Below are 52,686 nucleotides of genomic sequence, written 5' to 3' on the forward strand. Positions count from 1 at the left end.
CGTTTGTAGGGTTTCATACCTGCCTATTTTAGCGCAGGTCTTCATATCTGCTTGGTGCAATGGCACTTTGAACTCACGATCCAGCATTTTTGTTGCGGGAAAAGGGGTAATTTGATATTCTGTGACCCGGTGGCTGATCTTGGCCACTTTTTTTATTTTTTGGGGGGCTGAGGCTATGGGGATTGCGGAAGAGATTGAGGCACGGGCCCGTCCCCTTGTGGAATCCGCTGGCTTGGACCTGGTTCACGTTCAATTTCGGACAGAAGAAAATGGCTGGATTCTTCGGTGTTTTATCGATAAGACGGGTGGGTTTGGTCTCAAAGATTGTGAAGAATGGAATGACCGGTTGGGACAGTTGGTGGAAGAGAGTGGCTTGATTTCTCATCCGTATTCGCTGGAAGTGTCTTCCCCGGGATTGGATCGGCCCTTGAAAAAGAAAGAGGATTTTGAGCGTTTCAAGGGAATTGACGCTGTGGTGAAAACCGCTGTGCCGTTAAACAATCAACGAAATTTTCATGGTCGTATTGAAGGGTTGGATGGCGAGAAACTAGTCCTTTTGGATCGGACCAACGGGTTGGTCTGGATCCCCTTGGCTGACGTCTCGTCCGCAAAGCTGGATCCATCGATCCCATTGGAGAGGTCAAACACGTGAGCAATGAACTGATTTCGGCGTTGGAACAAATTGAAAAAGACCAGGGGATTCCCAAGCAGGAAATCATTTCCATGGTGGAGCAGGCCCTCGTGTCCGCCTATCGAAAACACGCCGGCCAAATGGTCAATGTGGTGGCGACGATTGATACCGAGTCGGGGCAGATTTCCGCTCATGTGGTTAAGAGTATTGTGGAGACGGTGACCAATCCTTTGGTGGAGATCACCGCGGCGGAAGCCGCTCGGGTGAGCAACGGGGTTGTGGAAGGGGGGGAGCTTCGGATTCCTGTGGACGCCAGGGATTTCGCCCGTATCGCGGCGCAGACCGCCAAACAAGTTTTGACTCAGAAAGTTCGCGAAACCCAGAGAGAAACCCTTTACACGGAATACAAACCAAAAGAAGGAACCATGATCAACGGAACCGTTCTCCGGTTCCTCAGCCGGAACATCGTGGTGGATTTGGGGCGGGGGTCCGAGGCGATTATGCCGGTGCGTGAACAAGTTCGTCGGGAACACTGGGCTGTGGCCGATCGGATTCGCGCCTTGATCCTCAAAGTCGAGCGGAGTCAGCGGGGACCAGAGATCATTCTTTCTCGCGCTCATCCTGATTTTGTCAAACGGCTTTTCGAACAAGAAGTACCGGAAATTTATGAGAAGACGGTGGAAGTGGTCACCGTGGTTCGCGAAGCGGGGTTCCGTTCCAAAGTGGTGGTGCGGAGCAACAACCCCAAGGTGGATCCCGTGGGGGCGTGTGTCGGAGTGAAGGGCTCCCGTGTTCGGCCGATCATCAATGAGTTGCAAGGGGAGCGGATTGACCTTGTCGCCCACACCTTGGACACTTCGACCTTTATCGGGAACGCCATGTCCCCGGTTAAGCCACTGATGGTTCAAATTTTGAGTCATGTGGAAAAACGGGCCGAAGTCTTGGTGGCGGACGATCAGTTGTCCTTGGCCATAGGAAAATCCGGTCAAAATGTGCGCTTGGCGAACAAATTGACCGGTTGGAGTTTGGACGTCCGATCGGAGGGCCAAAAACGAGAAGCCGCTCAGGCCAACGCTCAAGCCGCTGTGGACGGATTGTCCCAGTTGGAGGGAGTGGGTCCTAAAACGGCGGAAGCCCTGCAGAAAGGGGGGTGGGCGGATGTGGCCCGCTTGGCGAAGGCCAACCCAGACGATTTAACCGCGTTATCCGGGATTGGGGAGAAAAGCGCGGAGCGGATTATTGAGGCGGCCCAGGCGTTCCTGGCCAAGAAGTCCGAGGGAGTGGGGTCTCCTCCCGACGAGGACGTTCTTCCGGAGGCAGCGGACGCCCCTGTCCCTGTGAACGATGGAAATCCAGAACCCGAGGCGCGAGAAACCCTATGACCGAGACAAAGAAGAAGACAACCAAAACGCCCACAAAAACAGGTGTCAAGAAAGCCACGGACGAGAAGGTTCTTAAAGAGGGCGCCCCTGTCAAGAAAAAGGCCAAGACGGTTTCTTCCGTTCCAAAAACGAAACGCGTTTCGACGAAAGAAGGATCGACAGAAAAAAAACCTCGGTCGAAGAAAAAAACAGAAGGAGTCGTTGCCGTTTCCGCTCCGGATCTCACGGGGTCCCTTCCCGAAAAAGATTTGTCTCCTCTTCCTCTTGTTCCCCCGCCTCCCGTTCCGGTTAAAGTCGAAACGCCTGTGGCGCCGGTCCAGGCAAAGCCGCCCGTTGTTCCTGTGGTGCCCAAGCCAGTCTCCCCGGCGGTTCCGGTGGTGGCCCGGCAAAACATTTCGATTAACGAAGGGATTACGGTCAAAGAATTGGCCGAAAAAATGAGTGTGAAGATTCCGGACCTTTTAAAAAAGCTCATGAGCCTGGGGGTCATCGCAAATCTGAACCAACGGTTGGACACGGATACAGCGACTTTGGCGGCTGACGCCTTCCATTTTGATGTGGAAATTAAATCGTTGTTGGCGGATGACGTTTTGGCTCCTGCGGACGATCCCGCCACGTTGGTTTCTCGACCGCCGGTTGTGACGGTGATGGGCCATGTGGATCACGGAAAAACATCTCTTTTGGACGCGATTCGATCGGCGCGCGTGGCCGAGAAAGAAGCCGGTGGGATTACTCAGCACATCGGGGCCTATCAGGTGGAAACGGGAAAAGGTGTCGTCACTTTCTTGGACACACCAGGTCACGAGGCGTTTACCGCTATGCGGGGACGGGGCGCTCAGGCCACGGACATTGTGGTGCTCGTGGTGGCCGCTGATGACGGTGTGATGCCTCAAACCGTCGAAGCGTTGGATCACGCCAAAGCGGCGGGGGTCCCCATTGTGGTGGCCATTAATAAATGTGATTTGCCCACGGCCAATTCCCAGAGGATTAAGCAGGAGCTGGGTGGTTTGGGGCTTCAATCGGAAGATTGGGGTGGAAAAACGGTGATGGTTGAAGTTTCCGCTCGTCTGAAGACGAACATCGACAAACTTCTCGAAATGATTCTCCTGGAAGCGGAATTACTGGAATTGAAGGCGAATCCCAATCGACCGGCTCAAGGGGTTGTGGTGGAAGCCAAATTGGATCCTCGTCGAGGACCTGTGGCCACGGTTTTGATTCAGAAAGGAACATTGCGGGTGGGGGATTCGTTTCTGTGCGGTGTGAAAGCGGGGAAAATCCGGGCGTTGCTAAACGATCGCGGTGAACGGGTGAAAGAAGCGGGGCCCGCGTTTCCCGTTGAGATTTTAGGTTTGGCGGGTACCCCCATGGCGGGAGAAAAGTTGATTGTTGTGGCTTCCGACCGTGAAGCACGCGAAATTGCGGAAAGGCGGCAGGTGATCGTGGATGCCGAAGCCCGGCGCGCGCGTCATCATCTTTCTTTAGAAGAATTTCACAAGCAGGCAGAGTCCGGAAAGGTCAAATCCATGCCCATCATCTTGAAGGCCGATGTCCAAGGGTCTCTGGAAGCGGTCCGGGAATCTTTGTTGAAGCTCGGAAATGAAGAAATTGGGATTCGGGTGATTCACGCGGGGGTGGGGGGGATCAATAATTCCGATGTGGTACTCGCTGCCGCTTCCGATGCCATTATCTTGGGGTTCAATGTTCGCCCGGATCCCTCTTCCGAAAACATGGCCCAAAGGGAAGGGATCGAAATTAAGACCTACCGCATTATTTATGAAATGGTGAACGAGGTAAAAGCCGCCTTGGAAGGTCTGTTGGAGCCGGAAGAAAAAGAAACAACACAGGGCTGGGCCGAAGTTCGAAAAGTTTTCGTGGCACCGAAAATCGGGGCTGTGGCGGGGTGTATGGTGACGGACGGGAAGATCTCACGAACGGCCATGGCCCGATTGGTTCGCAATGGAGCCATTATTTTTGAGGGCGGTGTGGGAAGTTTAAGACGCTTTCGGGATGACGTAAAAGATGTGGAAAAGGGTTTCGAATGCGGTGTGTCCTTGGCCAATTATAAAGAAGTTAAAGTGGGGGATCGGTTGGAGTTCTATGTATTAGAAAAGGTTGCCCGGAAGCTCGCGTAATTCGTCGCGATCGATCTTGCCATGGCGCGCCGACTTGAACGGGTGAACGAACTTCTTCTTCAGGCCATTTCGACCTACGTTTTGGAGAACCAGCCTCCCGACACAGGGTTCTTGACTTTTATGGCCGTGGACACGACGGCCGATTTTATGGAAGCGAAGGTGTTTTATTCGGTTCTCGGTACGGCAGCGGAGAAAGCCCAGGCCGCCGAATCTTTGGACCGGATGCGTTCAGAATTGACCCGATCCATGCGGCGACTTGAAAGCCTGAACCGTATTCCCCATTTCCATTTCATTTTTGACGACACGCCTTCCCGGGCCGCGCGGGTGCACGATTTGATCGAAAAGTCGCATAAAGAACCCCCTCTTTCGGATTCCCCTCCGCCGTCCCACTGATGGCCATTCTTCCGTCTCTTTCTTCCCGCGCGCGACGAAACGTGAAAGCGATCGTGGAGCTTTTCCATAAAAAAAAGACTTTCTTTCTTACCGGTCACGAACAGCCCGATGGGGATACCGTGGGGTCCGAGCTGGCTCTGGCGGGATTTTTGAAAAGTCGAGGTAAGCGTGTGACGATCGCAAACCGAGGCCCGGTCCCCTCCTCTTGCCTTTTTTTGCCGGGTGTCCGATCCATTCGGACGGCGTCTCGCGTCCGCGGGCGTTTCGATGTGGCAGTGATCTTTGAATGTTCCGGCCCGGACCGAATGGGGAATATTATTGATTTGGATCATCAAGTGGAGACCGTGATCAACGTCGACCATCACTTTCACCATGGTCTTTTCGGGCATATCAATTTGATTGACCCTGGGGCGTCCTCGAATTCCGAACAGCTCTGTCAGGTCTTTTCGATGGCGGGCCATTCGTTGTCCAAAGCGGAGGCCACGGCTCTCTACGTGGGGCTTGTAACGGACACGGGACGGTTTCAACAGGAAAATACCCGCCCCCAAAGCCACACGGTGGCCGCGCACTTGTTGGAAGCGGGAGTGGATGTGGCGGACGTGTATCGGCATATTTATGGGACACGGTCTGTGCCGGCCCTTAAACTGATGGCTCGGGCCATGGAAAGTCTTCGCTTGGTGGCCCAGAACCGAGTTTCTGTGATTCGGCTCACTCGGGCGGATTTTATTAAGACGGGGGCCCAAGAAGAGGATACGGAAGACGTGGTGAACCAGGGGTTGCTTCCCCCCACCGCGTTGGTCTCTCTTTTCCTGAAGGAAGTGGAGGGGGAGCGTCGGGTCAAAGTGAGCTTTCGCGGGAAGGGGCGGGTGGATCTTTGTCGGTTGGCGGTATCGTTGGGGGGCGGTGGGCACAAGAACGCCTCCGGTGTGACGTTGGAGGGGACGGTGGACCAAGTGGAAAAGAAGATTCTTCAGGCGATGATTCCTGTTTTACCGCGGGGAAATAATTAATGGTTTCTTTTCTGGATCGGCGGGTTCTCTCCGGTCTGTTCCTTATGGACAAACCCAAGGGACCCACCTCCCACGACGCCGTACTTTGGGCCCGGCGCGTGTTGAACACCGCCGACGTGGGGCATTGCGGGTCCTTGGACCCCATGGCCACGGGACTCATCCTTCTTGTGGTGGGGGAAGCCCGTTCTAAACAAAACCTTTTTATGGCGGAGCGGAAGTCCTATCACGGGATCATTCGGTTTGGTCTCGCCACCACCACAGACGATTTGGATGGGGCTCCTTTGCCGAACACATTTTCCCGCAAACCGGAACAGATCACGACAGCCGAATTGGAAGTGGCGCTCGGATCTTTTCGGGGTCTCATTCAACAAGAAGTTCCTACTTATTCCGCGGTTAAATGGAAAGGCAAACCGTTGTATCATTGGGCCCGCAAAGGTGTTCCCGTGGAGCGGCCCACGAAATCCGTTCACGTGCACGCGTTGGAACTTGTGAGTTACACGCCGCCCGATTTTGGATTTCATGTGGATTCCTCTAAGGGTTTTTATGTTCGGTCCTTGGCCCGAGATTTGGGTGTGGCGTTGGGGGTAGGGGGAACCCTAGCCGCCTTGACCCGAGAGACCATTGGAACATACAAACGGAGCGACGCTTATCCCTGGGAAGACCGTTCCGAACTGAACAAAGAACTTTTTGAGCGTTCCTTTATTCCCATCGAGAAATTGCCCGACTAAATGGTTGGTCGACCGGTGGTGTTGACTCTCGGCACGTTTGATGGGCTTCATCTGGGCCACCAACGGCTTCTTTCCCTGGCGCGGCGCCGGGCGCGGTTCCTTAAAGGGCACGTCCGAGCGGTGGCTTTTAATCGCCCACCTCGCCTTTTTTTTTCTCCCGTTGATTCCGCTTACCTGTTGACCACTCCCCGCGAAAAAGAAGACCTCTTTTTTCACTATGGGGTGGACCAGGTGGAAACCCTTTCGTTTTCTCCAAAACTGGCCGGACTTTCCGCGGACGGTTTCATTGAAGACTATTTGATCCGCCGTTGGGGCGCTACCGAAATTGTCGTTGGTTTTAACTTTTGTTTTGGGAAAGGGCGGGAGGGGGACGTGGGTTTCTTATCTCGCCGGGGAAAGGAACGGGGAATTCGGGTTCATTCTGTCCCCCCCGTGAAGGACCGGAAAGGAATCGTTTCGTCGGGTCGTATCCGGTCCCTCATAAAAGAGGGCCGTCTGACTGAAGCGCGACACCTATTGGGACATGATTATACCCTTGAGGCGCCCGTCTTGAGCGGACGGGGGATGGGCCGGCGATTGGGGTTTCCGACCGCGAACCTGGAAGTGGGGGAAGATAAAATTTTACCCCGGGGTGTTTTTGTTGTGACCGCTGTTCTCCCGACAGGTGTGGAAAGACGGGCTCTTTTGAATGTGGGGGTCCGACCCACGTTTCCGGAACAAAATCCGACCCGTTCGGTGGAAGTTCATCTCCTCGACTTTAGCGGTGATTTGCGGGGGAGATCCTTGCGAATTCGGTTTGTGAAAAAGTTACGCGATGAGAAAAAATTCTCTTCCGTGAAGGCCCTCGTGACCCAGTTGTTAAAAGATGAGGCCGCCGCCCGTCGAATTCCTTTTTAGGAATTGCCCCTGACTTTATTGGGTTTTCGGGGTATACTTTCCTTGTGAGGCTATTCACCCGATCTTTCCGCCAGCCGTTCCTTTCGACCGCCTGGGTGGTCGGTGTTTTTTCCTTTGCCGTGGCTTCCCCGGTATGGGGTGGAGAAGCCGATATTTCTGTGTTCCCTTCCGAACGGGTGGTTCGGTCCACCCATTTCATTTTACACTTCGAAGACGTCTCGGTTCCCGCGGGCGTTTTGAACACGCTGGAAGGGCTTCACGCCAAACTCCTCTTGGATTTAGGTTGTTTTTCACCGTGGGCTTATCAAGAGTCGATTCGCGTTTACCTATACCGGGACGGGGAAAGTTATGCGTCTCGCACAGGAATGAACCCTTGGGCTTTGGCCCATATCAATATTGGGGCGAAAACAATTTACGCCCATTCGTCGTCGGACTTGCAACGTGTGTTTGCCCACGAATTGGGTCATCTTTTTTTCTCGCAGTTCTTTATCGCCAAATCCACTGTTCCGCCCCTCTGGTTAAACGAAGGGGTGGCGAGTCTCATGGAGTGGCAATACGGGTTGGAAAAAAATCTGAAAGCGATGGATCGGCAATTGATCCTGAAGGGGACGATCCCGTTTGATCAATTTCTTTCTTACAACTACGCCCACGCCAACGCGGGGGATGGGGAGAGCGTTGGGCATTGGTACCTTCAAGCTCAAAGCGTGACGCGTTACTTGATGCGCGGTTTTTCCCAGGCCCAATTTGTCCAGTTGTGTGGGGAACTTCGCGCGGGGCGTACTCTGGATGAGGCCCTTCGGGCTGCCTATGGATTGGCCATCCCCAACACGGTCGCTCTTGAACGTTTGTGGCGAGAGACAATCACTTCTCCCTAGACCCGGGAGGTCGGGGGAGAAAGAGCTGGAAAACCCTCACCGTTTAAGCACGGTGACTTTTTTAAAGGCGCGACCTCCAGGGTAACGAATTTCGCAATAATAGGCGCCGTTCCTGACGAAGGCCCCCTCGTCGTCTCTCCCATCCCATTCGTTTCCATCACCCAGATCCCGGACCAGTGTCCCTCCTAAATTGTAGACGCGCGCGTGAACGGGGTCCGTTTGCGCACTTTCCACCTCGATGACCATTTTTTCGTTGCGCGTGGGGTTGAACAGGTTGTTCTGGAGCGTGACAGTGGGGGTGACCGGGCTTTCTGTTGTGGTGAACGTTTGATCTGAAGACGCGGCACTGTTTTCGGCGATGTCTTTCGCTAGGATCCGGTAGTGATAAAGGGTTTCAGCGGTGAGACCGTAGAGATAGAGACTGTGGGAAGTGCCCCGGGGGGTGGTCAAGACAGTCGTCGACCCATAGTCCGAGGTTCGTCCATATTCGATCTCGCTGGTCGCGGGTTCATCGGTCCTCCAGGTCAGGGTGGCGGCTGAGGAAGTGATGCGGGAGGGGGCAATGGCGGATAGGACGGGGGCTGTGGTATCGGGTTGGCTCAGCGTGACGAACGTCCGATTCGTTGAAGTGGTCCAATTTTCCGATGCGTCTTTCGATTTTACTCTGTAGTGGTAGCGCGTTTCAGGGGTGAGTCCCAGAAGTGTTTGGCTGTGGATGGTGGCCAAGGAGGCGTCCAGCGGGCTACTGGATCCATAGCCCTGGGTGAGTCCGTATTCAATTTGTGTTGTGGCGGGTTCATTGGTGGACCAGCTGATGGTGGCGCTGTCGGCGGTGATCCCGGTGGCCCCAATGGAAGTGAGCAGGGGCGCGGTGGTGTCGATGGGACCGTTGATCGCTTGAAGGACAGCGGCGTTCGCATCGACTCGGCCGAACCCGTATCGATCGTCCCGGCCAGCGGCCCCGAGGTCGAGGGCGGTGGTAAAGAGGATGTTGTCCAACTCGTCGGATGTTAGGGCCGGGTTGACGGCAATCATGAGGGTATAAATCCCGGCTGTCAAAGGAGCCGAAAAAGACGTTCCACTTTGGGGACCGTACGTTCCTCCATCCAGAGTGGTCCAAAGACCCTCCCCAGGGGCGGCCACATCAACGGATGGGCCGAAACTGGACCAGCTGGTTTGGTTGTCCAAATTGTTCGTGGCGGAGACACAGGTCAGCGCGGAACTGGGCGTGGCGGGGGTCACCGCTCCGGTGTTCCCTGCGCTCACGATAACCACACCTTTTTTCGTACGCATATACTGGGCGGCGGAAATAACGGCGCCCCCACTGCAGGAATCCCCGTAACTGATGTTCGCCACGCGCGCCCCGTTGTCCGCCGCAAAAATGATTCCAGAGGCCATGGTGCTCCAGAACGCATACCCGGCTTCATCGGAAATTCGCAGGGGCATGATCGAAGCGTTCCAGGCCACGCCCGTCACCCCCAACGCGTTATTTCCGATGGCCGCCGCCACACCGGCCACCGCTGTCCCATGTCCAAAAATGTCGGAGGTGTCGTTATTGTCATCATAGAAATTCCAACCGGCAACCAACCGCGAGGCCAGGTCGGGATGGTCGGGGTCAACCCCAGTGTCTAAGATGGCCACGGTCAGACCGGTTCCTGTTCCCATGTCCCAGGCGGCGGGGGCCCCAATGAGGGGCAGATGCCAAGAGTCTGTGTACCGTGAATCGTTGGGGAGGAACGTGGGGGCCGCACGATAATCCGGTTCCGCAAATTCCACAGCGCCGGTGGCTTCCATTTGATCCGCCAGTGATTCTTCCCCGCGGGGAGGGAGGGTGAACTGTTCCAGTGTAAGACCGGCACCCAAGTCCCGGCTGTTCTGAGGGGTGTGGAGCAGGCGTAGGGAATCAAATTGGGATTCTTGGGAAACCGAAACGCTCGGAGCGCGCTTATAAATTAAGAATCCGGCCTGGCGTGTTTGATCACGCAAGCGGCCCCCTTTCGCCGGAAACGCGGCCTGGGCGAAAGAAGCGAAAACAAAAAAGAGAATAAGGGTTATCGGTAATTTAGGAGAAGCGAAAGACACGGGACCTCCTGTTCATTGCCGATCCCCGACAGTGTGGCGGTGGGGGGCGGATTTTTCTTTGGAGGGAAGCGGTCGGTGGGCGAGAGGGCTCCATCGCCAGGTTAAATCCATTCCATGCACGCCCCCCAGCGCACCGGCGGATCGGTAGGCGTAGTCGAGATCCATGCGGGTGGAGGCGAACGGGAGTCGGAACCCGAGCCCCGCGGCCCAGCGGTCTTGATTCTCGGTATCTCGAACGGCCATCCCCGTTCGGAAGATCAATAGTTTCCGAAATTCGTATTCCACTCCCAGGCGCGGACTCGTCTCTCCATTCGCCAGCCGGGCCAGGTCCACGGCAACAAGTCCCCGATGGGAATTTCGGCCCCGGAAGGTGTAGGCCGCTCCGGCACTCCACAGGCGGGGAAGATTTTCTGACCCGATCTGGCCCCCCCCGTTTTGAAAGGCGACCCCCAGGGAGACTCGATTTTTAAGGAATCGCCATTGCGCTCCCAAATCCACGGATTGGCCCACGTCCGTTCCCGACTCAGCCACCTCGGACAAAAAACACCGTGCCGCAACCCCCAAGGAGAGGGAAGGAAGGCGAGGGGAGAATCGTTGCACGTTTCCGCCCCAGGAACCGCTGATCACTGTTTCTGTTTGAGCGTCCAGGCTCCCCGTGGGAGAGCCCCCCAGCGGGAGGACCTCCATGGTTCCGGCGGTTGCTTTGTTGAGGTGAATTCCCCAGGTTCCCGTCCTCACGCTGGGCCACAAGAGACCCAATCCTGTGCCGCGAATTTCTTCAAATCCAACGAGGGATTGGGCCCGAACACTTCGTGACGCAATGTCGGCCAGGGCCGCGGGGTTATGGAAAACACCGTCTTCGTTAGCGGGGATGGCGGTGTCGGCGTTCGCCAGGGCGGATCGCCTCGCCCCAGGGGAAAGAGAGGACCACAGATCGTCGGCCCAGGAGAGGGGAGACGTCGCGAGCCAGGCGCTCATTAAGAAACCACATCGGATCCCCCCGCGTAGCGCGAGGGGGATGTTGACGGACATTCACGTCCTCTCAAATAGGAAGCGTAACAGAAATTCGATCCACCCAGTCTATGCCCAAGATGAATAGAATTCAAGGGCCGAAAAAAATTTAGTCTTTACTTTTTTCCAGAGCTTTGCTAGAATTCCGCCCATGTTAACCAAAGAAAAATCACACGATATCGTTGGGAAGTTTGGCGCTTCACCCCGGGATACCGGGAACACCGCTGTCCAGATTGCTCTCTTAACCGAGCGAATCAATGGCTTGGCGGGTCATTTCCAGAACGCACCGAAGGACCATGGGTCCCGGCGAGGTCTTCTGTTGATGGTGGGGCAACGACGACGTCTGTTGGCTCATTTGCGGACGGTTCAGCCCAAACGATACGTGGAACTTCTGAAGGAATTGAAACTCAGAAAATAGCGCGGCGTCCTTGGGGACCCGCTTCGTGGCTTGTATACGCGTAGGGATGTAATGATTCGACTCTTGGGTCGGATTTTTAAATCCCTCCTGTTCCTGCCCGAGCGCCCTCCAATAACGACGCGCCTTTTCTATTTATAGGAGAAACCCTTATGTCCAATGTTGAAAAACTCGAAATTGAAATCGGCGACAAAAAAATCTCTTTTGAAGTGGGAGAAGTGGCCCGTCAGGCGGCGGGGGGATGTTTCGTTCGTATGGGGGACACCGTGGTGTTGGTGGCTGCCGCTCACGGGACCAAACCCCGTGAAGATCGGGATTTCTTTCCGTTAACGGTGGATTACCGTGAGCGGACGTATGCCGCGGGGCGTATCCCTGGGGGTTTCTTTAAACGGGAAGGGAAAGCCCGTGATGGCGAAATTTTGACCAGCCGTATCATTGATCGTTCTGTCCGACCCTTGTTCCCGGAATTTTTTCGTTTGGAAGTCCAATTGAGCGCGCTCACCCTGTCGCATGATGGGTTGCACGACACGGATATCCTTGCGGTTTTGGGCGCGTCGATTTCCCTCGGAATGTCGGCCCTGCCCTGGAACGGGCCCATTGGTGCCATCCGGATCGGGCGTGTGGACGAACGCTTCCTCTTGAACCCCACTTTGGATGAACAAGAGCGCAGCACACTCGATCTCGTGGTGGCGGGAAAGAAGGGATCCATTTTGATGGTGGAAGCCGGAAGTTACGAGTTGTCCGAGGAAATGATGTTGGAAGCGCTGTCTATTGCCCAAGTGGAAATAGATCGTTTGTGTGATCTGCAAACGGAGTTGTTTCATCGGATCGGGAAGCCGAAAATGGCGGCACCCATTCCCGCTGTTGATCTCGACCTCTCGCGCCAAGTGAACGAGATGGCACGGAATCGTTTTAAAGAGGCTGTCCGCACCGCCGACAAGGCCACGCGCGAAAATATGATTTCTGCCATTAAAACCGAGGTAAAAGAAAAACTGGTGGTTGATTATCCGGACGCAGGTAATGTCGTGAACGGAATTTTTGAAGCCATTGAATATGAGGAAGCCCGCCGGTTGATCTTGGATGAGAGTCGACGGACGGACGGTCGTGGGTTTGAGGAAGTTCGGCAGATTACCATTCGGAACGGCGTTTTGCCACGCACCCATGGGTCCTCTTTGTTTACCCGAGGACAGACGCAGGCTCTTGCGGTAGCCACCCTGGGGTCTCCCGCGGACCAACAGATCATGGACGAGTTGGAGGGGGAATACAAAGAACGCTTCATGCTGCACTACAATTTTCCTGGGTTCTCAACGGGCGAACCCAAACCTGAACGTGGGCCTGGTCGGCGTGAAGTGGGGCACGGGGCGTTGGCTCGACGGGCGCTTTTGCCTCTCTTGCCGGACCCAGAAAACTTTCCTTACACGATGCGGGTGGTCTCCGATATCTTGGAATCCAACGGATCTTCGTCAATGGCCAGTGTCTGCGGAGGGTCTTTGGCGTTGTTTGATGCCGGGGTCCCCATGAAAAAAGCCTGTGCCGGGATGGCTATGGGGCTGGTAAAGGAAGGGGAGCGATCCGCCGTCTTGACGGACATCATGGGAATGGAAGACCATTTGGGCGACATGGATTTTAAAGTGGCCGGAACCACCGATGGCATCACGGCCCTTCAAATGGACATCAAAATTGAGGGGATCTCCATTGCGATCATGAAGCAAGCTCTGGAGCAGGCCAAGCGTGCCCGCCTGTTCGTCCTTGGGAAAATGAACGAGGTTCTGGCTGAACCGCGGGCGGAAATGTCGGCCTACGCCCCTCGCATGGAAGTGGTTCAGATTCCGGTGGCTAAAATTGGCGCTTTGATCGGACCTGGGGGTAAAAATATTCGGCGGATCATCGAGGAATCCGGGGCGCAGGTGGATGTGGAAGATGACGGGAAGGTCTATATCACCGCGTCGGACCGCTCTTCTTTAGAGACCGCCAAGCACCAGGTGGAGTCCTATTCCGCGGAAGTGGAATTGGGAAAGATTTATAAGGGCACTGTTGTTCGTATCATGCCCAAACTGGGTGCTTTTGTGGAAGTGATGCCTGGAAAAGATGGCTTGGTCCACATATCCCAATTGGACGTTAACCGTGTGGAAAAAGTGGAAGACGCCGTTAAAGTGGGCGATGAAATTGAAGTGAAGGTCATTGAAATTGACACTATGGGTCGGGTGAATTTATCCAGGAAGGCGGTGTTGAAGCCCGGTTCCGAGTTGGAAGGTGGCGGTTTGCCCTCTCAGCGCGGTGCAGGCCGTGGGGGTCCCGACAGTCGAGGTGGGCGGGACGGACGTGGTGGTCCTCCCCGGCGTGAATTTCGGGGTGGCGGTGAGCGTCGCGGCGGTTCTGGCGACCGACCGGGCGGACGCGGTTATAATTAACCGATAATTCCAGTCACCTCGTGGGGTCAAACGAAGGAAACCCGCACTTTTAAATTCAAAAGGTAAAGATCGTTTGTTGAATCCTAGGTTGAACTGGGTTTTGATGAAAGTATAACGGCAAATCTCTTAGGTAAGGACAGGAGAGGGACAGCGATGGCCGAAATCGACGATACAATTCGAGAGAAAGAGCCTAAGGCGACGGGATCGAGCTTAGAGCGCTATTACGATGTGATGCGATCCCATGACCTTACGGAACTGGAAATTAGGGAGGGGACGTTCTACGTTAAGTTATCCCGCGCGGTGGCCACTGCCGTTCCCGTGCCGGTAGCGGCTCCGGCTCCTGTGCTGGTGTCGAAAGCCTCTTCGATCTCGAAGAAGGACTACCACCCCGTGACCTCTCCCTTAGGGGGCATCTTTTATCGGTCCCCGGGACCGAACACCGCTTCTTTTGTGAAAGAAGGGGACAAAGTGGCCTTTGGGGATGTCCTTTGCATAGTGGAAGCCATGAAAGTTATGAACGAAATTCGGTCGGATCGACCGGGAATCATTCAAAAAATTGTGGCCGAAAACGGAAAACCTGTTTCTTCCGGTCAAGAATTGTTTCAGATCGAACCTCTTTCTTAACGTCCATACCATGCGGGATGAAATTGGCCTCACGGCAGGACAGGTGTGGGACTTTTTGGAATCCCGAGGCGAAACGTCGACCTTGCACATCCGATCGTCCCTCAAAATTACTCAGACACTTCTTTACCTGGCTTTGGGATGGTTGGCCCGCGAGGGTAAAATTTCATTGTTGTACCGCGATCGCTGTTATTGGGTGAGCCTCCACCGATGATGGAGCTGGCCCAGGCTTGCCTGTTGGGTGTTGTTCAAGGTCTCACCGAATTCCTTCCGGTTTCCTCCGATGGCCATCTCACTTTGTTTCACGCGGCCTTGGGAACTCACGAGAACGCTCTTGCGATGGATGTGGTGTTGCATGTGGGGACTCTTTTAGCGATGGTCCTTTATTTCCGTCGGGATTTGGCGACTTTGATTCGCGGGGTCTTCGCTCCAAATATTTTGGGTCGTGAAGAGAGGCGTCGGTTGGGGTTGATCGGGGCGGCGACGGTTGTCACGGGGATCATCGGCCTGAGCCTGAAAAGCAGTGTGGAACAGTTTGCGGCTTCTTACCGTGCGGCGGGTATCGGGTTCCTTCTCACCGCCGCGGTTCTCCTCTTTGGTGAAAATCGTTCCAAGCGAACGGTGGGGGCGGGCCTGACGCCTGTGTCGGCCCCCGTGTGGCACGCGCTTTTCATTGGGGTGGTTCAGGGGGCGGCGGTTTGGCCCGGTCTTTCCCGGAGCGCGTCGACCATTGCTCTTTCGGTGGCCTTAGGCTGGTCCTGGCAAGAGGCCGGTCGTTTCAGTTTTTTGGTGGCCATGCCCGCGATTGTCGGAGCCACCTTCTTGACGGCCCGGGAAATTCAAACGCTTCCGTTAGGCCCTTCCCTGGTGGGGGTTTTGGTCAGTTTTTTGACTGGGATGTTGGCCTTGGGCCTCCTGATGCGGTTTCTTCGGGCACGTCGTTTGTGGCCATTTGCGCTCTATACCCTGGGTTTAGGCCTTTTTTCTCTCCTCAAATCTTTCTGGACTGTGTAGAATAGGGGTTCCATGAGCAGCTTCTTCGCCCGTTATCGATCGTCCTCCCGAACACGCAAGAAGACCACCTCGCCGTTTCCTGCCGCGGGGGTTTTTCTGTTGTCCCTTTCTGCCGTGGCGTTTTATTGCGTGTTGTTCCCTTCTGGTTTGTGGGGAAAACCCATTAAAGGGTTTCTGGCGACGGCTTTTGGGTTTGGTCGCTATTTCTTTCCATTGCTTTCAGGTTACGTGGGATTGCGTCTGGCACTCTCTCGGCCCTGGGCCCATGGGTTTCTTCGGACAACCCTTTGGCTTTCTCTTTTTACCTTCGGGGTGAGCTTCGTCAGTCTCTTTAGTCAGGTGGCCTATCACGTGAATGCCGGGGGCGTTTTGGGGTTGGCCGGGTCAGCCTTTTTAGAGCGATTGTTCGGAACGGCCGGGGCCTGGTTGGTGACTCTTCTCGGATCCGGTCTCACCGTTGCGGCGCTGGCGCGCGTTTCCCCAGTTCACGTGGCCGAACGATTGGTGGCGCGGTTGCGATCGGACTGGAACGAATGGAAGTCCGCGCGTTTGGAAGTTCGAACGCCTCGAGGGTCGGTGGTGAAGCCCCGTCCCTTGGTGACGGAAACGACGCCTGCCCCGCGTTCCACACCGGCCGTGGTTCAGTCCGTGCCTTCCCGTGCTGTCTTCGTTGAGGAACCCAAACCGCCATCAAAAAATTTTTCTCGACCTCCCGTGGAACCCCGCCCTTCAACGTCTCAATCAGAGTCTTTAGGGGACGCGCCAGCGCCCGCTCCTTACCGGCTCCCTCCCTTGGATTTATTGAGCGATCCTCCCCATCGAACGGTCAATCTCTCGGAGTCCGAGTTGGTGGAGAAATCGCGGGTGCTGGAACAAACACTGGCTAATTTTGGTGTCGAGGCGCGAACAACCGATATTCATCCGGGCCCCGTGATCACCCGATTCGATTTGGAGCCGGCTCCGGGCGTTAAGATCAGTTCCATTGTGAACCTCTCCAACGATATTGCGCTGGCCATGAAGGCCACGCGTGTGCGGGTGTTGGCCCCGATTCCAGGAAAGGGGGCTGTGGGGGTTGAGATCCCTAATCCCGAAATGGTGACAGTCACTTTAAAAGAGATTTTGGCCGATTCACGGTTTCAGAGCAGCACGTCCCCCTTGTCGGTGGTTTTGGGAAAGACAAGTTCGGGAGAACCCTCCGTGACGGATTTAGCGCCCATGCCGCACTTGTTGGTGGCCGGCGCCACGGGGACGGGAAAATCCGTTTGTGTGCACACGTTGATCGTGTCCATTCTGATGCGCGCCCATCCGGATCGAGTTAAATTCGTTTTGATCGATCCCAAGCGTCTGGAACTTCCCATGTATGAAGGGATGCCTCATCTCTACGATCCGCGTTCGGGACCCGACGAGGCGCAAGTCATCACCCAACCGAAAGAAGCGGCGAAGGCGTTGGCGCGGATGGTAAAAGTCATGGAATTTCGGTATGAACTGTTTGCAAAAGCCAATGTGCGGAATATCGAGGGCTACAACGAAAAACGTGTGGCCCAGGGGTTGCCCCCTGAATATTACATCGTCGTGATTATTGATGAATTGGCGGACCTGATGCTCATTTCCGCCCGAGATGTTGAAGATTGTATTCAGCGGTTGGCCCAGATGGCGCGGGCGGTCGGGATCCATTTGGTTCTGGCCACACAACGGCCATCGGTGGACGTTATTACGGGCGTTATTAAGGCGAACCTCCCCGCGCGGATCGCCCTGCGTGTGGCCTCTCAGACGGACAGTCGCGTGATTTTAGATACGCCGGGCGCTGAATCGTTGGTGGGCCGGGGGGACATGCTTTTCCTTCCCGCGGGTGCTCCAGCGCCCATTCGCCTTCAAGGGGCCTTCGTCTCGGAGAAAGAGGTGGAAGCTGTTGTCTCGTTTGTGAAGGGCCAAGGGGGCCCCCGCTATGTGGATATTTTTGCGGAGATCGCTGCCTCCCAGGCCGCCAACGAAGACGTGGAAACCCGCCAGGAATTGGACCAGGCTCTGCGCCTGATCATCGAACGGCGCCGGGTGTCCCAGGACTTGTTGAAATCCCATTTCGGATCATCGTCCCGGGCCAGCAATGTCCTTTCGCTCTTGGAAGTGAAGGGGTATATTCGCAAGCCCGAAGGAACCAATAAGTGGGACATCAATTTTGATAAAATAGAGGATCTTTTTCGGACGGGGAACTCTTCAGTCTCCACCGGTTCTTCTCGATCGGAGGTCGTATGAAATTAGGAAGCATTGTCTTAGGATTAGGCCTGTGTCTGCTTGGTGTGGCTCGCGCCGCAACAGTGGAGGAGGTCCTCTCCCGATTGGAACGCGCGGAAAAGGAGATTTCAACTCTCCAGTTTGATTTTACACAAGAAACGACTGTGTCGATCGGAGGACGGGGTTCGGAAACTCGGGGGACGGCCATTTTTCAGAGGCCGAACCGCTTTCGAGTCAATCAAACAGCTCCGGAAGCCCAGGCCTTTGTGTCGAATGGAAAACAGTTTTGGGTTCATTTGATTGATCGCGGTCAGGTGTTGAAAGATTCCATGGACAACTGGGCCCGATTCGCGGGGTTTCCCCAAGGGTTGACCCCCTTTCAAATGAGCGTGAATCAAATGAAAAAGAAATACGCCTTTTCGTTGGTTGACGTTGAGGGGGAAAAGGTTCTCTCCCTCACGCCTAAGACGGCAACTGATTTTTCGTACACTCTTCGGTTGTGGGTGGATATGGAAACGGGCGTGGCCAAGAAAACAGAATTGGCATCGGAAAATGTGACCGCTGTCGTTTCGGTTCGTGATGTTAAAATCAATCCCCGCGTTGACGCTGGGGCGTTCCGGTTTGTCCCTCCCGAAGGGACAGAAGTTTTAGAAATGCCTCTCCACTAACACTTCTCTTTAAGGACATCATCTATGACAGATTCCAGTCCCGGGGCCATCGGGCAAACACTTCGAAATCGACGTCTTCAAAAGGGGTTGACCCTGGACGATGTTTATGTGGCCCTTCGTATTCAAAGCCGTTTTTTAAAAGCGCTTGAAGAAGAGCGGTGGGACGAACTTCCGGCTCCTGTCTTTTTGGAAGGGTTTCTAGTCAAATACGCCGAGCACCTCGGGCTGGAGGGGGAAGTCCTTCGAACCCAAGTCCGGGAACAATTGGGTCAGACGAATAAACCCGCGGCCATTCATCCGGCCACCGTGTCTGAATCCACCGCCAATGAATCGCTGATCCCACTTCGGTTGTTTCTTTTTGGATTGGCGGTCATGTTGGCGGTGGGGGGCGGGTTCCTTTATTTCCGTCGTCAGGAGACCGGAATGAAACGTCTCATGAGACCCTTAAGTCAGGTGACTGAATCTGAACCCGTTTTTTCCTCCACCGCTCCTCTCCATGTCCCCCTTCTGGCGGGCAATCCTTCCACGGAACCCACCTCAGCCCATACGGTTCTTATCCGAATCAAAGAGTCTGTTTGGCTTCGGATCCGATTGGACGGCTCGGTTCGATTTGAGGGTACGTTGCCGGCTGGGGAAGTGCGAAGTTTTCCCTTTGATTCGACTCTCCGCTTACGGGCCGGAAATTTGTCTCGGGTCGCGGTTTCCGTTGATGGGAAGACCATGGCGGAATCTACCGTGGCCACGGCGGGGGATGTCCTTTGGCCACCTCGTCCTGCAAATCGAAATCCACCGTCGACCGCCCCGGATTCGCTTCCGTCGCAAAGTTCGCCTTCACGGAGCCCGGTTCCGACGTCTACCTCTACGGAACCGGCGTTCCGCTAATGCCCCGAGGTCGCGTGGCCTTTGTGGTTCTTGGCTGCGCCAAAAACCAAGTGGAGGCCGAAAGCATGTCTTCCCGGCTGGCCCGGGAAGGGTGGGACATGACGGCGGATATTCCCAACGCGGATCTTGTGGTCGTCCATTCTTGTGGTTTTTTAGAAGCGGCCCGGGAAGAGGCTCGGGAAACATTGGGCCATGTTCGTCGTGCGGCTCCCCGCGCTTTTCTGGTTCTCACCGGTTGTTTCGCACAGTTTTTAAAGAAGAATTCCCTTCCCGGGGTGGACGCTGTTTTGGGAACGGGGCAATTGGACCGGCTTCCGGACGTTCTGGCCCAGCGTTCCGCTTCGGCGGGGATGACGCGACCGACTCTCACCCCATCGGGGTATCATGACGCGAACACCCCGCGGCCTCTTTGGGACGGGCAGTTGTCGACTTATTTACGCCTTTCGGAAGGGTGCAACCATCGGTGCACCTTTTGCATCATTCCCCAATTGCGTGGTTCCTTGAAGAGTCGCCCTCCTGGGGACATTCTGAAAGAAGGCGAAAGCCTGGTCCAGCGCGGGGTGCGCGAACTGGTTTTGATTTCGCAGGACACGACGGATTATGGGTCCGATCGGAAAGGCCTGGGGTTGGTCCCCCTGGTTAAAAGGATGGCGGTCTGGACGGACCTGCGGTGGATCCGTCTCTTGTACGCGTACCCTTCTGAAGTGGATAAGCCCCTGATGGATTTATTGGCCAATGAGCCGAAATTGTGTGGGTATCTCGACATGCCTCTCCAACATATGTCTGATCGCATCCTCAAGTCCATGGGACGGGAGTGGGGCCACGGGAAAACCCGGTCACTCTTGGACCGGTTGCGTAACCAAGTGACCGGGCTGGCTCTTCGAACCACCTTCATTGTCGGGTTTCCTGGGGAGACGGAAGCGGATTTCAATCAGGTCCTTTCTGTGGTTCAGGATGGTTATTTTGAACACGTGGGGGTGTTTCCCTATTCCTTTGAGACCCGATCCCCTTCCGCGCGGTTGCCAGGTCTTGTCCCGCCGGAAGTGGTTACGGAACGGTGGCAACGCCTCTTGGAGGCGCACCGGATCGTGAAAACAAAAAAAGATCGGTCTCGGATGGGGCAGACTGTCGATGTCTTAGTGGAACGGGAACCTGGGGGCGGTTGGTCCGCTCGGGCCGCTCATCAAGCTCCGGAAGTGGATGGGGGGGTAAAGCTGAAGAGTCATCCGACCACACCGGGATTTTATTCTTGCCGTATCACGGGAGTGGAGGGAATTCATTTGAAGGGAGAACTTCTCCCTCGCAAGAGCGGGAAGTCCTCCTCCCGACGGTTGGTCCTTGTCCCATGAATCTTCCCAACCGACTCAGTGTGGCCCGGTTGCTGTCCGTTCCGTTCTTTATGGTGTTCACCTATGTGGACAACGTCTACGCTCGCGTGGCGGCCCTTCTCATCTTTGTGGGGGCGGGAGTGACGGATTTGGTGGACGGTTATATCGCCCGAAAGCGGAACTTGGTGACGTCTTTGGGCATTTTTTTGGATCCCCTGGCCGACAAACTGATCATTACCTCGGCGTTCATCCTTTTCGTTGAAATTCGAGAGTTGCACATTTCGTCCTGGATGGTGGTGGCGATTGTGGGGCGAGAATTTCTGATTACGGGTCTTCGGGGGGTGGCGGCCAGTCGGGGAACATTGGTCCCGGCGGACGAAGGGGGGAAATTCAAAACCTCTGTTCAGAACACCGCCATTATTACGATTTTGTTGACACTGATCATCACCTCGGGTTTGGAACGATTTGGAGGGTATTCCTTGGTGGGTCTCTTACAACACGGAGGCTGGCGGGGCGAAGCGGCGAGCCTTTTGGCGTGGACCCCCTATTGGATGGTTTTTGCGGCCACCGCCATCTCGATCGTGACCGGTGTAAATTACCTTTGGCGACATCGGGGCCTTTTGCAGGAGGAAACATGAACGTGAAACGTTGGGGCGAGCCTCTCGGGCGTTGGGGCATCTTGTGTTTAGCCACGGTTGGTTTTGTGGGATGGGCCCCGTATCATCTCATCCCCTTTCGCAAAATGAAGGGCGGTGGGTTCTTGGGAACCTTGGTGGGGTGGGGGTTGGTTTGGTTTCTCCCTACGGGGTCGTGGTTTCTTCTTCTGACGTTGCTTATGATTGCGTTGGCGATCGGTGTCAGTGATCGGGCGGAACGGTGGATGACCCACGATGATCCGCGGATCGTTATTGATGAGGTGGCCGGGGTTTGGGTGGCGGTTATCGGTTTGTCCCGGGATCCTGTTTCGTTGGTCACCGCGTTTGTGGCGTTTCGGTTTTTTGATGTTTTGAAGGGGCCCTGGGGTCGGGCCGCGGCCCGACTGCCGGGCGGATGGGGCATTGTGGCCGACGACCTGGTGGCGGGGGTCCTGGCCAACGTCCTGACGCGGTTGTTGTTGCGGTTCTGAAATCCCTTGTTTTTCGTTTGACCTTCCGTCGACGATGTTATAGCATGGTCTTTTCCTGACCGACTGCCCTGGAGGCAATTTATGAATATGAAAGAAGAAAAAGGTAAAGCACTGTCCTTGGCTCTGGCCACGATTGAAAAGCAGCATGGGAAGGAAGCCATCATGAAGTTGGGGGAAAAGACAGGCCGCGTGCACGTGGAAGTCATTCCCACTGGGGCCCTTCCCTTGGATGTGGCGCTGGGAATTGGTGGTTTTCCGCGGGGCCGCGTGGTGGAAGTGTATGGCCCTGAATCTTCCGGAAAAACGACACTTTGTCTTCAAGTGGTGGCTCAAGCCCAAAAATCGGGAGGTACCGCGGCTTACATTGACGCCGAGCACGCCATGGATCCCGACTACGCCAAAAAATTGGGCGTGGACACCGAAAACCTTCTCATTTCACAACCCGATTCCGGTGAACAGGCTTTGGAAATTACCGATCAACTGGTCCGGAGCGGGGCTCTCGACATCGTGGTGGTGGACTCGGTGGCGGCTTTGGTTCCCCGGGCGGAAATCGAAGGGGAAATGGGCGATTCTCACGTGGGACTCCAGGCCCGGCTGATGAGTCAGGCGCTTCGTAAATTGACCGCCAATATTGCCCGGTCTAAAACCTGCGTTGTTTTCATTAATCAGTTGCGGATGAAAATCGGGGTGATGTACGGTAATCCCGAAACGACAACCGGGGGCATGGCGCTCAAGTTTTATTCAAGCGTTCGGTTGGATATCCGACGAGTGGAATCCATTAAGGTTGGGGATAAAGTCGTTGGAAATCGGGTGCGCATTAAAGTGGTCAAGAATAAATTGGCGGCTCCGTTTCAACAGGCCGAGTGCGACATGATTTTTGGCGAAGGGATCGCCCGAGAAAATTGTTTATTGGATATGGGTGTGACCGCCGGCGTTTTGGAAAAAGCGGGAACGTGGTTTCTCTACAACACGGATCGCTTGGGTCAAGGCCGTGAGCAATCCCGGAACTTTCTGAAAGAAAACCCCCTGGTGGCCGATCAAATTGAGAAAGCGGTACGGGTAAAACTGTTGGGCGATTCCACCGAACCTCCTGTCGCTGAGACCAAACCCGTTTCCAAAGAAAAAGAAACCGTAAAGTCTCCCCGGACCGTCAAAGCCTAACCTATGGGGAGTTCGGTGGGGACGGACGTCCCGCCGATTTTGCGGGAATTTTTGGATCATTTGCGGGTGGAACGAAAGCTGGCGCGGAACACCGTGTCGGCTTATGGGTCGGATCTTCGTCCCTATTTTATTTTTTTAGAAGGGCGGGGTGTCCCTGTTTCCGATGTCACTCCCGGCGACTTGTCTGATTTCCTCTGGAAAAGAAGGGCCGCACCGCTTAAATCGTCCAGCCTCTATCGACTTTCAGAATCCCTCCGGCAGTTCCATCGATTTTTGCAGGTGGAGGGACATTCCATTTCTGACCCTACGGTTCAACTTTCCACTCCCAAAACCTCGGAACGCCTCCCGAAAGTTCTGTCGGTGGACGACGTTTCTCGGCTGCTGGGGTATTCTCCGAAAATCACAGTAAAAACCCTTCGATTTAAAGCCATGTTGGAGTTGTTGTACGCCGCCGGATTGCGAGTGAGCGAACTGGTGGGGTTGACGGTGGAAGGCATTGATCTTGAGGTTGGTTTTGTGCGAGTGTTTGGAAAGGGGGGGAAAGAACGGGTGGTCCCGATCAACCGACGGGCGATTCACTCGGTACGAATTTACCGTGAAGCCCTTGAGGTTAAGAACACGGCAGGCCCTCTTTTTGTGGGGCGCGGCGATCGTCCGCTCACCCGAACAGCTTTTTGGTATGAACTTCGGAACTGGGCGCGTGACGCGGGGGTCCGGAAACCAATCAGTCCCCATGTTCTTCGTCATTCTTTTGCCACCCATTTGTTAAAGGGAGGGGCCGATCTTCGCGTGGTCCAGGAAATGTTGGGCCATTCGGATATCTCCACCACCCAAATCTACACCCACCTCGATAGGGACGCCATTAAAAAAGCCCATAAGAAGTTTCATCCCCGAGGATAAGAGAGGAGACCCATGACATTATCACGAGAGTTACTGGATATTTTGGCTTGCCCCAAATGCAAAGGGGGAGTGAATTACAAAGAAAAGGAAAATCGTCTTCACTGTGTTAAATGCAACCTTTCCTACGAGGTTAAAGAAGACATTCCCGTCATGCTCGTGGATCAGGCAACAACCATCGTCTCTTAGCATATACCCCTAGCCCAATATCCCCAGTTGGATCACGGGATTCGACAAAAAAATCGGGCCTTTTTCCATCCCAAAAAAGTTTGTCCGTAGTCCCCGCGACCGCGCGAGCGGAAGTGTGACGGCGCTAGCCAGGAATGCCAAGGGGGAATGGCCCGCGTGGGAGCGGCCTACGACCTGCACTTTTTTGTTCGTAAAAAAGCCCGCTTTTTCCGTCTCGCATCAGCGGCTCTGCTGACCGCGCTAGCGGAAATGTCGCGTGGGAGCGACCGCCTCAGGTGCCAGGCTCTCTGAGCCTGGCCGGTCCTCGCGCTCAACTGGGGATTCCGGGCTGGGGAATGTCTTCACACTGGTGGAATCGGTTTGTCAAAGGCAACCGCCTGTGGAACAAGTTTCTTACGTCCTTTTTGTTTTTATGTTCCGAACTTTTTTAGGATCATGGCGCCGCCTAGTCCTCCGGAGGCGCAGGCGGCGGCCATGCCTAGGTGGGAGTTGGGGTCTTCTTTCATGGAATAGACCAGGTTGAGGAGGAGGCGTGCTCCTGTGGCCGCTAAGGGATGCCCTAGGGACAAGGTTCCGCCGTTGGGGTTCACGATGCCTTGGTCGTAGGCGGACTCCCAGTTTTGTCGGTATTTTTCTTTTCCGACGCGGAAAATGGACAGGCAGGTGGCGGCAAAGGCTTCGTGGAGTTCGATGTGATCCAGTTCGGAAAAACGGACTCCGGCTCGCTCCAGGGCGAGCCCCGCCGCAAACACGGGAGAGATCCCCATATACGCGGGATTGGATCCCCAAAAACCCCAGGAGTGGATCTCCGCTAAAATTTCGAGACCCAAGGTCCGGGCCCTTTCTTCCGACGTCACAATGAGGACGGCGGCCCCGTCGGATCGGGAGCAGGCGTTGAACAGGCTGACGGTCCCCTTCGTCTTCTCTTCTTCAAACATTTTCCCAAGGATGAACGCTCCGTTATCCTGATAAAACTTTTTAATGGGATAGGCGGCGTTGTCGAAAAGAGTTGGAGCCTTCTCCATCATCCGTGGTTTTTCCACTAAACTTTGCCGTAAAAATGGATTCTCGTCGCGGCTGAGAACAAGGGTATTCCCTTTTTTGACCGGAGTCACGTGGGTGTCGTAGAAACCCCGTTTTTCCGCCTCCAGGCCTTTCCTGTAACTGTCCAGGGCATATCGGTCTTGGGCCTCCCGTGAAATGGAATAGATTTGGGCGCATATCTCTGCCGTGGCCGCCATGTTGATTTTGTGGATGGGATCGGTGAGGCCTTCTTCCGTGGTGTCGGTGATGGTAATCTCCGGGTCGTTCCAAAGTTCGGCCCAATGGGTTTTAACGGTTTCGAGTGAGCGAAGTTTTTTATGGTCCCGGGGGCCACGGATGGCGTAGGGGAAATTGGACATGGATTCCGTTCCGCCGGCCAAGTAGAGGTCGCCGTCTCCCATGATAATGTGGCGGTAGGCGCTCGCGACAGTTTCCAGGCTGGAAATACAATTTTGTTGGATGGTGTAGGCTTGGACTTTTTCAGGAAGACCCGCTTTCAGCGCGGAGACCCGGGCGATGTTTGGGGCGTGGGATCCCTGGCCCACCCACCCCACCAGAACACCATCAACGGCGTGGGGATAGAGAGACGTCCGCTGGATGATCTCCCGAATAGCCATTTCCATCAGGTCTTCGGGGAGGAATCCGGCGAGGCTTTTTCCCAAATGCCCGATAGGGGTTCGGACGCCCCCGCAGATGACCACTTTTTTTTGAGTTGGTTTCATGGTTCGCCTCTTGTTTAAACCTACCCCCAAGTAATGACTTTGTCAACGGGAAAACCTTGCAAGAGTTGTATAATGCCGCCATGCGTTTTTACGTAGAGACATTTGGGTGTCAGATGAATGTTGCCGATAGTCTAGAGATGGGGCGACGACTTCGGGCACGGGGGTACCGGTCCACGCGGGAGTTGGGTCGGGCGGATATTGTGTTGGTCAACAGCTGTACCGTGCGGGATCACGCGGAACACAAGGCCCTCTCGTATTTAGGACGTTTGGCCGATTGGAAAGAGGCGGTGCCGGGTCGGTTGTTGATTTTCGCCGGATGCGCGGCGGAACGATTGAAAGATAAATTAGGCCATCGGTTCCCCCAAGTGGGGTTGGTGGTGGGGGCGAAGTCCATCGCGGATTTTGATCAATTGTTGGAGGATCATTTGCCGGCCCCTTCCTTTGATGGGAAGCAGGAATGGACCGATGCGTGGGGGTGGGCCCCCGGTTTAGGCGCTCTGGGGTTGCCGGGGGAGGGAACCACCGCTTTCGTGACGACCATGCGGGGCTGCAATTACGTTTGCACCTATTGTGTGGTCCCCTCGGTGCGAGGGCGGGAACTTTACCGTCCGGCGGCCAGTGTCTTGGCGGAGGTGGCGGAACGGTCGGCCCAGGGGCAGCCGGAAATCCTTTTGCTCGGCCAAACGGTCAATTCGTACCGACCAACGGGTGAAAACGCGGATTCGACGGGACGGGACATCCGAAACTTTTCGGATTTGCTGGAAGCGGTCGACCGGGTGCCGGGGGTTCGCCGGATCCGATTTATGAGCCCGCACCCCCATTACGTGGATGAAGATTTCGCACGGAGAATGGGGACGACTCAGCGGGTGTGCCCGCATATTCATTTGCCGGTCCAATCGGGGTCGGACCCGGTGTTGGCCCGGATGCGACGAACTTACACCCGGGACGAATTTGTTCAAAAAGTGGAGACTTTGCGGCGGCACGTTCCAGGAATTGCGGTGACCACGGATTTTATTGTGGGGTTTCCTGGGGAAACGGAAGAGGATTTTCAAGCCACGCTTCGGTTGGTGCGGGAGGCGGATTTTGATGGGGCTTACACCTTTAAATATTCGCCGCGCCCGGGGACGGGGTCAGCGAAAGAAACAGATGACGTATCGGAATGGGTGAAAGACGAACGTTTGGCGCGGCTGATGGATGAAACGGATTCCCGTTCACGAAAAAAACTGGCCGCGTTGGCCGGACAGAACCAGAACATTCTGGTGGAGGCGGTTCAATCTCTGGAGGACGGGTTTGAATTGGACGGGCGCACGGAACACTGTCGGAAAATGTTTGTGACCTCGGACCATCATCCCGGGGTAGGGGCTGTGGTAAGGGCCCGTGTTGACCGAGTGGAAGGGAAAACGCTTTATGGACGCGTCCTTGAAGAGAGGCGTGGATTGCCATGAGGATTACGGGGCGGCGGTTGAACCCGCGAAGGCGGGGGAAATTTATCGGGGTGATTTTTTTGTGTGGGGTGGTGGTGTTCCTTGGAGTTCAGCTGGTCTGGCGGGCCGCCCGCCCGCTCATGCACATGGACCTGATTGAGACCTACGCCACGGCCGAAAACTTTGATCCGTTTTTTGTCCTGGCGCTGGTGCGGGTGGAATCCGGATTTTCAAAGACGGCCAAGTCCCATCGAGGGGCCGTGGGGTTGATGCAGCTCATGCCTGAAACAGGAAAAGAAATGGCGATGCGATTGGGAATGGATCCCGCCCAGACGAATTTGGCCGATCCGGAAACGAATATTCGCTTGGGGGTCCATTACCTCGGGGTCTTGCGCCAGGAGTTTGGAGAGGATCCCGTGGCCCTTTTGGCCGCCTACAATGGCGGCCCGAGAAATGTGCGCAAATGGATCAAAAACGGACCCCTGACGATTCAGGATATTCCTTTTTCAGAAACCCGAACATTTGTGACCCGGGTATTGGCCACGGAGAAATCCATCCGACGGCTTCAACAGGTAAAGGGGTTCTTTCATGACTGAACCATCCGTTCCTTCCGTTAACCTCACGCCGGTGATGCGGCAATACCGAAATTTGAAATCCAAGAACCCTGACGCGCTCCTGTTTTTTCGGTTGGGCGATTTTTATGAGTTGTTTGAAGAAGACGCCCGGCGTGCGGCCCCTATTTTGGAACTGGTGTTGACCCAGCGGCAGGGGGTTCCTATGTGTGGGTTTCCCCATCACGCTTTCTCGGGTTATCTTGGGAAACTCTTGAAACAGGGGTTGCGGGTGGCGGTGGCGGAACAGATGGAAGACCCTTCCGCCGCGAAAGGGATGGTGGCCCGGGATGTGGTTCGGATCGTTTCCCCGGGGACGGTGTTGGAGGAAGAACTCCTGTCGGCGAAAGAAAATAATTTTTTAGCGGCGGTCTGGCCCTCTCAGGAAAAAAGGGGGGCCGGTTTGGCTTGGGCGGATATGTCCACAGGGGAATTCCGCTACGCCCGTTTTGGAGAAGGGGACTCTGCGGTTCGACGGTTGGCGGATGAATTGGGTCGGATCTCGCCTCGTGAAATCCTTTGGCCCGAAGGGGTGGTGGCTCCCCTGGGTCGGACAGTGACCTCCGTCCCCTCGCTTCTCTTTATGGACGAGGGGTTAGATCGACGGGCGGAAACTCTTTTCAGGGTTTCGGGGATGGCCGGGTTTGGGCTGGCGGTGGGGCATCCGGCGCGACCGGCGGTGGCGGCATTGCTTTCCTATGTAGAAAAGAACCAAGCTTCGGCGTTGGGCGCTCTCCGCCCTCCCCAGGTTTTCAACCTCGATGAGTTCATGGTGTTGGATGAGGGAGCGATTCGGCGATTGGATCTTTTGCCCGAGCCGGGGGCCCGGCCCACCGGGGTTCCCACCTGCCTATGGAATTTGATTGACATCACCGCCACGGCCATGGGAGGCCGGCGGTTGAACGCCTGGTTGCTCCGTCCTTTGATGGATCGGAAGGCCATTGGGGAACGACAGGATCGCGTGGAATATTTTTTTAACGCCCGACGGGAACGGAAGGAGCTTCAAACACTCCTCCGGGAGACCGCGGATTTAGAACGGATTTTATCACGTTTAACGGCCGGAACCGTGACCGGCCGGGATTTGAGCGCGCTCCGGCGAACGATTCGGTTGGCGCCTGAAGCGGGAAGCATTTTAAGTGAATCGGTGACTCTCACGGGAGACCATCCGTTGGGGGCCCTGTCGGAGGCGTTCCATGTCCCTCCGGAACTCCGGGACCTCTTAGAGTCGGCCTTAGCGGACGCCCCTCCCATGCGTTTGGCGGAGGGGGGAGTGATTCGGGAGGGTTATTCGGCGGCGTTGGATGAATTGAGGGCCTTGGCTTCCCAGGGGCGAGGATGGATCTCGGGGTTAGAAGCGGAAGAGCGGGAGAAGACCAGCATCGGTTCATTGAAGATCGGGTTCACTTCTGTTTTTGGGTATTACCTGGAAGTGTCGAAATCCAATTTGGGGAAGGTCCCTTCCCACTGGATTCGGAAACAAACATTGGTAAACGCGGAACGGTATGTCACACCGGAACTGAAGGCCCAAGAAGAAAAAATTCTGGGGGCAGATGAGAAAGCTCTGGCGTTGGAGCGCGAACTTTTAGCGGAATTGCGGGACCGGGTTTTGGCTCATCGGGAATCTCTTTTCCGTTTGGCTGAAGCGTTGGGGCAATCGGACGCGTTGGCGGCCTTGGCAGAAAGCGCCGAACGGGGTCGCTGGGTTCGCCCGGAAATCACCGACGCCGATGTGTTTGTTGCCGATCAATCGCGGCACCCCGTGGTGGAGCGGGTGTTGGAATCGCGAGGCGGCGGGGCTTTCGTTCCGAACGATATTTATTTGGATGATCAGGAGGAACGTCTTCTCCTGGTGACCGGCCCGAACATGGGGGGGAAATCCACCTATCTTCGACAGGCGGCCTTGACAGCGGTTTTGGCCCAAATGGGATCTTTTGTTCCCGCCGCAAAAGCTCGTTTGGGATTGGTGGATCGGATTTTTACCCGGATTGGGGCGGGGGATGATTTAGCGGGCGGGGCCTCCACCTTCATGGTCGAAATGCGTGAAGTGGCGGACATCCTGTTGAACGCGACCTCCCGAAGTTTGGTGATCTTGGACGAAGTGGGGCGGGGGACCTCGACCTACGACGGTTTAGCGGTGGCGTGGGCCACGGCTGAGTGGTTGGCGGGCACCCCGGAACGGCTGGGGCCTAAGGTTCTTTTTGCGACCCATTATTTCGAATTGACAGAATTGGCCCATCTTCTGCCGCGGGTGAAGAACCATCACGCGGCGGTGCGCGAATGGACCCGGCCGGACGGAAAAAGTGAGCTGGTGTTCCTTCACCAGATTCTTTCGGGGCCGGCGGATCGGTCCTACGGGGTTCATGTGGCCCAAATGGCGGGGCTTCCAGCGGGCGTGGTCACCCGGGCAAGAGAATTGTTGAAGGGATTTGAAGCGGGGCGGCGAATCGAACACCGGCAAGCGCCGAAAGGACAGCGGGATCTTTTTTCCGATCATCCGGCGATCGAAGCGCTCCGTGCCCTTAACCCCAACGGATTAACTCCTTTGGCGGCGCTCCAAGCGTTGGATGAGTTGAAACGAAAACTGGAGGGGGACGTCCGGGGAGCGTAAAAATCTTTTCGATTGGTGTGGTCTTTGTTATGATGAGCGCGGTGCTCACATGGTTGGTCCTGGGAGGGATTCATGCTGAAGGCAGAAAAACGTAGTCACAAGCGGTTTCCAGTATTGAAAGATATTGCGGAGCCGGTGGACTTGTTTGTGATGGATCCTACCGTGCGAGAAGTCCCGGCGGTGTTGACCAACTTATCCGCGGGGGGAATGGCGTTGATCGTGTTCGCCCATGTGTCTGGAAACGCCAAACTCAAAATGCTCTTGGACGTCCCCGGTTTGGAAGGGGTCGAACTGCTGGGCCGCGTGGCCTGGATCGCGCCGAAAGGGGATACGACCGGCGTGGGGGTTAAGTTTGATCACTTGAAAAAAGAAACAGTTGATAAGATTAACGCGATGGCGGAAGACTTTCAAGATTGTGAATTGAAACTTTCTTTCGGTGTGAAAGATGTGTGTTTCCGAAAATGCGGTTATTTCTCCCTGTGCGCGAAACCGGTCAAACTGAAATAAGTGGCCCACGTCCTTAAATTGAACGAAGACATCATCCGCGGGATTGCCGCGGGTGAGGTGGTGGAACGTCCGGCGTCCGTTCTGAAAGAATTGATGGAAAATTCTCTCGACGCGGGGGCCGGACGGATAGATGTGGAATGGCGAGAAGCCGGGCGGAAACGGTTGCGTGTTTCCGATGATGGGGAAGGCATGACGCCCGAGGACGCTCGTCTGTCCCTGGAACGGCACGCTACCTCCAAAATCCGCAATTTAGATGATTTGGAGCGGGTGGGCACCTTCGGGTTTCGCGGGGAGGCGTTGCCTTCCATCATGGCTGTTTCTCGGTTTGAATTACTCACCCGGCGGGCTGACGCTCCTGAAGCGTGGGCCCTTCGCGCGGAGGCCGGACGTGTGACGTTTGACGGTCCCGCTGGCGCGCCGGGAGGGACCTCGGTGACCGCCGACGACTTGTTCTTCGCCGTACCCGCCCGATTGAAATTCCTCAAATCCGATCCCACCGAACGATCGCTCCTCTTCCGTGCGGTTGAAGACGCCGCTTGGGCGGCTCCGCGGACGGCTTTTCGCGTAATTTCTGAAGGGAAAGCGACGTTGTCTCTTCCCGCACTGGGAGGCGAAGAGACCGGGATGATGGAGCGGTTGGAATCCCTGTGGGGAGTGGATCGTGCCCAATCGTTAAAACCAGTGGACGAATCGGGACGGTTTATGCGGGTGCGGGGGTGGGTGTCGGACGTGAACGCGCCCCAGTCCACCGCCCGGTATCAACGCTTTTTTGTCAACCAACGGGTGGTGACCAGCCGGCGGCTCTCGCACGCTCTCTACGACGGGTACCGGGGCCGCCTCTTGGTGGGGCGGCACCCCGCCGCGCTGCTCTTTATCGAAGTGGACCCGACCCTGGTGGACGTCAATGTCCATCCCGCGAAAAGGGAGGTTCGGCTTTCCCACGAAAGCGAAGTCCATGATTTTCTCAGTCGTGCGATTCAAAAGGCGCTTGGCCGAAGCGTTCAGCCCCGGACCGTGTTTGGGGCTCCGAGGGCCGATCTCGACGTTCCACCGGAATTTTCACCTCTTCCCACTGGGATTTCCTCCGGAGTGGGCCGGGGGTCGTTTGCCGCGCCAAAATTTCAACGGGGCCCCTCAACGGCGGAAGTCCAAGCTGCCTTTGCTGTTCAATCACCCCTAAGTTTTTTCCCAGGTCCGGGGGGGGATCGGTTGGAGTCCTCCCAAGAACTGACCCCGGAATACTTTCGCGAAGCGAAGTTTGAGCCCGTGGCTCAACTCTACGCCACGTATATTTTAGCCCGCGTGGAAGAAAACTATTTTCTCTTTGATCAACACGCTGCCGCGGAGCGGGTCTTGTATGAAGTCTTATCGGAAAAGGCCGCCACGGGCATCCCGGCGAAACAATCGCTCTTACTGCCCTGGGTTTGGGAACCGTCCCCGGAAGCCTCCGCTGTTGTTCTCGCCCAAAAGATGGATTTTGAACGTCTGGGGTATTCCCTTGAGCCGTTTGGGGGGAACGCTTGGCGTATTCTGGCTGTGCCGGCCGCGTTGGCGGAGGGGGACAAGGTCCGATCTTTGCTGGAGGGGTTAGTGGATGATATTTTAGCGGGGCGCATCCCGCGCGGGTGGGACGCCCTCGTGACCCGAGCGGCCTGTCGAGGATCCGTGAAGGCGGGGGATCCCTTAGCGCTCCCGGAAATGGGGCATCTCATTCAGGAACTTCAGCGGGCGCCACGGCCCTGGACGTGTCCCCACGGTCGGCCAGCTTTTCTCCGTTTTTCTGACGATGATTTGGCGAAACGATTTCACCGTGTGTAGAATTCATTGACAAAAGGCCTTATTTCCATTAAATTCCTACTATGAGGGACTTCTTTAGAACGTATATAGAAATGCAGGACATGGAGTTTACCGTTTATGTAGCGGCCTTCATGTTCGGCTTCATTCTGTTGATCGGGTTGGTGGGGAAATTGATCAAAACGAAACCCGACTCGGTGTCGACCGCAAAAAAGGCGGAAAAAAAGGATCCGATCGTCCCGTCCGTGTCCATTGTGGAGCCTTCTGTTCAGGGGCCGATCGATGTTTCCGTCCCTGAAGTTGATGGCATGATGATGTGGGAAGGAGACGACGGGAAAAAGAAGAAAAAACCAAAACGGATCCCGGTGGTCCAAGCCTCCCCCTCGTCCGAAAAAGTGATGAAGAAACCGGTGCCTGTTTTACCCCAAGAACCGATCACCCCCATTCCCCCGGAAGAAAAGACCGTTGTCATTCCTCCTCAAGAAGGTAAAGGGCCAGACCCGGTGGTTCTTCCTGTTTCTGCTGTTCCTTCTCCGGGGCCAAATTCGGAAGAGGTCTCCCCGTTGCCACCACCCCCCGGTCCTGTCCCCGTGGCGAGCCCTCCCCCCGTAGAAGAAAAATCTGTGGTCGATTTCCATATGTACGAAACATTGGTCCGGCGCATTGCGGGATTAGAAGCAGAGGTAAAGCGAGAACCCTTGTATTTGGATCCCCTCCTTAAACGGGTGGGGAATTCGGAAAAACGCTTGGATGAATTGGTCACGGGGGGGGCCCCGGGAGCTAAAGCGGGTCCCGCCGTTCCTGCCATTGAGGACGAGAAGGGAAACACGCTTGAAACAGAAGTCAAGGAACTCCGGGAGAAAGTGGGAAAACTCCAGAAGCTATTAGAGACACTTTCTGAGGGACCGACGGCCCCATGAACAGGAAAACCATTGCCGTCTTAATTCTTCTTAATTTAGGTTTTTTGGCCGCGGCCGGTCATTTGGCTTGGAACCGGTATCAGGGTCTCAAATCCGTTGCCCCCGCCATAGGACGTTCTGCGATAGACAGCGAACCGGTGTTGGCGCCCCTTCCCAGGGAAGAAATTGAGCCCGGATTGGACCTCCCCGTCCCTGAAAATAACGCCTCGAGTCTTCACACTTCCCCAGAACCCGAAGAGGTCTCCCTTTCCTCCTCGGTGGCCAAGGCAATTTATCGTCGCACCTTTTCTTATGACAATTCGACCGCAAAGTCCGTTCAATTGGTGGGGGATTTTAACCAATGGGTGCCCCAAGCCTATCGAAAAAACAACACCAGTCAATGGAGTCTAACTCTTTCTTTGGCCACGGGGGATTACGCGTACAATATCATCGTGGACGGGAAAACCATTCGGGATCCCAATCAACGGCGTTCGGATGAAAAGGGGCGTTCTCTTTTATCTGTCACCCCCTGACCATTCGCTTTATTGAACTTTCCCCTCGTTGGCCATTGTGTTGCAATCGAATTAATTAAGGAATAACATTTAGGTTATTTTGTAAATTTTAAAGCAGGATGTTCGTCAAATCCCGTGCTCCAACTGAAAATTCCGGGCTAAGTCTGAATTTGGACTTATTTGCACACAAAATCTTTTGTTTACATTTTTTTTATGAAATTTAGATTATACCGAACAGCGGGTTGTATTCCCTGTATTTTAAGAGGCCGGAAATCGGTAGGAAATCGATTTGTCTTGGGAGCTCTACTTTTTGTTCTTTCGGGTTCGGCGTCTCTTGGGGCGGCTCCAAAGAAAAAAGATTCTCGGGTTGATCCGATCCGGACGTTTCAATTCAAATACCAACAAAATGAATTAGACCAAGCGGTGCGCAATTATTTAGGTTTTTTGCACAAGGTCGCCCCGGGATTGGAAGAAGTGGGATCCCAATACGCGGTGGCGGATATGCTGATGGACCGAAAGAATTTCGAAGAAGCGACCCGCCTCCTCAAACTTTTATCGGAAGTTCCTTCCAAAGACATCTATTTCCGCCAATCCGTTCGGTTACGGATGGCCACGTCGCTTATGCGCCAAAGCCGATACAACGAAGCCGCGGGATATTATCGGGAGGTGACCGAAGGTCCGGTTAAGGCGCTTGTTCCTGAGGCCATGATTGGGTGGGCCTTGGCGACCTTGTCGGCCGGTGATTTTGAAGGGGCCTACGAACGATTTCGAGAAATTACAGCTCTTTATCCCGCTTACAAAACACACCCGCGCTACATGCTTCCCCTGGGTCTCATCCAGTGGCAAATGCGCAAATACCCAAGCGCGTTGGCTTATTTTCTTCGCGATGATCGAAACCCGGCCAGTCAATATTTTGCGGGGCTTAGTTTCCGTCAAATGGGACGCTATCCGGAAGCCAGCGGAATGTTCCGCCGCATTACCCAATCGTATCCCGATTCGGTATGGGCCGACCGAGCCCGGTTTGAGTTGGGGGAAACGTTTTACGTCCAGGGGGATTTCTTGCTCGCGGCGCACACCTTTGAAGATATCTATTTGTCCCATCGATCGGAGACCTGGGACAATCTGGCGCTTTATCGGTTGGCTTGTTGTTGGGTGCGGATGAAAGAATTCGCGAAAGCGGAAGCGGGTTTAGAAAAACTCAATCGAAAGAAATTAGAGCCGGCCTTGGCGGCGAACGTCAACTACCTCTTGATTGAATCTCTCGCGGCTCAGGACAGTATTAAAAAGATCATTCGGTTGTTGCGGAAAGGATCGGCCAAAAACCGGACCATGGAAAACAATTACCGGCTGGTCTGGGCCCGCGCCGCTGAAGGGAAATACGAAAAAGCCGTGGAACTTGCCAATGATTTCATAAAAAAGGGGGAGGACCCGGAACTGACGCCTCGAACCCTTTTGGTCCAAGCCTATGCTTTTGAACGGATGGAAAAAAAAGCGGAAGCTTTTGCCACCTACCAGCTGGTGGCCGAACATTTTTCTTCAACGCCTTACGCCGCTAAGGCGGCCGAACTTTCGTGCATGAACTTTTTTCGCGCGGGGGAATATAAATCCATTTCCACCCAGGTCAGCAGTTTGTGGCGTCGTGTCGATCCTGAAGTTCAAAAAAAGTTCCCTGAAACGGTGTATTGGATGGGGCACTCGGCCATGAAACTTCGGGATTTTGCCCAGGCGCATAAATATTTTAATGAATTTGTTCTTTTGGCGCCCACGGACCATCCCTGGCGGACGGAATCTCTCCGTGCCCAGGCCTTGGCATACGCCATGGACAAAAGCGTGAAAGACGCGTTGCCGGTTCTTCAACGGGCGTATCAAAGCGCGCAACAAACGGAAAACAAAGGGCTCATGGCAAAACTGACCATGGATATGGGGAACATTGCTTTTAATTCCCGGAAATATGAAGAAGCTGTTTCCTACTATCGGAGATTGGAACTCATTGACCCCAAAAACACGATGATTCCCTTTTCCCTTTACCAGCAGGCGCTCAGTCTTTACAGGGCGGAATACTACAACGAAGCCGCGGACACCTGGGAGAAGATATCGGTTCAGTTTCCCAGGGACAGTCGCGCCGCGGAATCTTTGTTTCGCGCGTCCCGAACCCGTTTTGAATTGGGCAAGTATTTGGAAGCCGTGGTGGGGTACGAAACCTTGGTGCGTAATTTCCCCAAATCCCCGCTCGTGCGAGACGCGCGTTTTCAGATTGGACAATCTTATTTCAACGCGAAAGAATGGGCCAAAGCGATTGAGAGCTATTTGAGTTTTAAGGGGCATTTCCCAACCGATCCCGAGTTGAATCAGGTGAGCAACTACATTCAATTGGCTTCTTACAATTCGGGAATGACGGTCGCCGAGATGGAAACCGCTTTCCGAGGGGAAACGAAGACACCCGTTTTGGCGGATGTGTATTGGCGCGAAGGAGCCAAGAATTTCAACGAAAAGAATTACGATGCGGCGCGAAATAATTTTCAAAAGATTTTGTATGAATTCCCCAGTTCTTCCTGGGCGTCTCAGGCGTCGTATTATCGGGCTGAATCTTTGTTCCTGCAAGAAAACTACAAAGACGCGGTGGCCTCTTACGAAAGTTTCCTTCAAGGCTTTCCGGGCAATGCCAATAGCGCTCCCGCTCAGTTTCATTTGGCGGTGTCGTATTTTAGTTTGAATAACTTTGATCGAAGTGCCGCTGTTTTCGAGGAATTCAGTAAGACGTTCCCAAATGATGACCTGTCCAGGAGCGCGGTGTTGAACGCCGCTATTTCATACGCGCGTTTGGGTGATGTGGAAAAAACCACCCGGGGCTATCTTCGCTACGCGGAACTTTTTCCGGAGGCCGAGGACGTCGGGGTGGCTTTTATTCAACTGGGGCAGTTTTTGGAAAAAGTCGGTCAAGAATCGCGGGCGGTCGAAGCTTACCGGCGGGTTCCCTCGAAACGGAAAGAGTATCCCCAGGCCCTATACCTGCTGGCGCGCCTTCATAAAACTCTTTCGGAACCCGTGGGTGAACGTCGATCCTACGAAGCGCTCTTAACCGTTGGTGCGAAAGGGGATCCCTATCGGATCGCGGGACTCTTGGCTTTGGCGGACCTCCATTTGGCCGCCAACGACGCCGAAAAAGCTTTATCGGTGTATGGGGATGTATTGAAAAATGCCACCGATGACCCGAGCCGAATTTTGGCTCAGACCCAAATTTCGGCCATTCGCGCCGCGATCGAGTCTCAAACGCCGGCGCAAGGGGCAACGAAAAAATGACAGGGGAATACACGCTTAGGGGGAATCCATGCACGAGTTGAGTTTTTGGGGCATATTGAAAATCAGTTTGGTCATGCCGGTGTTGTTGTTTCTGTCGGTCATTATGGTGGGTGTCTTTATTGAGCGGGTCCTGTTCTTTGCCCGTATGGGAAACATCGATCCCTTTTTGTTCAAGAGTTTGAAAGAATATGTGGTGGCCGGGAAGCTGAAAGAGGCTCAGGTTCTGGCGGGGCAGGGAAATGGATTGATTGCGGAGGCGTTGGAAGCGGTGTTGGCCGCGTCTCATTCGCGGGAGCGAACGGAAATGGACCATGTGTTGACGCTCTACTTTCAACGAACACAGGCTCTCTTGAGTCGGCGACTGGGGCTGTTTGGGACCTTGAGTTTTATCTCGCCTCTTTTGGGGTTGTTGGGGACCGTGCTGGGGGTGATGGCCGCCTTTCGTGACCTGGCCATGACCGGATCCGGCGGGCCTGGGGTGGTGGCGGCGGGTATTTCAGAAGCGTTATACGCGACCGCGGCGGGTATTGTCGTTGCGGTGACCGCCGCGCTCATCTACAACTATTTCAATTTCAAATTGAAACATATTTTAAATAGTTTGAATATTTTCGGGCAAGAGATTGCGCTGATTGTTTCCTTAGGGCGGGATGTTTAATTTAACAGGCGGGAACAAGACGGGCGAAACCGTGTCTCATCTTCTGGAGGGGGACCTCGCACTTGAATGATCTCATGAACGAAGACGATATGGCTGAAACCGAGAAAATCAACGTGGTTCCCTTGGCGGACTTAACGTTGGTGTTGTTGATTATTTTGATGGTTCTCTCTCCCATGATCAGTCAGTCCATGATCCGGGTGGCGACGCCTCAAGTGGCGTCTTCCGGCCAAGAGGGACAGGCTGGTCCGGAAGAGAAGATTCCGCTTCTGATCGCTATTTCTGACGAAGGCTATCGGCTGAATAATATGCCCTTTGAGAACCTGAATGTGTTGTTCACCAGTCTCCATGAGCGGTTGGCGGCCGATCGGGAACGGCCGGTTCTGGTGAGCGCGGCCGATGATGTTTTTGTGGGGAAAGTGGTCGAGGTGTTGGACGGGGTCAAACAGATGGGTGCGGGGGAAGTTTCTCTCGTCAAAAATGTGGTTCCGGGGAAAAAGAAATGAACGATGTCCGGCGGCGGATCACCATCGATGGGGCGATCGGAGGCGTGAATATTGTGCCTGTGATCGATCTCTGTTTGGTGCTCTTGGTGATCCTCTTGATTCTATCGCCGATCATGGACAAGGCCCCTGTGGAAGTCACTTTACCGAAAGCGCACGTGTCGAAAGAAGATTTGGAAAACAATATTTCCATAACCGTTGATCCCGAAGGACGCCTCGCGGTGAACACGACCGAGGTCGCCCTATCCGATTTGGGGGCAGAGATTAACCGTCAACTTCGGACGCACGCCACCGATGTTTTCGTCATTATTCGCGCCGACGAAAAAGTGACGTATGGTGGGCTCACAGACTTGATTAAAATTGCCAAAGAGGCGGGGGCCCGTTATGTGGCTGTGGGGACTCGCGAATTTAATGAAGATGAAAAGAAAGTTGCGAAAAACCTTCGAGGGACAAACCCGTGGTGACACGTTCGTGGGAGTTGGTGTATGGGCGACAGCCGGTTTCCCGTGACACCTTCTTATTCCTGGTGGCGCTGGTCCTTCATTTGCCCTTATTTATGATGGAGGTCAAGGCCCCTCTTAAGGGGAACGTGAGGAATCCCCTGATTGTCATTCAAATGCGAGAGGCGGCTATCGATCGTGTGGTGGCCCAAGGTATGGTTGTTCCGCCACCGGTTCTAGGGAAGGTGACGAAGACCATTGACCTTTCCCACCTGATTAAACCTCCGGTAAGTCTTCCGACCCCGACGGGGACGACGTCTCCGAAGCTCCCGGACATTAATAGAATCTTGGCTCCGGCGATTCCTGCCCCCCTGGTGGCGGGGGGAGTGACACCCCTTCAGGTGAATTCTGATTCGAAACCCCTTTCCACTTCTGGCGTAAACATTGAGAAAATTATTGATCGGGGGCAATTTTTGGTGGCTAAAAACACGATTGGTTCTATTGAAACCGGTGGGGGACACTCGATCTCTGTCGATAAAACCCAAACGATTGTGGTACCCTCGGGGGCTTCCCCGCGGGGGGAACTGGGCCTTGTCGCGCCTTCGGTCAAATCGGGGAAGATCCTTTTGGCACCGCCGCCTTCATCTGAACCGGCGCTGCCAACCTCTGGGCTCAAAAAAGACACACACGCCGGGGCCCCCATTACTTTTGCGGAAACGAATAAAAATAAGGACGTTTTGGATTTCCCTGCCATTCAGGCCAAACCAAGGGACTTAACCAAAGAACAAAGACTGAAGGAGTTATTCCCCGTGAGAGGTGAACTGAAAGACCGGGGTATTGATTATCAAGAAATACCCGAATATCCGGAATGGGCCCGGAAAAAGGGGATTGAAGCTTCCGTTCAATTTCAATTTTGGGTTACACCCGATGGCCGGGTGAAGGAGAACATCAATTTGATCCGAACCTCGGGATATCCCGAACTGGACGAATTGGCTCAGGCCGCTTTATCGCGCTGGGTTTTTAAAAAACTTCCGAGCAAAAAAGGGAATATCGTTGAGGAAGGGTCCATCGAATTCCGGTTCTCTCTCAAATGAAAAATCCATGGGGTTTTTCCCTTTGCATGCTTCTCCTTTTCCTGGGAGGGCCCTTTTTATTCGCAAACGAATCCGCTCCTGTGGTTTCTAAGACAGCTCCCCGATTGGAATCCGTAACTCCGGAATCGTCTCAGGGGCAATTGGACGCAGGGGGGCGGGGGGCGGCAGCCCTTCCTACACCCGACACCGCCCGTTCCTCCACAGGGACAGTGGAATCCATGAGTCAAAATATTGAGGTCGGCGCCCGGGACGAGGTGCCCATTGTTCTGGACCCTCCGTCGTTCAACCTTCCCTTTAAAGAAGTAGTGGGGTTTTCCCGACCTGGCCAAACGGAAAAAGTTTTAACCGGCCCGGTCGACCACTTACCGGGAAATGAAGTCCTTAATTTGTCGGTTTTGGACCCGCGGCAAGCCATGAGCCCTTTCCCGGTTCGGATTCCTGAACCGCCGTTCATTCGGATGGAGATCCCCGCGGGTTATGATTCGTCCAATTGGTCGTTTCAAGTGGAGGGGCCCCTAAGTCAAATCGTGTATCAGGTGGCTGGTCTCATCCTTCCCCAGGATCTCGTGGTCTGGGATGGGTTTAAAGATGGCGAAATGGTTTTACTTGCGGGTGAAGTGTACCTCCCTATCTTGCGATTGACCGATGGACGTGGTATTCCGCAACAGTATTTTGGTTACCCCATTCAATTGGACGTCCTTCAGTACACCCGCTTAGGTGTCCTCCACGTGGAATTCAAAAACAGTGTTTTGTTTCAGCGCGACTCTGCGGAGATCTCGCCTCAGGTCCTCCCATTGGTGAGGGCCTTATTGAACCGAATGCGGCGCTACGCGGGCAACCCCTACAGGATTACGGTGTATGAGGATGAAGGAGGAAAACCCCTGGCTTTGAAGCGCGTGAATGCCCTTAAAAACTTTTTCGAGGATGCCTTAATTCTGGATGGCGATCGGTTTGTTTTTTATGCAGAACCCGCTGGGCCTCGGGGGTCAGTGACATCTATTTTGATTTCGTTGCCGGTGGACCAAGGGTCATGAACCGCCGTTCCCTCTTGTTGTGGGTGAGCAGGGGATTGCTCCTCGTTTTTTTCGCGACGACGGGTCAATCCCTTGCAGCCGCGGATATCACCAAATTAACGGACCAAGGGGTTCGGTTGTTTGAAAAAGGGGAATTTGATAAGGCGCTTCGAATTTTCCTGAAGGTAAAAAAAGAAGAGCCCACCCATCCTTTAGCCAAGGAGTATATTCATCGTTGCACTGCAAAAATTGTGGAAGCTGAAAAAGATGTCCGGTTGAGAAGAGCCATTCGAAAGGGGGAATCTTCCTCGGCAACAATTCTCCCGAAAGATCCCGCTCCCGCGTGGAGCGTTTCGCCTTCCCGTCAACGGCAGAGCAAATCGAGCCGATCAAAAAAGAGCAAACAGGCCGCAAAGACGGTCCTCCCCTATTCGAACTATGAACAACGACGGACAGGAGCAAGTTTTATTGATAAACGGAACCAATTAGCCGACGGGTATAAAAATAAAATATTGGAAGGCCCCGCCATCGAGGTTGTTCGGAAGGGGAAAAATGTTGAAGTTGTGGCTTTTATGAACAGACTGTTTTTGCCATTTTCGGATTCTCTGGCACCGGACGCGGTTCCGTCGATCGTTGACGTCGCTAATGAATTGCAGTCCCAACCCGGGAAGTCAACGGTGTTGAGGGCTGTGGATTCCTTGACTCCCGCCGTTCGTCATCAAATGTTAGACTTACCTGCACGGCGAGTTTCCATTCTTTTCAGTCTCCTGATGCAAGCTTCCACGGGGGATGAAACCAATGAAGGGAAGAAGGTGTTTAGCGCCGCTGATCTGGACGACTAGACGGGGATTCGTTTTAGAGTCGTCCTTCAGGGAGTCAATGCATCATCCTATAAATCGATCAAAAGGTGAAAACATGAAATCCATTTCTGTTCGTATTTTACTTTCCGTTGGATTGATCGGGTCTTCTGTTTGTGGGTGGGCACGCGTGAATGTGCTGGATCCTTGGGCACCCGGATTCGATGCTGTCCTGTCGGATAAAAAATGGGATGTTTCGCCGCACCTGCGAATTGGAAGTGGTGGGGCTGGCGGGACGGATTTGACTGAAATTGGTGCCACGGTTACGATGCCTTTAAAAAATGAATGGGAAATGGGGGCAGTTTGGGGATTTCAAACTTTAGATTCGTCCGGGGTGCGGGACGATTCCGGTGTGTCGGATATTGCCTTTGCGGTAAAACATCGATTGCCTGGTAATTTATTCCCCGATCCCCTCAAGGCTGTGGGAGAGTTTGGTGTGTCACTCCCAACGGGAGATTCGGATCATGGGCTCGGGGCTGGTGGGATTGGCCTTTTGGGAAACGCGGGTTTAACTCTCCCACTTCGGGCGGTTCGCGGGTATGCGCAGATTGGTCTAAAGCTTTATTCCGAGGGGCGGGACACGCGGTGGGGAAATGCATTGAGCTACTCGGCTGGGGCCATGTACCCCCTTTCAGAAGAAGTGATGTTGTCGGCGGATTTTCGTGTGATTAATCATGGTCGTGATAAAATTGACGGTGTGAAACTTCCCAACACCGCGCAGGAGGCCTACCTGACTTCAGGGGGGGTATGGAAACCCGTCAATGGAACAATGGAGGCTCAAGGGCTTCTTCTCCTCGGATTGACGGGAGACGCCTACGATTTTGGCCTACAGCTTGGCTTGAAATTTTAATCCTTTCCATTCTTTTTTTCTGCACGAACATGTTATCTGACGTATTCCTGAAATAAATGGGCAATGCGTTGGGTCGAAGCTATTCCCTTATTCCGACTCTAAAAACATTAAAAACATACGTCTTTGCTTCATCTTGGATTAATTTCGGCGATGCGACAGCGGCAACTTTAGTTGATTAGTTGAGAACGTCCCCTTTTCCTCGCAATGTGACGCCGGGGGTGGGGCAATCGACCTCCGTGGTGGTGGGACTCATTCAGCCCTGGTATTTCGTGATTTGGACGAAAGATGAGGTGGACAACTGGTCGGTCATATCGGCCACGGTGTCGGTGGTGCCGTTCGTGACGGTGCGCTCGGTGAGCATTACGAGCGGTGGGGCTCAGGATTGGGGAGAGGTGATGATGGGGTCAACGGTGGCGGGGTCCACGGGGACGGTGCTCTTAAACGATGGGAATGTGGCCAACACCTACAGTTTCACAGCATCGACCCAAACGGTGGGGAGCCCCTGGAGCGTCAAGAGTTCCCCGCCGGCGGGGCCTGACCAATTGGTGATTTACGGGGCGTTCCACGGGACAGCGCCGGTGTCGGGGGATTATGGGGTGGAAGATGTGATGTATGGGACAGGGCAATCCAGCTCGGGGACGGTCTTTACGGTGGACGGGTCTGCCACGGGGGCCTCTGTGCCCGATGGGGAGAGTCGAACCTTATGGATTCGGATGGATTTCCCCACAACCACCACGACCGTGGATCAACAAACCATAAAAGTCCAGGTGACGGCACAAGCGCCTTGATCAAAAACCCACCTAATTGTCGCTAAATTAACGATAAGTCCGCCATGGGTTGGGCTTAAAAACCTTCGTATTTTAATGAAATAAACGCTTGAAATTCATTTGATCTCGATACATACTCAAGTTATGAAATTCCGATGGTTATTTGGTGTGGGGAGTTGGGTGTTGGGGGCACTCTTTCTAGGGGGGGCTACTTCCTGGGCGGCGAGTATTACCAGAACCGCTACCGTTGCCAGCAACACCTCCGGGTGGACGAATTGGACCACCACTCGGCTTGGGTCGTCTGATAATTCCCTGGCCGATACGGGGACCAGCGCTTCCGCCACAGGGGTTTTGTATGGGTTTGATTTTTCCTCCATCCCCGTTGGTTCAACGATTGTTGGGATTGAAGTCATGATTGAAGCAAAGGAAACCAATGCGGCGGTAGACGGATACACCCAAACGTCTGTTTCCTGGAATAGCGGAACCAATTATTCCTCCACACAACGTTCACCGGGTTCCGGCGAATTTACCTTATCCGACGCCAATTACACCGTGGGTGGGCCAACGGATTCCTGGGGTCGCTCGTGGAGCCTGGCGGAGATCACCAGCACCTTCCGCGTTAAAATAGTCGCTACCGACGCTTCGTCAACCGTTGGCCGTCATGTGACGGTGGATTATGTGACTGTGACGATCTATTACGATGAGCCTGTGGTGGATACGGTAACCCTTTCAGAGGCCGTGGGTCAGGCGGGATGGATGGGGCGGGGAGAGACCCAGCGGATTTTGGGAACGGCTCAGGTGGTTTTTAACTCCGGGGCTGGGGTGACCATTTCGTCCGTGGCGGTGCAGGCGAGTGGGTATACGGCAGATGGAAACCTGACGAATGTGGAGGTGTGGGTCAGCTCCAGCGGCTATATTGATGCCAACGCCATTCGACTGGAAGAGACGGCGAAGGCTTTTTCCAGCAACGTGGCGTTGTTTATGCAAGATGTGTTTATCAGTTCAACTCCCCTGTATTTTATTGCTCGGAGCGACGTCAGCGGATCCGCCACGGAAGGAACGTTCGACATCGCACTTCAGGTTTACAGCACAGCAAATACGGCCAATAACCCCATCGCGTTCACGAACGCCACAGACGTGGTGGCTCCGCCCAGCGGGAGCCCGTCAAGCTTGAATGCTACGGCCTCCAGCAACCTTCTTCGGGTTACCTTATCTTGGGGGGCGGCAACGGGCAGCGATAGCTATACGATCTTTCGAGCCACCCATTCGGGGGTGACCACCACGGACTATATAGTGGGAATGACCAGCGGAACCAGTCACATAGACGATTATATCCCTCCCGCCCAGCAGATGTATTACAAGGTTCTTGCAACCAATCGGGCCGGATCCACCCTCAGCAGTCCCGCCAACGCGACTTCCGTTAATACCTCAGGACTAACAACGTCCAACATCTATGTGCGGGGTGGCCGACCAAGCAATCTCGGAAATGGAAATATGGCTTATACCGAAACGTTAAGCTACCCAAACACGACGAGTATCGATTTTTCTGGGAACGTCTATATTGCCGACAGAAATCGCACGGCCATCCGATTAATTCCAAAAAAAGGGGGGACGTATTTCGGGCAATCGATGATGGCGAATTGTTCCTATACGATTGCGGGGAACGGTACGAATGGCTATCTGGCGGATAATGTGGCCGCCACGTCAACACGAATTAACCAGCCCTATGGAGTGAGCGTGGACGTGGGGGGGAATGTCTATATTGCTGACACGAATAACAATCGCATTCGGTTTATCCCTAAAAATGGGGGGACATATTTCGGGCAGTCGATGACGGCAAATTACATCTATACGATCGCGGGCACCGGAACGGCGGGGTATGTGGCGGACAACGTGCCAGCAACGTCAACGCAGATTAACGCCCCGAACGGCGTCAATGTGGACGCGGCGGGGAATGTCTATATTGGTGACACGAATAACCATCGCATTCGGTTTATCCCTAAAAGTGGGGGATCCTATTTCGGGCAGACGATGACGGCGAACTACATCTATACGATCGCGGGAACCGGGACAGGGGGCTATGTGGAAGATAACGTGGTCGCCACGTCAACGCCGATCAACAAACCCAATGGTGTGAGCGTGGATGCCGGAGGAAATGTCTACATTGCGGATTATCAAAACCATCGCATCCGATTTATCCCCAAGGGAGGGGGGGCCTATTTCGGGCAGACGATGATGGCGAACTCTATTTACACGATCGCAGGAACCGGCCAAGCTGGATATTGGGACAATAGATCTGCCACTACCGCGTGGATATATTGTCCCTCTGGTGTGAGCGTGGACTCCGGTGGGAATGTTTACATAGCGGACAATCTGAATCATCGTATCCGGTTCGTTCCGAAGACCGGGGGAACGTATTTCGGACAGTCGATGACGGCGAACTACATCTACACGATTGCGGGAAATGGCTCAACAGGTTATTTGTCGGACAATGTGGCACCTACTTCTACGCGGCTAGATAATCCCGCTGGGGTCTCCGTGGACGCTGGTGGGAATGTTTATATTGCCGACACCGATAACTATCGGATTCGGTTTATCCCCAAGAGTGGGGGAGTGTATTTCGGGCAGATGATGACGGCGAACTACATCTATACGATTACTGGGATTATCCCATATATATATATATGGCAGATAATGCGGTCGCTACGGCCACGACGATGAGTAGTGGAGGATTGCATGTAGATGACGATGGTAACATCTATTTTGCGGATCAGATTAATCATCGCATTCGCTTCATTCCCAACGTGGGGGGAATCTATTTCGGCCAGTCAATGACGGCGAACTGTATATACACAATTGCGGGAACTGGGCTATCAAGTAACGGGGGAGACAATGTGTTAGCCACGTCTTGTGGGATCAGCAGTCCCCCGGATGTCAGCGTGGACGCTGGTGGGAATATATATATAGCGGATGAGGGCAATAACGTCATCCGGTTTGTTCCTAAAATTTCAGGTACGTATTTCGGTCGGTCAATGACTGCAAACTACAGCTATAGGATTGCGGGGAACAACGTGGGTGGATATTTAGCGGACAACGTAAATGCGACGTCGACCAGAATTAACCAGCCCTACGGGGTGAGCGTGGATTCGGGGGGGAATCTCTATATTGCTGACAAGAATAATCATCGCGTCCGATTCGTCCCCCTAAGTGGGGGAACGTATTTCGGACAGTCGATGACGGCGAACTACATCTATACGATTGTGGGAAACGGAACGGGGGGGTATTTGGCGGACAATGTGGCGGCCACCAGCACGCAGATTAATTCCCCCTATGATGTAAGAGTTGATGTTGATGGCAACGTTTATGTCGTGGACAGCGTAAACCAACGCATACGATTCATGCCCAAGACAAGTGGGACTTATTATGGACAATCCATGACGGCCACTTACCTCTATACCATTGCGGGGAACGGAACGGGGGGGTATTCGGCGGACAATGTGGCGGCTACGTCCACCCGCATTAACTATCCCGAAGGGATCAGTGTGGACGTGGGCGGGAACGTCTACATTGCTGATAAATATAACAATCGCATTCGATTTGTTCCCAAGAGCGAGGGAACATATTTCGGGCAGTCCATGATCGCTACCTACATTTACACCATTGGGGGATCAGGAAATCAAATTAATGACGGGGGAAATGCACTGGCCACGAGCAAAAGTATCTTCTGGCCGGTTGATGTATTTGCAGGACCGGGGAGCATGGTGTATTTGAGCGATGCAAACTATAAAATCCGAATGATCGCTGGGGACGATACGATTGCCCCGTCCACTTCAACACTTACAGCAACGGCGGGGGGGGGGCGTGTGACTTTAGATTGGAACTCGGCCGGGAACGACGGGATGATCGGGACCTTGACGGGAAATTACAGGATCCAATTCGCCACCTATACCGCCACCTGGAGCACAAGCACCACGCCCACCAACGCCACCACGGTGACCATTGCCACCACCAGCGTGACGCCGGGGTCGATGCAAACAAAGGTGATCACGGGGTTGACCAGTGGCATAACCTATTATTTTGTTTTGTGGTCGGAAGACTCGGCTAACAACTGGTCTGGTATTTCGAATAGCACATCGGCGGTCCCTTCCGTTCCGAATCCGACCGTTACCTTAACGGAAGCCGTGGGCCAGGCGGGTTGGATGGGGCAGGGGGAGACGCAGAGGATTTTGGGGACGGCGGAAGTGGTGTCGGATTCGGCGTCCGGGGTGACGATTTCGTCTGTGGCGGTGCAGGCGAGCGGGTATACAGCGGATGGAAACCTCACGAATGTGGAAGTGTGGGTCAGTTCCAGCGGCTATATCGATGCGAACGCGGTTCGGCTAGACGGGACGGCTAAGGCGTTTTCGAGCAACGCGGCGGTATTTGATCAGGATGTGGTTGTGAGCACCACCCCCCTCTATTTCATTGCCCGCAGTGATGTTAGCGGATCAGCCACAGAAGGGACGTTTGATATTGCCTTGCAGGTTTATACGACGGTTACGACATTGAATAACCCGATCGCGTTCAGTAACGCGACGGACGTGGTGGCGCCCCCCAGCGGGACGCCTTCGGGACTGACCGCAACGCCGTCTAGCAACCTCCTGAAAGTGAGCCTAAACTGGAGCGGGGCGACGGGGGCGGATAGTTATTCCATCTTTCACGCCACCCATTCCGGAGTGACGACATCAGACTATTTCCTGGGGACAACCACGGCCACCAGTCTAAGCGATGACTTAATGATTCCCAATCAGTTGAGGAATTACATTGTGGTGGGCAACAATCGTGCGGGAAGCTCGAGTCCCAGTGCGGTGGCCTCGGCGACCACTGTGGATGTCCCTGCTCTGACCCGAAACTACATCTACTTGCGTGCTGGGTTGCCCGCCTATGTCCCCGGTGATGGAATTGTCGCGACGAACGGAAACCTGAATTCACCCGTTTCCTGTTTTGTGGACCACGAAGGAAATCTCTATATTGCTGACGAAAGCAATAAGCGGATCCGGTTTGTTCCGAAAAAATCCGGGACCTTTTTTGGCCAATCCATGGTGGCAAACTCAATTTATTCGATTGCTGGGACTGGAACCTCGGCGTATAACGGGGATGGCGCAATGGCTACATCAAGAAATATTTATTATCCAGAAGGGGTTGCTGTGGATGCGGGGGGCAACGTTTACATCGCTGATAAAGGAAATAACCGTATTCGATTTATACCGAAAACGGGGGGAACCTATTTTGGGCAGTCGATGACGGCAAATTATATTTATACGATCGCGGGGAATGGATCTAGCAGTTATGGGGCGGACAATGTGGCGGCGACCAGCACGGGCCTGAAACTCCCTTCGGGAGTCAGCCTCGATGGGGCTGGAAATGTTTACATTGCGGATACGGACAACTACAGGATCCGGTTTGTTCCCCAAGTGACGGGAACCTATTTTGGGCAGTCGATGACGGCAAGCTATATCTACACGATTGCCGGCAACGGAACCTCCGGTTTTCTGGCAGACGATGTGGCCGCGACCAGCACGAGGATCAGCAGCGTGACGGGTATTGCCGTTGATGCTGGCGGAAACGTATACATGACGGACGGGTTTACTTATCGAATTCGCTTCATGCCCAAGGCCGGGGGGACCTATTTTGGCCAAACCATGACGGCCAATTACCTATACACCATTGCCGGTAACGGCACAAGCGGTTACCTGGCGGATAATGTGGCCGCCACCAGCACTCGAATCAATATATCGAAAGGTCTCTCTCTTGATCAAAGCGGAAATATTTATATTGCGGATACCTACAGCTATCGAATCCGTTTTATCCCCAGGGCTGGGGGGACGTACTTTGGGCAAAGCATGACGGCAAATTACATCTATACGATTGCGGGGAACGGAACGGGCGGGTACCTAGCGGACGATGTGGCCGCCACCAGTACGCGTATTGAATTAGCTTATGGAGTCACTGTCGACCGAAGTGGAAACGTCTATATTTCGGATACCATCAATAACCGGGTTCGATTTGTTCCAAAAACAAGTGGAACCTATTTTGGAAAAAATGTGACGGGTTCATTTATCTATACCATTGCTGGGGCAGGGAATACGCCTTATGGGGGAGATAATCGCATCGCTAACAGCAAAAACGTCAGCGACCGCGTTCTCATCACTGGCGACTCCAGTGGGAATCTATATGTTGCGGATTACAATGACTCTCGGGTCCGTTTTGTTCCGAAAACGGGGGGGACATATTTCGGTCAAACGATGACGGCGAACCACATTTATACGATTGCGGGGAACGGAACGGCCGGGTATCTCGCGGATGATGTGGCCGCCACCAGCACGCGCCTATTCGATCCTCAGGGAGTTGCGGTGGACACGAGCGGGAATCTCTATATTGCGGACACCACCAGCAACCGGGTTCGTTTCGTGCCCACAACAGGAGGGACGTATTTTGGTCAAACGATGACGGCCAATTATATCTATACGATTGCGGGGAACGGGACGCCTGGTTATCTTGCGGACGATGTGGCGGCTACGAGCACACGCCTAGATTCCCCGACCGGTGTCACGATTGATTCGACGGGGAACGTTTACATCGCGGATTGGAGCAACCATCGCATTCGCTTTGTGCCCAAAACGGGAGGGACGTATTTTGGCCAGACGATGACAGCGAACTATATCTATACCATCGCGGGGAACGGAACAGCGGGTTATCTGGCGGATAATGTGAGCGCGACCAGCACGCGAATCAGTTATCCTAAAAGTGTGCCCGTGGATAGTAATGGGAATATTTATATATCCGACTCGGCGAACCATCGTATTCGCTTCGTACCCAAAACGGGAGGGACGTATTTTGGCCAGGCGATGACGGCCAATTACATTTACACCATAGCGGGGAATGGAACGTCTGGCTATTTAGCCGACGATGTGAGTGCGACCAGCACAAGAATTAATTCGCCGCTAAACGTCAATGTGGATGGGGCTGGCAACGTGTATATCGCGGATACGAACAACAACCGGATTCGTTTCGTCGCGAAAGCAGGGGGTACCAATTTCGGTCAATCCATGACAGCCAATTACATTTACACAATTGGAGGAACGGGGGGGACAACATACAATGGGGAAAACGCTCTCGCCACGAACCAGGCCATTTCTGGCCCTGAAGGGCTATATGTTGATGCCGACAAACTGGCTTATGTGGCAGATGCCAATCAAGTCGTCCGCATGATTGCGGGGGGGGACCCAGATGTTGTTTCGCCTTCCACGTCGACCCTGGCCGCGGTGACGGGATCTGTGGATGGCACTGTGGACCTGTCGTGGGCGTCCGCGGGGGACGATGGCATGATAGGGAATTTAACGGGGAATTACCGGATTCAATATGCAACCTATACGGCGAGCTGGAGCACTTCAACGACTCCCACCAACGCCACCACGGTAACCATTGCAACGACCAGTGTGACACCGGGATCGTCTCGAAGTAGAACCATGACAGGCTTACCCGGCGGAATGACCCATTATTTCGTTCTTTGGACGCAGGATGAATCCAGCAATTGGTCCGGTATTTCAAATACGACCTCCGCTGTCTCTGGAGCATCGACCGTCACCTTGGCGGAGGCCGTGGGCCAGGCGGGGTGGATGGGGCGGGGGGAGACGCAACGGATCTTAGGGACGGCGCAGGTGGTGTCGGATTCTGCGGCGGGGGTGACGATTTCGTCGGTGGCGGTGCAGGCGAGCGGGTATACGGCGGACGGGAACTTAACGAACGTTGAGGTGTGGGTCAGTTCCAGCGGATACATTGATGCTACTGCTATTCGGTTGCAAAACACCTCGAAACCCTTTTCAAGTAATACAGCGGTATTTACACAGAATGTGGTGGTCAGCACGACACCGCTTTACTTCATTGCGCGGAGCGACGTGGGTGGATCGGCCACGGAAGGGACATTTGAACTGGCCTTACAGGTGTATACGACAGCTTCGAGTGTGAATAACCCGATCGCGTTCAGTAACGCAACCGACGTGGTGGCGCCCCCCAGCGGAACGCCGTCGGGTTTAACGGCGACGGCGGCCGGTAACCTCTTGCAGGTGAATTTAAGCTGGAGCGGAGCGACGGGGGCGGACAGCTATACCATTTATCGCGCGACCCATTCGGGAGTGACGACCACAGACTTTATTCTGGGCATGACCAACAGCACCAGTTTCGCGGACGACACGATCCCTCCCAACCAGTTGATGTATTACAAAGTCGTCGGCCAGAACCGGGCGGGGTCCACCAGCCTGAGCAATGTCGCGTCGGATACCTCGGTGGATGTGCCGGCACTCACGACGTCCAACATCTACTTGAGGGCGGGGGTCCCCTCGGGGTATGGAAACGGAGGGGTGGCCTATTGGGATTCACTTTCCCCCTTGGGAACAATGATTGATCGGGCTGGAAATCTATACGCGACGGATACCGTTTCGCGAATTAAATTTACCCCAAAAGTGGATGGGACCTATTTTGGTCAATCCATGACGGCCCATCGGATCTATACAATAGCGGGAACGGGGACGACTTCCTACAATGGGGATGGTGTGTTGGCAACCACGGCTCACCTCAATATTCCTCGAACCCTGGCGATCGATGCGGGGGGAAACGTTTATATCGCCGACCAAAGTAATCATCGGATCCGATTTGTTCCCAAAACCGGGGGTACGTATTTCGGTCAAACCATGACCGCCAACTATATCTATACCATCGCGGGCACGGGCACGGGATCTTACGGCGGTGACGGTGGTGCGGCCACATCAACACCCTTAAATAATCCCTACGGGGTAAGCGTTGACCCCTGGGGGAACGTGGCGATTGCGGATTATTCGAACCATCGCATTCGGTTTATTGCCAAGACAAGCGGGACGTATTTCGGCCAGTCCATGACGGCCAATAACATATACACAATTGCGGGGGATGGAACCGGGGCCTACAATGGAGATAATGTTGTGGCCAC

The 52,686-nt window shown here is 54.4% G+C and carries 43 protein-coding genes; 40 read left to right on the plus strand and 3 right to left on the minus strand.

Annotated elements, in window-relative coordinates; all coding sequences use genetic code 11:
* Positions 1-121: 121 nt before the first annotated feature.
* Genes JNK54_02910 through JNK54_02945 form a run of 8 tightly spaced genes read left to right on the plus strand, consistent with a single transcriptional unit; the run spans position 122 to position 8,048 of the window.
* Positions 122-652 carry a ribosome maturation factor RimP gene (locus JNK54_02910; protein ID MBL8023220.1) on the plus strand — a complete coding sequence of 177 codons (531 nt, stop codon included), beginning with the start codon at positions 122-124 and terminating at the stop codon, positions 650-652.
* Positions 649-2,013, plus strand: coding sequence for a transcription termination/antitermination protein NusA (nusA, locus tag JNK54_02915; GenBank protein ID MBL8023221.1), 1,365 nt, complete (start codon positions 649-651; stop codon positions 2,011-2,013). The genes JNK54_02910 and nusA overlap by 4 nt, the downstream gene beginning before the upstream one ends.
* Entirely contained in the window at positions 2,010-4,145 is a 2,136-nt protein-coding gene (gene infB / locus JNK54_02920; GenBank protein MBL8023222.1) for a translation initiation factor IF-2, read from the plus strand. The genes nusA and infB overlap by 4 nt, the downstream gene beginning before the upstream one ends.
* A 21-nt stretch (positions 4,146-4,166) precedes the next feature.
* Positions 4,167-4,538 carry a ribosome-binding factor A gene (locus JNK54_02925; protein MBL8023223.1) on the plus strand — a complete coding sequence of 124 codons (372 nt, stop codon included), beginning with the start codon at positions 4,167-4,169 and terminating at the stop codon, positions 4,536-4,538.
* Entirely contained in the window at positions 4,538-5,548 is a 1,011-nt protein-coding gene (locus JNK54_02930; protein MBL8023224.1) for a bifunctional oligoribonuclease/PAP phosphatase NrnA, read from the plus strand. Before JNK54_02925 ends, JNK54_02930 begins: the two co-directional genes overlap by 1 nt.
* Positions 5,548-6,276, plus strand: a complete 729-nt coding sequence (truB, locus tag JNK54_02935) for a tRNA pseudouridine(55) synthase TruB (protein MBL8023225.1) — start codon at positions 5,548-5,550, stop codon at positions 6,274-6,276. The genes JNK54_02930 and truB overlap by 1 nt, the downstream gene beginning before the upstream one ends.
* On the plus strand, positions 6,277-7,173 hold the full coding sequence (gene ribF, locus JNK54_02940; GenBank protein MBL8023226.1) for a riboflavin biosynthesis protein RibF: 897 nt from the start codon (positions 6,277-6,279) through the stop codon (positions 7,171-7,173).
* Between the two features lie 44 nt (positions 7,174-7,217).
* On the plus strand, positions 7,218-8,048 hold the full coding sequence (locus tag JNK54_02945; protein MBL8023227.1) for a hypothetical protein: 831 nt from the start codon (positions 7,218-7,220) through the stop codon (positions 8,046-8,048).
* A 36-nt stretch (positions 8,049-8,084) separates the two neighbouring features.
* Here the strand turns inward: JNK54_02945 and JNK54_02950 are convergent, their stop codons facing one another.
* Complete coding sequence (locus tag JNK54_02950; GenBank protein MBL8023228.1) at positions 8,085-10,130, minus strand: S8 family serine peptidase; 2,046 nt, start codon at positions 10,128-10,130, stop codon at positions 8,085-8,087.
* 12 nt (positions 10,131-10,142) lie between these two features.
* On the minus strand, positions 10,143-11,108 hold the full coding sequence (locus JNK54_02955; protein ID MBL8023229.1) for a hypothetical protein: 966 nt from the start codon (positions 11,106-11,108) through the stop codon (positions 10,143-10,145).
* Between the two features lie 184 nt (positions 11,109-11,292).
* On the opposite strand from JNK54_02955, the gene rpsO reads away from it, so the two are divergent.
* The 14 genes from rpsO (at position 11,293) to JNK54_03025 (ending at position 24,085) form a co-directional block, all read left to right on the plus strand.
* Positions 11,293-11,559: a 30S ribosomal protein S15 gene (rpsO, locus tag JNK54_02960; protein MBL8023230.1), complete on the plus strand. Its 267-nt coding sequence runs from the start codon at positions 11,293-11,295 to the stop codon at positions 11,557-11,559.
* A gap of 149 nt (positions 11,560-11,708) precedes the next feature.
* The gene (locus tag JNK54_02965; protein MBL8023231.1) at positions 11,709-13,967 is read left to right on the plus strand and encodes a polyribonucleotide nucleotidyltransferase; all 2,259 of its coding nucleotides are present in this window, start codon (positions 11,709-11,711) and stop codon (positions 13,965-13,967) included.
* A gap of 153 nt (positions 13,968-14,120) precedes the next feature.
* Positions 14,121-14,591, plus strand: a complete 471-nt coding sequence (locus JNK54_02970; protein MBL8023232.1) for an acetyl-CoA carboxylase biotin carboxyl carrier protein — start codon at positions 14,121-14,123, stop codon at positions 14,589-14,591.
* 10 nt (positions 14,592-14,601) lie between these two features.
* The gene (locus tag JNK54_02975) at positions 14,602-14,802 is read left to right on the plus strand and encodes a winged helix-turn-helix domain-containing protein (protein MBL8023233.1); all 201 of its coding nucleotides are present in this window, start codon (positions 14,602-14,604) and stop codon (positions 14,800-14,802) included.
* Positions 14,799-15,602, plus strand: coding sequence for an undecaprenyl-diphosphate phosphatase (locus JNK54_02980; GenBank protein MBL8023234.1), 804 nt, complete (start codon positions 14,799-14,801; stop codon positions 15,600-15,602). Before JNK54_02975 ends, JNK54_02980 begins: the two co-directional genes overlap by 4 nt.
* 12 nt (positions 15,603-15,614) lie before the next feature.
* The gene (locus tag JNK54_02985) at positions 15,615-17,855 is read left to right on the plus strand and encodes a DNA translocase FtsK 4TM domain-containing protein (protein ID MBL8023235.1); all 2,241 of its coding nucleotides are present in this window, start codon (positions 15,615-15,617) and stop codon (positions 17,853-17,855) included.
* On the plus strand, positions 17,852-18,502 hold the full coding sequence (gene lolA, locus JNK54_02990) for an outer membrane lipoprotein chaperone LolA (GenBank protein ID MBL8023236.1): 651 nt from the start codon (positions 17,852-17,854) through the stop codon (positions 18,500-18,502). Before JNK54_02985 ends, lolA begins: the two co-directional genes overlap by 4 nt.
* A gap of 24 nt (positions 18,503-18,526) precedes the next feature.
* Positions 18,527-19,384, plus strand: a complete 858-nt coding sequence (locus JNK54_02995; protein ID MBL8023237.1) for a helix-turn-helix domain-containing protein — start codon at positions 18,527-18,529, stop codon at positions 19,382-19,384.
* Positions 19,384-20,733, plus strand: coding sequence for a 30S ribosomal protein S12 methylthiotransferase RimO (gene rimO, locus JNK54_03000; protein ID MBL8023238.1), 1,350 nt, complete (start codon positions 19,384-19,386; stop codon positions 20,731-20,733). The genes JNK54_02995 and rimO overlap by 1 nt, the downstream gene beginning before the upstream one ends.
* Positions 20,730-21,350: a CDP-diacylglycerol--glycerol-3-phosphate 3-phosphatidyltransferase gene (gene pgsA, locus JNK54_03005; protein ID MBL8023239.1), complete on the plus strand. Its 621-nt coding sequence runs from the start codon at positions 20,730-20,732 to the stop codon at positions 21,348-21,350. Before rimO ends, pgsA begins: the two co-directional genes overlap by 4 nt.
* Positions 21,347-21,838 (plus strand): phosphatidylglycerophosphatase A, encoded by a 492-nt coding sequence (locus tag JNK54_03010; protein MBL8023240.1) that lies wholly within the window; start codon positions 21,347-21,349, stop codon positions 21,836-21,838. Before pgsA ends, JNK54_03010 begins: the two co-directional genes overlap by 4 nt.
* A gap of 81 nt (positions 21,839-21,919) precedes the next feature.
* Positions 21,920-22,999 (plus strand): recombinase RecA, encoded by a 1,080-nt coding sequence (gene recA, locus JNK54_03015; GenBank protein MBL8023241.1) that lies wholly within the window; start codon positions 21,920-21,922, stop codon positions 22,997-22,999.
* Between the two features lie 3 nt (positions 23,000-23,002).
* On the plus strand, positions 23,003-23,899 hold the full coding sequence (xerD, locus tag JNK54_03020; protein MBL8023242.1) for a site-specific tyrosine recombinase XerD: 897 nt from the start codon (positions 23,003-23,005) through the stop codon (positions 23,897-23,899).
* A gap of 12 nt (positions 23,900-23,911) precedes the next feature.
* Complete coding sequence (locus JNK54_03025; protein MBL8023243.1) at positions 23,912-24,085, plus strand: Trm112 family protein; 174 nt, start codon at positions 23,912-23,914, stop codon at positions 24,083-24,085.
* Between the two features lie 410 nt (positions 24,086-24,495).
* Here the strand turns inward: JNK54_03025 and JNK54_03030 are convergent, their stop codons facing one another.
* Positions 24,496-25,851, minus strand: a complete 1,356-nt coding sequence (locus tag JNK54_03030) for a thiolase family protein (GenBank protein MBL8023244.1) — start codon at positions 25,849-25,851, stop codon at positions 24,496-24,498.
* 80 nt (positions 25,852-25,931) lie between these two features.
* On the opposite strand from JNK54_03030, the gene miaB reads away from it, so the two are divergent.
* The 18 genes from miaB to JNK54_03120 form a co-directional block, all read left to right on the plus strand.
* On the plus strand, positions 25,932-27,296 hold the full coding sequence (miaB, locus tag JNK54_03035) for a tRNA (N6-isopentenyl adenosine(37)-C2)-methylthiotransferase MiaB (protein MBL8023245.1): 1,365 nt from the start codon (positions 25,932-25,934) through the stop codon (positions 27,294-27,296).
* Entirely contained in the window at positions 27,293-27,871 is a 579-nt protein-coding gene (locus JNK54_03040; protein ID MBL8023246.1) for a lytic transglycosylase domain-containing protein, read from the plus strand. The genes miaB and JNK54_03040 overlap by 4 nt, the downstream gene beginning before the upstream one ends.
* Positions 27,864-30,494 (plus strand): DNA mismatch repair protein MutS, encoded by a 2,631-nt coding sequence (gene mutS, locus JNK54_03045; GenBank protein ID MBL8023247.1) that lies wholly within the window; start codon positions 27,864-27,866, stop codon positions 30,492-30,494. Before JNK54_03040 ends, mutS begins: the two co-directional genes overlap by 8 nt.
* 72 nt (positions 30,495-30,566) lie before the next feature.
* The gene (locus tag JNK54_03050; protein MBL8023248.1) at positions 30,567-31,001 is read left to right on the plus strand and encodes a PilZ domain-containing protein; all 435 of its coding nucleotides are present in this window, start codon (positions 30,567-30,569) and stop codon (positions 30,999-31,001) included.
* A complete protein-coding gene (mutL, locus tag JNK54_03055; GenBank protein MBL8023249.1) occupies positions 31,002-32,819 on the plus strand; it encodes a DNA mismatch repair endonuclease MutL in 1,818 nt (605 codons plus the stop codon).
* Between the two features lie 41 nt (positions 32,820-32,860).
* The gene (locus tag JNK54_03060; protein ID MBL8023250.1) at positions 32,861-33,715 is read left to right on the plus strand and encodes a hypothetical protein; all 855 of its coding nucleotides are present in this window, start codon (positions 32,861-32,863) and stop codon (positions 33,713-33,715) included.
* Complete coding sequence (locus JNK54_03065; GenBank protein ID MBL8023251.1) at positions 33,712-34,227, plus strand: hypothetical protein; 516 nt, start codon at positions 33,712-33,714, stop codon at positions 34,225-34,227. Before JNK54_03060 ends, JNK54_03065 begins: the two co-directional genes overlap by 4 nt.
* A gap of 192 nt (positions 34,228-34,419) precedes the next feature.
* Positions 34,420-37,506 (plus strand): tetratricopeptide repeat protein, encoded by a 3,087-nt coding sequence (locus JNK54_03070; protein MBL8023252.1) that lies wholly within the window; start codon positions 34,420-34,422, stop codon positions 37,504-37,506.
* Between the two features lie 28 nt (positions 37,507-37,534).
* Entirely contained in the window at positions 37,535-38,161 is a 627-nt protein-coding gene (locus JNK54_03075; GenBank protein MBL8023253.1) for a MotA/TolQ/ExbB proton channel family protein, read from the plus strand.
* A gap of 74 nt (positions 38,162-38,235) precedes the next feature.
* Positions 38,236-38,664: a biopolymer transporter ExbD gene (locus tag JNK54_03080; GenBank protein MBL8023254.1), complete on the plus strand. Its 429-nt coding sequence runs from the start codon at positions 38,236-38,238 to the stop codon at positions 38,662-38,664.
* Complete coding sequence (locus JNK54_03085) at positions 38,661-39,125, plus strand: biopolymer transporter ExbD (GenBank protein ID MBL8023255.1); 465 nt, start codon at positions 38,661-38,663, stop codon at positions 39,123-39,125. Before JNK54_03080 ends, JNK54_03085 begins: the two co-directional genes overlap by 4 nt.
* Positions 39,119-40,195 carry an energy transducer TonB gene (locus JNK54_03090; protein ID MBL8023256.1) on the plus strand — a complete coding sequence of 359 codons (1,077 nt, stop codon included), beginning with the start codon at positions 39,119-39,121 and terminating at the stop codon, positions 40,193-40,195. Before JNK54_03085 ends, JNK54_03090 begins: the two co-directional genes overlap by 7 nt.
* On the plus strand, positions 40,192-41,229 hold the full coding sequence (locus tag JNK54_03095) for a hypothetical protein (protein MBL8023257.1): 1,038 nt from the start codon (positions 40,192-40,194) through the stop codon (positions 41,227-41,229). Before JNK54_03090 ends, JNK54_03095 begins: the two co-directional genes overlap by 4 nt.
* Entirely contained in the window at positions 41,226-42,050 is an 825-nt protein-coding gene (locus JNK54_03100) for a hypothetical protein (GenBank protein ID MBL8023258.1), read from the plus strand. The genes JNK54_03095 and JNK54_03100 overlap by 4 nt, the downstream gene beginning before the upstream one ends.
* A gap of 73 nt (positions 42,051-42,123) precedes the next feature.
* Positions 42,124-42,915, plus strand: coding sequence for a hypothetical protein (locus tag JNK54_03105; GenBank protein ID MBL8023259.1), 792 nt, complete (start codon positions 42,124-42,126; stop codon positions 42,913-42,915).
* A 206-nt stretch (positions 42,916-43,121) separates the two neighbouring features.
* Positions 43,122-43,703, plus strand: coding sequence for a hypothetical protein (locus JNK54_03110; protein ID MBL8023260.1), 582 nt, complete (start codon positions 43,122-43,124; stop codon positions 43,701-43,703).
* 123 nt (positions 43,704-43,826) lie between these two features.
* Positions 43,827-46,403 (plus strand): hypothetical protein, encoded by a 2,577-nt coding sequence (locus JNK54_03115; protein ID MBL8023261.1) that lies wholly within the window; start codon positions 43,827-43,829, stop codon positions 46,401-46,403.
* Positions 46,367-52,686 (plus strand): hypothetical protein (locus JNK54_03120; protein ID MBL8023262.1); only part of this gene is annotated, 6,320 nt, incomplete at its 3' end. The genes JNK54_03115 and JNK54_03120, both read left to right, overlap by 37 nt.

This window comes from Elusimicrobiota bacterium (genome assembly GCA_016788905.1).
In the GTDB taxonomy this organism is placed as follows: Bacteria; Elusimicrobiota; Elusimicrobia; order FEN-1173; family FEN-1173; genus JADKHR01.

What these genes read in the sequence shown, in the direction of transcription:
- infB (MBL8023222.1), top strand. Translation starts at nt 2,010, where the DNA reads ATGACCGAGACAAAGAAGAAGACAACCAAAACGCCCACAAAAACAGGT.
- JNK54_02925 (MBL8023223.1), top strand. Translation starts at nt 4,167, where the DNA reads ATGGCGCGCCGACTTGAACGGGTGAACGAACTTCTTCTTCAGGCCATT.
- JNK54_02930 (MBL8023224.1), top strand. Translation starts at nt 4,538, where the DNA reads ATGGCCATTCTTCCGTCTCTTTCTTCCCGCGCGCGACGAAACGTGAAA.
- truB (MBL8023225.1), top strand. Translation starts at nt 5,548, where the DNA reads ATGGTTTCTTTTCTGGATCGGCGGGTTCTCTCCGGTCTGTTCCTTATG.
- ribF (MBL8023226.1), top strand. Translation starts at nt 6,277, where the DNA reads ATGGTTGGTCGACCGGTGGTGTTGACTCTCGGCACGTTTGATGGGCTT.
- JNK54_02955 (MBL8023229.1), bottom strand. Translation starts at nt 11,108, where the DNA reads ATGAGCGCCTGGCTCGCGACGTCTCCCCTCTCCTGGGCCGACGATCTG.
- rpsO (MBL8023230.1), top strand. Translation starts at nt 11,293, where the DNA reads ATGTTAACCAAAGAAAAATCACACGATATCGTTGGGAAGTTTGGCGCT.
- JNK54_02965 (MBL8023231.1), top strand. Translation starts at nt 11,709, where the DNA reads ATGTCCAATGTTGAAAAACTCGAAATTGAAATCGGCGACAAAAAAATC.
- JNK54_02970 (MBL8023232.1), top strand. Translation starts at nt 14,121, where the DNA reads ATGGCCGAAATCGACGATACAATTCGAGAGAAAGAGCCTAAGGCGACG.
- JNK54_02975 (MBL8023233.1), top strand. Translation starts at nt 14,602, where the DNA reads ATGCGGGATGAAATTGGCCTCACGGCAGGACAGGTGTGGGACTTTTTG.
- JNK54_02980 (MBL8023234.1), top strand. Translation starts at nt 14,799, where the DNA reads ATGATGGAGCTGGCCCAGGCTTGCCTGTTGGGTGTTGTTCAAGGTCTC.
- JNK54_02985 (MBL8023235.1), top strand. Translation starts at nt 15,615, where the DNA reads ATGAGCAGCTTCTTCGCCCGTTATCGATCGTCCTCCCGAACACGCAAG.
- lolA (MBL8023236.1), top strand. Translation starts at nt 17,852, where the DNA reads ATGAAATTAGGAAGCATTGTCTTAGGATTAGGCCTGTGTCTGCTTGGT.
- JNK54_02995 (MBL8023237.1), top strand. Translation starts at nt 18,527, where the DNA reads ATGACAGATTCCAGTCCCGGGGCCATCGGGCAAACACTTCGAAATCGA.
- rimO (MBL8023238.1), top strand. Translation starts at nt 19,384, where the DNA reads ATGCCCCGAGGTCGCGTGGCCTTTGTGGTTCTTGGCTGCGCCAAAAAC.
- pgsA (MBL8023239.1), top strand. Translation starts at nt 20,730, where the DNA reads ATGAATCTTCCCAACCGACTCAGTGTGGCCCGGTTGCTGTCCGTTCCG.
- JNK54_03010 (MBL8023240.1), top strand. Translation starts at nt 21,347, where the DNA reads ATGAACGTGAAACGTTGGGGCGAGCCTCTCGGGCGTTGGGGCATCTTG.
- recA (MBL8023241.1), top strand. Translation starts at nt 21,920, where the DNA reads ATGAATATGAAAGAAGAAAAAGGTAAAGCACTGTCCTTGGCTCTGGCC.
- xerD (MBL8023242.1), top strand. Translation starts at nt 23,003, where the DNA reads ATGGGGAGTTCGGTGGGGACGGACGTCCCGCCGATTTTGCGGGAATTT.
- JNK54_03025 (MBL8023243.1), top strand. Translation starts at nt 23,912, where the DNA reads ATGACATTATCACGAGAGTTACTGGATATTTTGGCTTGCCCCAAATGC.
- JNK54_03030 (MBL8023244.1), bottom strand. Translation starts at nt 25,851, where the DNA reads ATGAAACCAACTCAAAAAAAAGTGGTCATCTGCGGGGGCGTCCGAACC.
- miaB (MBL8023245.1), top strand. Translation starts at nt 25,932, where the DNA reads ATGCGTTTTTACGTAGAGACATTTGGGTGTCAGATGAATGTTGCCGAT.
- JNK54_03040 (MBL8023246.1), top strand. Translation starts at nt 27,293, where the DNA reads ATGAGGATTACGGGGCGGCGGTTGAACCCGCGAAGGCGGGGGAAATTT.
- mutS (MBL8023247.1), top strand. Translation starts at nt 27,864, where the DNA reads ATGACTGAACCATCCGTTCCTTCCGTTAACCTCACGCCGGTGATGCGG.
- JNK54_03050 (MBL8023248.1), top strand. Translation starts at nt 30,567, where the DNA reads ATGCTGAAGGCAGAAAAACGTAGTCACAAGCGGTTTCCAGTATTGAAA.
- JNK54_03060 (MBL8023250.1), top strand. Translation starts at nt 32,861, where the DNA reads ATGAGGGACTTCTTTAGAACGTATATAGAAATGCAGGACATGGAGTTT.
- JNK54_03065 (MBL8023251.1), top strand. Translation starts at nt 33,712, where the DNA reads ATGAACAGGAAAACCATTGCCGTCTTAATTCTTCTTAATTTAGGTTTT.
- JNK54_03070 (MBL8023252.1), top strand. Translation starts at nt 34,420, where the DNA reads ATGAAATTTAGATTATACCGAACAGCGGGTTGTATTCCCTGTATTTTA.
- JNK54_03075 (MBL8023253.1), top strand. Translation starts at nt 37,535, where the DNA reads ATGCACGAGTTGAGTTTTTGGGGCATATTGAAAATCAGTTTGGTCATG.
- JNK54_03080 (MBL8023254.1), top strand. Translation starts at nt 38,236, where the DNA reads ATGAACGAAGACGATATGGCTGAAACCGAGAAAATCAACGTGGTTCCC.
- JNK54_03085 (MBL8023255.1), top strand. Translation starts at nt 38,661, where the DNA reads ATGAACGATGTCCGGCGGCGGATCACCATCGATGGGGCGATCGGAGGC.
- JNK54_03095 (MBL8023257.1), top strand. Translation starts at nt 40,192, where the DNA reads ATGAAAAATCCATGGGGTTTTTCCCTTTGCATGCTTCTCCTTTTCCTG.
- JNK54_03100 (MBL8023258.1), top strand. Translation starts at nt 41,226, where the DNA reads ATGAACCGCCGTTCCCTCTTGTTGTGGGTGAGCAGGGGATTGCTCCTC.
- JNK54_03105 (MBL8023259.1), top strand. Translation starts at nt 42,124, where the DNA reads ATGAAATCCATTTCTGTTCGTATTTTACTTTCCGTTGGATTGATCGGG.
- JNK54_03115 (MBL8023261.1), top strand. Translation starts at nt 43,827, where the DNA reads ATGAAATTCCGATGGTTATTTGGTGTGGGGAGTTGGGTGTTGGGGGCA.